This is a genomic window from Salinimicrobium sp. WS361 (assembly GCF_050750585.1).
Classification (GTDB): Bacteria; Bacteroidota; Bacteroidia; order Flavobacteriales; family Flavobacteriaceae; genus Salinimicrobium.
On the sequence record NZ_JBOJLM010000001.1, the window covers coordinates 1 to 56,541 of the forward strand.

Annotated in this window: 57 protein-coding genes and 1 pseudogene (1 of these 58 only partly in view); 32 read left to right on the forward strand and 26 right to left on the reverse strand. The window is 42.9% G+C overall.

Features of this window, described 5'->3' with window-relative positions; all coding sequences use genetic code 11:
• The coding region (locus tag ACQ93I_RS00005; RefSeq protein ID WP_431696581.1) for a methylmalonyl-CoA mutase family protein at positions 1-306 on the reverse strand (306 nt) is incomplete at its 3' end.
• Between the two features lie 4 nt (positions 307-310).
• Entirely contained in the window at positions 311-1,708 is a 1,398-nt protein-coding gene (locus ACQ93I_RS00010) for a methylmalonyl-CoA mutase subunit beta (RefSeq protein WP_431696582.1), read from the reverse strand.
• An 871-nt stretch (positions 1,709-2,579) separates the two neighbouring features.
• On the opposite strand from ACQ93I_RS00010, the gene mce reads away from it, so the two are divergent.
• Genes mce through ACQ93I_RS00035 form a run of 5 tightly spaced genes read left to right on the forward strand, consistent with a single transcriptional unit; the run spans position 2,580 to position 6,681 of the window.
• Complete coding sequence (gene mce, locus ACQ93I_RS00015; RefSeq protein WP_266068157.1) at positions 2,580-2,990, forward strand: methylmalonyl-CoA epimerase; 411 nt, start codon at positions 2,580-2,582, stop codon at positions 2,988-2,990.
• 16 nt (positions 2,991-3,006) lie between these two features.
• Complete coding sequence (locus tag ACQ93I_RS00020) at positions 3,007-4,566, forward strand: acyl-CoA carboxylase subunit beta (RefSeq protein WP_345599781.1); 1,560 nt, start codon at positions 3,007-3,009, stop codon at positions 4,564-4,566.
• A 10-nt stretch (positions 4,567-4,576) separates the two neighbouring features.
• Positions 4,577-4,948, forward strand: coding sequence for an OadG family protein (locus ACQ93I_RS00025; protein ID WP_345599782.1), 372 nt, complete (start codon positions 4,577-4,579; stop codon positions 4,946-4,948).
• 11 nt (positions 4,949-4,959) lie between these two features.
• Positions 4,960-5,385 carry a biotin/lipoyl-containing protein gene (locus ACQ93I_RS00030; protein ID WP_345599783.1) on the forward strand — a complete coding sequence of 142 codons (426 nt, stop codon included), beginning with the start codon at positions 4,960-4,962 and terminating at the stop codon, positions 5,383-5,385.
• 42 nt (positions 5,386-5,427) lie between these two features.
• Positions 5,428-6,681: a sodium ion-translocating decarboxylase subunit beta gene (locus ACQ93I_RS00035; RefSeq protein WP_345599784.1), complete on the forward strand. Its 1,254-nt coding sequence runs from the start codon at positions 5,428-5,430 to the stop codon at positions 6,679-6,681.
• Positions 6,682-6,758: 77 nt separating this feature from the next.
• Here the strand turns inward: ACQ93I_RS00035 and ACQ93I_RS00040 are convergent.
• The 5 genes and pseudogenes from ACQ93I_RS00040 to ACQ93I_RS00060 all read right to left on the reverse strand — a co-directional run bounded on the left by ACQ93I_RS00040 (position 6,759) and on the right by ACQ93I_RS00060 (position 11,745).
• Positions 6,759-7,427: pseudogene (locus ACQ93I_RS00040) on the reverse strand (DUF2490 domain-containing protein).
• Positions 7,428-7,725: 298 nt separating this feature from the next.
• The gene (locus tag ACQ93I_RS00045; RefSeq protein ID WP_431696585.1) at positions 7,726-9,624 is read right to left on the reverse strand and encodes an amidophosphoribosyltransferase; all 1,899 of its coding nucleotides are present in this window, start codon (positions 9,622-9,624) and stop codon (positions 7,726-7,728) included.
• A 63-nt stretch (positions 9,625-9,687) separates the two neighbouring features.
• Positions 9,688-10,611 carry a PfkB family carbohydrate kinase gene (locus ACQ93I_RS00050; RefSeq protein WP_431696587.1) on the reverse strand — a complete coding sequence of 308 codons (924 nt, stop codon included), beginning with the start codon at positions 10,609-10,611 and terminating at the stop codon, positions 9,688-9,690.
• Positions 10,612-10,667: 56 nt separating this feature from the next.
• A complete protein-coding gene (gene rnhA / locus ACQ93I_RS00055; protein ID WP_266068149.1) occupies positions 10,668-11,150 on the reverse strand; it encodes a ribonuclease HI in 483 nt (160 codons plus the stop codon).
• Positions 11,143-11,745, reverse strand: coding sequence for a phosphoribosylglycinamide formyltransferase (locus tag ACQ93I_RS00060; RefSeq protein WP_431696588.1), 603 nt, complete (start codon positions 11,743-11,745; stop codon positions 11,143-11,145). The genes rnhA and ACQ93I_RS00060 overlap by 8 nt, the downstream gene beginning before the upstream one ends.
• A 149-nt stretch (positions 11,746-11,894) precedes the next feature.
• Here ACQ93I_RS00060 and ACQ93I_RS00065 point away from each other — a divergent pair, with 149 nt between their 5' ends.
• From ACQ93I_RS00065 to pyk, 5 genes are all read left to right on the forward strand, one after another.
• A complete protein-coding gene (locus ACQ93I_RS00065) occupies positions 11,895-12,131 on the forward strand; it encodes an acyl carrier protein (protein ID WP_013069791.1) in 237 nt (78 codons plus the stop codon).
• Between the two features lie 17 nt (positions 12,132-12,148).
• On the forward strand, positions 12,149-13,402 hold the full coding sequence (fabF, locus tag ACQ93I_RS00070; protein ID WP_345599789.1) for a beta-ketoacyl-ACP synthase II: 1,254 nt from the start codon (positions 12,149-12,151) through the stop codon (positions 13,400-13,402).
• 8 nt (positions 13,403-13,410) lie between these two features.
• Positions 13,411-14,148, forward strand: a complete 738-nt coding sequence (rnc, locus tag ACQ93I_RS00075; RefSeq protein ID WP_431696591.1) for a ribonuclease III — start codon at positions 13,411-13,413, stop codon at positions 14,146-14,148.
• A 108-nt stretch (positions 14,149-14,256) separates the two neighbouring features.
• Positions 14,257-14,745: an IPExxxVDY family protein gene (locus tag ACQ93I_RS00080; RefSeq protein ID WP_266068143.1), complete on the forward strand. Its 489-nt coding sequence runs from the start codon at positions 14,257-14,259 to the stop codon at positions 14,743-14,745.
• A complete protein-coding gene (gene pyk / locus ACQ93I_RS00085) occupies positions 14,745-16,175 on the forward strand; it encodes a pyruvate kinase (RefSeq protein ID WP_266068142.1) in 1,431 nt (476 codons plus the stop codon). The genes ACQ93I_RS00080 and pyk overlap by 1 nt, the downstream gene beginning before the upstream one ends.
• Positions 16,176-16,285: 110 nt before the next feature.
• On the opposite strand, the gene dinB is transcribed toward pyk, so the two are convergent.
• Positions 16,286-17,383, reverse strand: a complete 1,098-nt coding sequence (gene dinB / locus ACQ93I_RS00090) for a DNA polymerase IV (RefSeq protein WP_431696593.1) — start codon at positions 17,381-17,383, stop codon at positions 16,286-16,288.
• A 141-nt stretch (positions 17,384-17,524) separates the two neighbouring features.
• Between dinB and ACQ93I_RS00095 the strand changes: the two genes are divergently transcribed.
• From ACQ93I_RS00095 to ACQ93I_RS00105, 3 genes are read left to right on the forward strand one after another with little or no spacing between them, the layout of a single operon-like run.
• Positions 17,525-18,187: an NAD(P)H-binding protein gene (locus ACQ93I_RS00095; protein ID WP_431696594.1), complete on the forward strand. Its 663-nt coding sequence runs from the start codon at positions 17,525-17,527 to the stop codon at positions 18,185-18,187.
• Between the two features lie 9 nt (positions 18,188-18,196).
• Complete coding sequence (locus tag ACQ93I_RS00100; RefSeq protein ID WP_431696595.1) at positions 18,197-18,682, forward strand: CYTH domain-containing protein; 486 nt, start codon at positions 18,197-18,199, stop codon at positions 18,680-18,682.
• Complete coding sequence (locus ACQ93I_RS00105) at positions 18,661-19,182, forward strand: YciI family protein (RefSeq protein WP_431696596.1); 522 nt, start codon at positions 18,661-18,663, stop codon at positions 19,180-19,182. Before ACQ93I_RS00100 ends, ACQ93I_RS00105 begins: the two co-directional genes overlap by 22 nt.
• Positions 19,183-19,254: 72 nt before the next feature.
• On the opposite strand, the gene ACQ93I_RS00110 is transcribed toward ACQ93I_RS00105, so the two are convergent.
• The 5 genes from ACQ93I_RS00110 to ACQ93I_RS00130 form a co-directional block, all read right to left on the reverse strand.
• Positions 19,255-20,658: an efflux transporter outer membrane subunit gene (locus tag ACQ93I_RS00110; RefSeq protein WP_431696597.1), complete on the reverse strand. Its 1,404-nt coding sequence runs from the start codon at positions 20,656-20,658 to the stop codon at positions 19,255-19,257.
• A 3-nt stretch (positions 20,659-20,661) separates the two neighbouring features.
• A complete protein-coding gene (locus ACQ93I_RS00115) occupies positions 20,662-23,799 on the reverse strand; it encodes an efflux RND transporter permease subunit (RefSeq protein WP_431696598.1) in 3,138 nt (1,045 codons plus the stop codon).
• 9 nt (positions 23,800-23,808) lie between these two features.
• A complete protein-coding gene (locus ACQ93I_RS00120) occupies positions 23,809-24,927 on the reverse strand; it encodes an efflux RND transporter periplasmic adaptor subunit (protein WP_431696599.1) in 1,119 nt (372 codons plus the stop codon).
• 19 nt (positions 24,928-24,946) lie between these two features.
• Positions 24,947-25,435 carry a GbsR/MarR family transcriptional regulator gene (locus ACQ93I_RS00125; RefSeq protein ID WP_266068133.1) on the reverse strand — a complete coding sequence of 163 codons (489 nt, stop codon included), beginning with the start codon at positions 25,433-25,435 and terminating at the stop codon, positions 24,947-24,949.
• 206 nt (positions 25,436-25,641) lie between these two features.
• Positions 25,642-26,718: an isoaspartyl peptidase/L-asparaginase family protein gene (locus ACQ93I_RS00130; protein WP_431696600.1), complete on the reverse strand. Its 1,077-nt coding sequence runs from the start codon at positions 26,716-26,718 to the stop codon at positions 25,642-25,644.
• Between the two features lie 115 nt (positions 26,719-26,833).
• On the opposite strand from ACQ93I_RS00130, the gene ACQ93I_RS00135 reads away from it, so the two are divergent.
• Positions 26,834-27,355, forward strand: coding sequence for a 3-hydroxyanthranilate 3,4-dioxygenase (locus tag ACQ93I_RS00135; RefSeq protein WP_431696601.1), 522 nt, complete (start codon positions 26,834-26,836; stop codon positions 27,353-27,355).
• An 80-nt stretch (positions 27,356-27,435) separates the two neighbouring features.
• Positions 27,436-28,995: an L-piperidine-6-carboxylate dehydrogenase gene (gene amaB / locus ACQ93I_RS00140; protein ID WP_431696602.1), complete on the forward strand. Its 1,560-nt coding sequence runs from the start codon at positions 27,436-27,438 to the stop codon at positions 28,993-28,995.
• Between the two features lie 72 nt (positions 28,996-29,067).
• On the opposite strand, the gene ACQ93I_RS00145 is transcribed toward amaB, so the two are convergent.
• Entirely contained in the window at positions 29,068-30,186 is a 1,119-nt protein-coding gene (locus ACQ93I_RS00145; protein WP_431696603.1) for an alkene reductase, read from the reverse strand.
• Positions 30,187-30,389: 203 nt separating this feature from the next.
• Between ACQ93I_RS00145 and ACQ93I_RS00150 the strand changes: the two genes are divergently transcribed.
• Complete coding sequence (locus ACQ93I_RS00150) at positions 30,390-30,767, forward strand: hypothetical protein (protein ID WP_431696604.1); 378 nt, start codon at positions 30,390-30,392, stop codon at positions 30,765-30,767.
• A 78-nt stretch (positions 30,768-30,845) separates the two neighbouring features.
• On the opposite strand, the gene ACQ93I_RS00155 is transcribed toward ACQ93I_RS00150, so the two are convergent.
• The 6 genes from ACQ93I_RS00155 to ACQ93I_RS00180 form a co-directional block, all read right to left on the reverse strand.
• Positions 30,846-31,790 carry an EamA family transporter gene (locus ACQ93I_RS00155; RefSeq protein WP_431696605.1) on the reverse strand — a complete coding sequence of 315 codons (945 nt, stop codon included), beginning with the start codon at positions 31,788-31,790 and terminating at the stop codon, positions 30,846-30,848.
• A gap of 241 nt (positions 31,791-32,031) precedes the next feature.
• Positions 32,032-33,036, reverse strand: coding sequence for an acyl-ACP desaturase (locus ACQ93I_RS00160; RefSeq protein WP_266068125.1), 1,005 nt, complete (start codon positions 33,034-33,036; stop codon positions 32,032-32,034).
• Between the two features lie 101 nt (positions 33,037-33,137).
• Entirely contained in the window at positions 33,138-33,866 is a 729-nt protein-coding gene (locus ACQ93I_RS00165; RefSeq protein WP_431696606.1) for a metallophosphoesterase family protein, read from the reverse strand.
• A complete protein-coding gene (locus tag ACQ93I_RS00170; RefSeq protein ID WP_431696607.1) occupies positions 33,867-35,003 on the reverse strand; it encodes an ATP-binding protein in 1,137 nt (378 codons plus the stop codon).
• A gap of 6 nt (positions 35,004-35,009) precedes the next feature.
• Complete coding sequence (locus tag ACQ93I_RS00175; RefSeq protein WP_423817853.1) at positions 35,010-35,762, reverse strand: SDR family NAD(P)-dependent oxidoreductase; 753 nt, start codon at positions 35,760-35,762, stop codon at positions 35,010-35,012.
• A 22-nt stretch (positions 35,763-35,784) separates the two neighbouring features.
• Positions 35,785-36,552: an aldo/keto reductase gene (locus ACQ93I_RS00180; RefSeq protein ID WP_431696608.1), complete on the reverse strand. Its 768-nt coding sequence runs from the start codon at positions 36,550-36,552 to the stop codon at positions 35,785-35,787.
• Positions 36,553-36,700: 148 nt separating this feature from the next.
• On the opposite strand from ACQ93I_RS00180, the gene ACQ93I_RS00185 reads away from it, so the two are divergent.
• The 12 genes from ACQ93I_RS00185 to can all read left to right on the forward strand — a co-directional run bounded on the left by ACQ93I_RS00185 (position 36,701) and on the right by can (position 49,592).
• A complete protein-coding gene (locus ACQ93I_RS00185) occupies positions 36,701-37,519 on the forward strand; it encodes a DUF4382 domain-containing protein (protein ID WP_431696609.1) in 819 nt (272 codons plus the stop codon).
• A gap of 150 nt (positions 37,520-37,669) precedes the next feature.
• Positions 37,670-38,674 (forward strand): AAA family ATPase, encoded by a 1,005-nt coding sequence (locus tag ACQ93I_RS00190; RefSeq protein WP_266068118.1) that lies wholly within the window; start codon positions 37,670-37,672, stop codon positions 38,672-38,674.
• Positions 38,675-38,774: 100 nt separating this feature from the next.
• Positions 38,775-39,638, forward strand: coding sequence for a DUF58 domain-containing protein (locus ACQ93I_RS00195; protein ID WP_431696610.1), 864 nt, complete (start codon positions 38,775-38,777; stop codon positions 39,636-39,638).
• Between the two features lie 10 nt (positions 39,639-39,648).
• On the forward strand, positions 39,649-41,283 hold the full coding sequence (locus ACQ93I_RS00200) for a BatD family protein (protein ID WP_431696611.1): 1,635 nt from the start codon (positions 39,649-39,651) through the stop codon (positions 41,281-41,283).
• Complete coding sequence (locus ACQ93I_RS00205) at positions 41,283-42,287, forward strand: vWA domain-containing protein (protein ID WP_266068114.1); 1,005 nt, start codon at positions 41,283-41,285, stop codon at positions 42,285-42,287. Before ACQ93I_RS00200 ends, ACQ93I_RS00205 begins: the two co-directional genes overlap by 1 nt.
• Before the next feature lie 12 nt (positions 42,288-42,299).
• Positions 42,300-43,340: a vWA domain-containing protein gene (locus ACQ93I_RS00210; protein ID WP_431696612.1), complete on the forward strand. Its 1,041-nt coding sequence runs from the start codon at positions 42,300-42,302 to the stop codon at positions 43,338-43,340.
• On the forward strand, positions 43,340-44,221 hold the full coding sequence (locus tag ACQ93I_RS00215) for a tetratricopeptide repeat protein (RefSeq protein WP_431696613.1): 882 nt from the start codon (positions 43,340-43,342) through the stop codon (positions 44,219-44,221). Before ACQ93I_RS00210 ends, ACQ93I_RS00215 begins: the two co-directional genes overlap by 1 nt.
• Positions 44,222-44,227: 6 nt before the next feature.
• A complete protein-coding gene (locus ACQ93I_RS00220; protein ID WP_431696891.1) occupies positions 44,228-45,991 on the forward strand; it encodes a BatD family protein in 1,764 nt (587 codons plus the stop codon).
• Positions 45,988-46,737, forward strand: coding sequence for a tetratricopeptide repeat protein (locus tag ACQ93I_RS00225; protein ID WP_431696614.1), 750 nt, complete (start codon positions 45,988-45,990; stop codon positions 46,735-46,737). Before ACQ93I_RS00220 ends, ACQ93I_RS00225 begins: the two co-directional genes overlap by 4 nt.
• Positions 46,738-46,882: 145 nt before the next feature.
• Positions 46,883-47,173: a hypothetical protein gene (locus tag ACQ93I_RS00230; protein ID WP_431696615.1), complete on the forward strand. Its 291-nt coding sequence runs from the start codon at positions 46,883-46,885 to the stop codon at positions 47,171-47,173.
• A 163-nt stretch (positions 47,174-47,336) separates the two neighbouring features.
• Complete coding sequence (locus ACQ93I_RS00235; RefSeq protein WP_431696892.1) at positions 47,337-48,887, forward strand: SulP family inorganic anion transporter; 1,551 nt, start codon at positions 47,337-47,339, stop codon at positions 48,885-48,887.
• Positions 48,888-48,956: 69 nt separating this feature from the next.
• Positions 48,957-49,592 (forward strand): carbonate dehydratase, encoded by a 636-nt coding sequence (gene can / locus ACQ93I_RS00240; protein WP_431696616.1) that lies wholly within the window; start codon positions 48,957-48,959, stop codon positions 49,590-49,592.
• Positions 49,593-49,623: 31 nt separating this feature from the next.
• Here the strand turns inward: can and ACQ93I_RS00245 are convergent, their stop codons facing one another.
• Complete coding sequence (locus ACQ93I_RS00245; RefSeq protein ID WP_431696617.1) at positions 49,624-50,154, reverse strand: CvpA family protein; 531 nt, start codon at positions 50,152-50,154, stop codon at positions 49,624-49,626.
• A 47-nt stretch (positions 50,155-50,201) separates the two neighbouring features.
• Here ACQ93I_RS00245 and ACQ93I_RS00250 point away from each other — a divergent pair, with 47 nt between their 5' ends.
• From ACQ93I_RS00250 to ACQ93I_RS00265, 4 genes are all read left to right on the forward strand, one after another.
• On the forward strand, positions 50,202-50,558 hold the full coding sequence (locus tag ACQ93I_RS00250) for a hypothetical protein (RefSeq protein ID WP_431696618.1): 357 nt from the start codon (positions 50,202-50,204) through the stop codon (positions 50,556-50,558).
• 99 nt (positions 50,559-50,657) lie between these two features.
• Complete coding sequence (gene pheS / locus ACQ93I_RS00255) at positions 50,658-51,677, forward strand: phenylalanine--tRNA ligase subunit alpha (RefSeq protein WP_431696619.1); 1,020 nt, start codon at positions 50,658-50,660, stop codon at positions 51,675-51,677.
• Entirely contained in the window at positions 51,674-51,841 is a 168-nt protein-coding gene (locus tag ACQ93I_RS00260; protein WP_431696620.1) for a hypothetical protein, read from the forward strand. The genes pheS and ACQ93I_RS00260 overlap by 4 nt, the downstream gene beginning before the upstream one ends.
• Positions 51,841-52,236, forward strand: a complete 396-nt coding sequence (locus ACQ93I_RS00265) for a hypothetical protein (RefSeq protein ID WP_345596597.1) — start codon at positions 51,841-51,843, stop codon at positions 52,234-52,236. Before ACQ93I_RS00260 ends, ACQ93I_RS00265 begins: the two co-directional genes overlap by 1 nt.
• A 140-nt stretch (positions 52,237-52,376) precedes the next feature.
• On the opposite strand, the gene ACQ93I_RS00270 is transcribed toward ACQ93I_RS00265, so the two are convergent.
• From ACQ93I_RS00270 to ACQ93I_RS00290, 5 genes are all read right to left on the reverse strand, one after another.
• Positions 52,377-53,372 carry an NAD(P)H-dependent glycerol-3-phosphate dehydrogenase gene (locus ACQ93I_RS00270; RefSeq protein ID WP_345596599.1) on the reverse strand — a complete coding sequence of 332 codons (996 nt, stop codon included), beginning with the start codon at positions 53,370-53,372 and terminating at the stop codon, positions 52,377-52,379.
• Positions 53,373-53,625: 253 nt separating this feature from the next.
• Positions 53,626-54,210 carry a nicotinate (nicotinamide) nucleotide adenylyltransferase gene (nadD, locus tag ACQ93I_RS00275; protein ID WP_431696621.1) on the reverse strand — a complete coding sequence of 195 codons (585 nt, stop codon included), beginning with the start codon at positions 54,208-54,210 and terminating at the stop codon, positions 53,626-53,628.
• Positions 54,207-54,797 (reverse strand): guanylate kinase, encoded by a 591-nt coding sequence (gene gmk, locus ACQ93I_RS00280; protein ID WP_431696622.1) that lies wholly within the window; start codon positions 54,795-54,797, stop codon positions 54,207-54,209. Before gmk ends, nadD begins: the two co-directional genes overlap by 4 nt.
• Positions 54,797-55,654: a YicC/YloC family endoribonuclease gene (locus tag ACQ93I_RS00285; RefSeq protein WP_431696623.1), complete on the reverse strand. Its 858-nt coding sequence runs from the start codon at positions 55,652-55,654 to the stop codon at positions 54,797-54,799. The genes gmk and ACQ93I_RS00285 overlap by 1 nt, the downstream gene beginning before the upstream one ends.
• A gap of 59 nt (positions 55,655-55,713) precedes the next feature.
• Positions 55,714-56,541 carry the 3' portion of a YheT family hydrolase gene (locus tag ACQ93I_RS00290; protein WP_431696624.1) on the reverse strand. Its footprint extends 132 nt past the window's final position, so only the last 828 of its 960 coding nucleotides appear in the window; the start codon falls outside the window, past its right edge; it ends in the stop codon at positions 55,714-55,716.

Here is a 56,541-nt window from a genome sequence, read left to right on the forward strand (position 1 = left end):
TCCTTTTTGACCCGCAGCGAGGTTGCGGCGGTAAAAGGCGTTACTTTCTTCGGCGGTTGAGAACCCGGCGTACTGCCGAATGGTCCAGGGGCGCATCACGTACATGGTGCTGTAAGGCCCCCGCAGGTATGGCGGAATTCCCGCAGCAAAATTGAGATGCTTCAGGTTCTTGACATCTTTTGCAGCATAAATTTTTCTACCTTCGGCCGCAACTTTCAGATTACCTGATTCATTTGGAGCCGTAGCGACTTGAGTTCCTGTCTCAGGTTCCAAAAGTGTCATATTTTGAAGTGATTTTCTTTTCATGGTTTTAGCTTTCGGTTAATATTCCCTGCTCCTTTTTAAGCCTTTCCTGTTCAAGCTTTTCGCTTAGGCGTACAGGGAAAAGAGGTTCAATAAGAGTATCTTCAGAAGAAGTTTTTGCAAAAGGATCAAATTCCAGTTCCTGCGTCATGAGGTCCTGTGAATTTTCAAATTTATTAGTGCCAATAAGAACCAGCTTACCTTCGTCAAAAAGCTGTTGTTCCTTTTGGGCGCTCTCTTTTATTCTTTTTTGAAGTTCGCCTTTCAGTAAAAGTTCCAGGTAGCCGCCTTCTTCTTCAATTTGCTTGAAGATCTCAAAGGCTTTACCGGCAAACTCGTGGGTTAGATGTTCAATGTAATACGCCCCATCGGCCGGGTTGGCTACTTTATCGAAATAAGCCTCGTGTTTCATCACAAGAAGCTGATTGCGGGCTATACGCCTGCCAAATGAGCTGTCTTTATGGAAAAGCAGGTCATAAGGCTGATTACTCACAGCATCGGCACCTCCCAATACAGCACTCATACACTGAGTGGTGGAACGAAGCAGGTTCACGTTGTAATCATATAAAGTTTTATCCCTTTGCGATGGTTGCGCGAGGATAAAGCAGGTTTCGGGAAGCCCGTATTCTTTTGCCAAAGAAGCATAAAGCAGGCGAAGCGCCCTTATTTTTGCAATCTCAAAGAAGTAGTTGCTGCCTGTAGCCAGGATGAACTGTGGCTGAAATTTATCTTGTTTTTCCCCTTTTTGACACACTAAGTTGAGGTACTCATTCACGTGAGCAAGAGAAAAAGCAAGTTGCTGCGGAATGCTGGCTCCTGCATTTTGGTACAGGTCGCTGTTCACGCTTACTTTAGAAGCAAAAGGAGACGCAGTTTTAGTTACAGATATTAAGGTGCTAAAATCTCTTTTTTGGTCAAAAAACCATTTTCCTGTGGCGGCAAGATTGCCCAAAATATCCAGTTGCAGGTATACTTCTGCATTTTTGTTTTTGAAGTAAGACTTCAGCCTTTCAACATAATCAGGAGAGAAGAATGAAAAACTTAAATGAACCTGCAGGTTCTCTAAATTAAATCCTTCAAAAAGTACATGGGGTTCTACATCTTCCGAAGAAATATGGAGCCAAAGGCTTTCTGCACCTTTTTGAAGCGCTTTTGCGGCCTGTGTATTGCCCTCGCCGGCCGAAGTTACATTGATCTTTTCACAGATGCGCCAGGGAAGTGGCGGTGGTAGCTGCATGTGGTCTTTTACATCTGTTAAAGTATAAAAGGGCTGTACCTCGATCCCGTCAAGAGATCTAAAAACTAATTTCTCATCGTAACTGGCACCTTTTAGGTCCTGTTTGATTTGATCTTTCCATTGTTCAGCTGGAACATCTGGAAATTCCTGAAATAATGATTCCTTCATTTTTATCGTTTTAATGAAAGTAATTGCATCGCTGCATGAGAGATTACGGGACTGTCTCGTAATCTGTTCTATAGATATCCCTAAGGGATCTTTTTGAAAAATTTACTTTAAATGAAATATTGTTGATTCTTAAGGTATCCAGCATTTGCTTTCGAAAATTGAGTAACTTCAAAAGTTGGTCCCGGCTAAAATTCGTAGTAGCCCGATATTGATCTCTGCTGAAATGGAACAAGATGTTCACGACCTAAATCTTAAGTGAAAGTTTTAACCGGTCTGTTTTTAGATTCAGTTGGAATTATAGAAGCAGAGAAGATTTTTAAAAATACTCACAGCTTCTATTTTTTCCCTTTATAAAAACATTACTTCTGTCTTGGTGGAAACATTTTATTATCTCCAGACACCAGCCAAATCTTCCCAGTAAATTTACTTATAACTTTTGTGAAAAAGGATCAAAATGAGGATGATTTTAATCATTCTTTAAGAAAAATTATTGGTCGATCTTTACGCAGTTATTTTTAATTCGGACCCTTTGGTAAGCCTTGCTATCACTACAACGATTGCGTTAATTTATAAAAAATTGCCGGGGTTTTCGAGGCTGTGAAAGTTAAAGTTTCGTTACCTTTATAGGACATTTATACAGTATCAAATGATACGCATTTTAAGTCATATTTTCCACTGGTTTAAGTTGTGCTTTTCTTACCAACAATTAAGAATTGCGTTACCTCCAATTTTGCCATGGAATCAAGATGAAGATTGTAAATTATCTCTTCCTGAAGAAGGGTTAAATATTTTTTATCGGTAAAAAACAGAAATCGCAGGGGTGCGATTTTTTTTTGCTCTAAACTGAAGTGAAACTAAAACTATATAAACCATGAAACCAACGCATATAGAACATATAGGTATTGCTGTTGAAAGCCTTGAAGAGGCAATCCCCTTTTACGAAAAAACCTTTGGGTTAAAATGTTACTCTGTAGAAGAAGTGAAGGACCAGAAGGTCAAAACGGCTTTTTTTAAAGTAGGCCAAACAAAAATTGAATTGCTTGAGTCTACAGCTCCCGATGGGCCTATTGGAAAGTTTATCGAGAAAAAAGGTCAGGGGGTACACCATATCGCTTTTGCAGTAAATGATCTTCAGCATCAATTGGATGAACTGGAAACAAAAGAAGTAAAGCTTATAGATAAAACTCCCCGAAAAGGCGCAGAGGGGCTCAATATTGCCTTTTTACATCCAAAATCAACTTTTGGTGTATTGACAGAACTCTGTGAACAACCTCAACAGTAATTTAAAAATTATATAAATGTCAAGTCAGGATAAAGTAAACGAATTGATCCAGAAACGGGAAATAGCCCGTTTGGGTGGTGGACAAAAACGTATAGATGCCCAACACGAAAAAGGAAAACTTACGGCACGAGAACGTCTGGAAATCCTTTTAGATGAAGGTAGTTTTGAAGAATTCGACATGTTTGTCACCCACAGGTGTACCAATTTTGGAATGGAAGAAAATAAGATTCTGGGAGATGGAGTCGTTACAGGCCACGGCACAATTGATGGCAGGGTAGTCTACGTCTTTTCACAGGACTTTACCGTTTTTGGGGGCTCACTGTCTGAAACTTTTGCCCAGAAGATATGTAAGGTGATGGATATGGCTATGAAGGCCGGCGCACCGGTAATTGGAATTAACGACAGTGGTGGAGCCCGTATACAGGAAGGGGTGACTTCACTTGCAGGATATGCCGAGATCTTTGAACGCAATATCCTTGCCTCCGGATTAATCCCTCAAATTTCTGCCATTTTTGGACCCTGTGCAGGAGGAGCTGTTTATTCACCGGCCCTCACAGATTTTGTAATGATGACCGAAGAGAACAGCTACATGTTCGTTACCGGGCCAAAGGTGGTTAAAACCGTAACCGGCGAAGATATTTCTGTTCAAAATCTTGGTGGTGCCAATATTCACGCCTCAAAATCGGGCGTATCACACTTTAAGGTTTCCACAGAGGAAAATGGATTGCTGTTAATAAGAAAGCTGCTTTCCTACCTTCCGCAGAATAACCTCGAAGAAGCTCCTATTCAAAATAGTACTGACCCTATAGATAGAAGGGACGATTTTTTAAATACCATTATTCCCGACAATCCAAACCAGCCTTACGATATGCAGGAGGTGATCTACAGTGTTGTGGATGAAGGTGAGTTTTTAGAGGTGCACAGAAATTACGCGAAGAATATAATCGTGGGATTTGGAAGAATGGACGGCCAATCTGTAGGTATAGTGGCCAATCAACCTAATTTCTTAGCCGGTGTGCTGGACAGTGATGCTTCAAGAAAGGCAGCACGGTTTGTACGCTTCTGCGATTCCTTTAATATTCCTATCCTCACCCTGGTAGATGTGCCGGGATTTTTACCCGGAAGCGGCCAGGAGTATGCAGGTATCATTATTCACGGTGCAAAACTCATGTTCGCCTATGGTGAGGCTACCGTGCCTAAGATCACTATCACCTTGAGGAAATCTTATGGTGGGGCGCATGATGTGATGAGCTGTAAACAACTTAGAGGAGACCTTAACTATGCCTGGCCATCGGCAGAGATTGCCGTAATGGGAGCTTCAGGAGCTATTGAGGTACTTGAAGGAAGAGCTATGGGTGCGATCAAAGATCCTGAAGAAAGAGCCGAATTCAAGGCTAAAAGAGAACAGGAATATCAGCAGAAATTTGCGAATCCATACCAGGCAGCTGCATATGGATATATAGATGACGTCATAGAACCCCGTAATACCCGTTTTAGGATCATTAGAGGCCTCCAGACGCTACAGACAAAGAAAGTCACCAATCCGCCGAAGAAACACAGTAATATCCCCCTTTAAATAAATAACTATGGAATATGCTTCAACATCGGCCACAGACTGGTCACAAATATGGATCATTACAGGGGTGGGTTATACCGTTGTCTTTCTTGCTCTCCTGCTGCTCATGTTCGTATTTAAGAAAATGCCGCAAATACTTAATCTCGGGATCGGAAAAAAGATCAAAGAGGTTAGAGAGAAATCACGTTATAAAGAAAATGGAAACGCCGAAGAAGAACGCTATCTCTCGGGAGAGATTAGTGCTGCTATAGCAATGGCGCTACATTTATACTTTAAGGAGCAGCACGATGAAGAAAGCGGTGTGATCACTATTAAAAGAGTTGCCCGCACTTATTCTCCATGGAGTTCTAAGATCTATGGAGTAAACAATAACCCACGGTAAAGAATATAAAAATGAAGAAATTCGATTTTACAATAAACGGAAATAAATATTCGGTTGATATCAAAGAGTTTGAAGATGAACAAGCTACCATTCATGTAAATGGAACCGAATACGTGGTGGAAGTCCACCAGGAAAAGAAGCGTGTTAAAACACCCAAGCTGGTAAGGGAAAACGTAGTGCGGCAACCCGGAGAGGGGCACATTGCGAAGAAAGCTTCCTCTGGAGGTTTCCCCGTAGAAGCACCTCTGCCAGGCAGTATCTTTAAGATGAAGGTGAAGGAAGGTGACACGGTAGCCAAGGGAGATTCCCTGCTTATACTTGAAGCCATGAAAATGGAGAATGATGTGTTGGCAGACCAGGCAGGAGTCATTAAGGAAATAAAAGTTAAGGAAGGAGATGCTGTTCTACAGAATGATCTACTCCTGGTAATAGGATAGACCTATTTCAACAAATCTTTCCCTAATTCTAAAAACAAGATTGTGAAAAAATTATTAACTGTTATAGTTGTACTGGGCATTCTTTACCTCATCCCAACCCTTTTGGGAGGAGAATTAATGGCTCAGGATTTAGTTCCTAACATACCAAAAGAAGGAGGAGGTCTTACAGAAGGGCTGCTTCACTTTTGGGAATACACCGGTTTCGCGAATGCGACCTTTGGTAATTTCATCATGATAGCTGTAGGTCTGTTATTTATTTTCCTGGCTATTCGCTTTCATTATGAACCTCTATTGCTCATTCCCATAGGTACAGGTATCCTTTTAGGTAATATTCCTTTTCCTGCAGGGGCAGGTGTTGGGATCTACGAATCTGGTTCTGTGCTTAATTATCTTTATTTCGGGGTCACCCAGGGTATTTATCCTCCATTGATCTTTCTGGGGATTGGAGCCATGACAGATTTCTCGTCTCTCATTTCCAACCCGCGTCTCATGTTGCTGGGCGCAGCTGCCCAAATTGGGGTTTTTGGAACCTTTATTGGAGCTATCGCCCTGGGGTTTGAAGTACATGAAGCAGGAGCAATTTCTATCATTGGTGGTGCCGATGGCCCTACAGCCATTTTTGCTTCGGCTAAACTGGCGCCTCAATTAATTGGTAGTATTGCTATTGCGGCCTATTCGTATATGGCTCTTGTACCGGTAATTCAGCCTCCTATCATGAAGCTGTTGATCACCAAAAAAGAGAGGCTTATAAGAATGAAGCCACCGCGTGCTGTCTCTAAAACTGAGAAGATCTTATTCCCAATTATAGGGATGTTGCTCACCACCTTCATTTCTCCATCGGCTATTCCGCTTCTTGGTATGCTTTTCTTCGGAAACTTACTTAAAGAAAGTGGGGTTACAGACCGTCTTGCCGATACAGCCAGGACAAAAATGATAGATATTGTGACCATTCTTCTGGGGGTAACTGTGGGGGCTTCAACACAGGCAAGCGTGTTCCTTACAGGGAGTTCAATCAAAATATTCGCGCTTGGGGCAGTTTCTTTTATCATTGCCACTGCCGGCGGACTCCTTTTTGCCAAAGTCATGAACTTATTCCTCAGTGAAAAGAATAAAATAAATCCTCTCATAGGTGCGGCCGGCGTTTCGGCGGTGCCTGATAGTGCCCGTGTAGTTCAACAGGAAGGGATCAAAAGCGATCCTTCAAACCACTTGCTCATGCATGCCATGGCACCCAATGTTAGTGGTGTGATAGGATCGGCTGTTGCCGCTGGTATTATGATTAGTTTCTTAATGTAGAAACTATTGGTAGTTGATTGAAAGGGCTTCGAGATACATGGAGCCCTTTCTTTTGCTGCCGCTTTTCTTTCTCCCGCTTAGTGTTCTTTTTGTTCTAAGAACCTTGTCTTAAAAACCATTCCCACTCTTAACCGGTCGTAATGTGCGCGCCTAAAATGGTTTTTTAAATACCCTATTTCTATTTTTAGATCTTGATGTAAGCTGTACCCAAGCCCAATATGGAACCGGTTTTGATTAAAATATGGCTCTTTCAGGTTTATAAACACCTCATTAAAAGCCGTAAAGTATAAACTTTTGTACAAAGGCCGGTCAAATTTAAGTCGGTAACGAACGCGATGGCTAAGATCATATTGAGGTTCCTGCCTTTTCTAGGTAGACTCCAGCCGAAAACGATGAGCAATATAGGGGCTCAAAAATGGCGTTTTTAAGGTCGCTTCTTCCCAGACCCTGTGCTGTATTGTGAAACTATCTTCGGAAAATGCTTCAGAATAGACATAATCGTAGCCCACAGAAGCCGAAAAATTCTTTGAAAAGGTATGGGTGACCCCGCTGCGCAGCATAATAAACTGAAATTTATCAAGCATCTCGTAATGCTGAAGTAGTGCCACCGTGGGAATGCTCCATTTTTCAGAAATGTGATGCTGGCCAATAATTTCTGTCCATGATCCTAAAAGATCCTCTTTGTTTTGTGCCGAAAGTGAAATAGTATAAAGAAACGAGAGAAGAAAAAAGGCCTTTTTGGGCATGGTAATAACTCTTAAATATGGAGTATAAAAATAAGCTATTTTTCGGCCTTAACAGTGGCCTACCTTGCTAAATTGGACTAATGGAAAGAGTATTTAGGAAGGGATGAAAAGTGCTGAAAATAAAAAAGGTGGAAAGATCCACCTTTTTTGCCCCAAATCTACCATGAACTTAACCTACTTATGTTATGGCTTTGTAAAAGTAGATATTAATCTTTGTTTCCAATAGCTTTTTAGATGAAGTACATAAATTTTAGTTAAACTGCACAATGGACTTCACGAGTGGCAGAAAAAGCTTATTTTAATATGCTCTGTCTGTACTTCCTTCATAAAAATTGATGAACGCCCGGTTTACTACCCTGTTACCTCCAAAGGTGGGGTAATCCCCGGTAAAGTACCAGTCTCCCAGGTTTTGAGGGCATGCTTTGTGAAGGTTTTCTACAGTTTGAAAGATGATCTTCACTTCAGCTTTAATAGTATCATTGCTTAGCAATTCGGCAATTTTATCAGAGATTTGTTGATTTGTAAAAGGTGCGTAGATCTCTTTTACAAAATTCTTTACATCCTTGTCATCAAGTTCTACCTGCTGCCTGCACTTCTCATAGACCTCATCTACAATTTGATATTGATCTGTTTCCTTAAGGAGCTCTAAAGCAGCCTGGAATGCCACAAGGTTCTCCAGCCTTGCCATGTCTATGCCATAGCAGTCTGGGTACCGTATTTGCGGAGCCGAAGATACTACAACAATCTTTTTAGGTTTGGTACGATCAAGCATTTTAAGGATACTCTTCTTCAAAGTAGTACCACGCACAATGCTGTCATCAATGATCACCAGGTTATCTTCAGGTTTTACCACCCCGTAGGTAACGTCGTAAACGTGTGCCACGAGGTCATCGCGACTACTGTCTTCAGTAATAAAAGTGCGCAGTTTGGCATCTTTTATGGCAATCTTTTCAGTTCTCAAACGGTGATTAAGGATCTCCTGCAGGCGTGCATCGGTCAAAGACTCTTTTTCAGCAAGAATGGTATCATTCTTTTGTTTATTGAGTTCATCCTGTGCAGCTTCTACCATGCCGTAAAAGGAAGTTTCCGCAGTGTTTGGGATGAATGAGAAAACGGTGTTTACGGTATCGTGGTCTATGGCCTTAAGAACTTCGGGCATCAGGAGCTTTCCAAGCATTTTCCGCTCGCGGTAAATTTCGGAGTCACTTCCGCGGGAAAAATAGATGCGTTCAAAAGAACAGGCTTTTCTTTCCAGCGGTTCAAGGATTTGCTTGATCCGCACATTTCCGTTCTTTTTGGTAATAATTGCATGGCCCGGTGGCAGTTCTTTGACTTTGTCAAAATCTACGTTAAATACTGTTTGTATCACCGGTCTTTCCGAAGCAACTACAACCACCTCGTCATCACAGTAATAGTAACAGGGCCTTATCCCGGCAGGATCCCTTAATACAAAGGAATCTCCATGCCCTAAGAGGCCGGCCATTGCATAGCCGCCATCCCAGTTCTTTGCCGATTTTTTAAGGATCTTACCAATTTTTAACTGCTCGGCAATGAGGGGAGAAGCTTCTACTTTTGAATAGCCTTCGGTTTTAAGTTTTTTGTAAAGTTTTCTAACTTCATCATCCAGAAAATGGCCTATTTTCTCCATTACAGTAACGGTATCGGCCTTTTCTTTTGGATGCTGACCTAACTCTACCAGGTTGTTGAAGAGCTGGTGCACATTGGTCATATTGAAGTTTCCGGCAACAATAAGGTTACGGTGCATCCAGTTGTTTTGGCGCAAAAACGGATGAACGCTTTCCACGCTGTTCTTTCCAAAAGTGCCATATCTCACATGTCCCAAAAATAGCTCTCCCAGGTAGGGAATATGCTTTTTTTGAAGGGCAACATCCTCGGCATATTCGGGGTGCTCCTTTATTTCGTCATTAATGCGTGCGTTGATTTGAGCAAAAATATCCTGTATGGGTTGTGCTGCATTAGATCTTACACGGCTTATATAGCGATCGCCGGGTTGGGTATTGAGTTTAATACTGGCAAAACCGGCACCATCCTGCCCCCGGTTGTGCTGCTTCTCCATCATGAGGTACATCTTATTTACCCCATAAAATGCCGTTCCATACTTTTCTTTGTAGTACTCTAATGGCTTGAGTAGGCGCAATTGGGCAATTCCGCATTCGTGTTTTAAAGCATCACTCATATCTTGTTGTTGTTTGGCCCGGGTTTAGTCATAAAAAAAGCCCTGAAATTACAGGGCACAATATTAAGTAAGTTTGATTTGGAATTGTGTTAAGGATTTAAACTCTTCCAGGCGTTGATGCACTTCTTCTTTTTTGAGGTCCTGCATCCTTTCGGTCCCAAATTTCTCTACGCAGAAAGAGGCGAGATTAGAGCCGTAGATCACTGCATTTTTCATATTTTTGAACGAAATGTCTCCTGTATGCGCCAGGTATCCTGTAAACCCGCCGGCAAAAGTATCTCCAGCTCCTGTAGGATCAAAAACCTCCTCTAGCGGAAGTGCGGGAGCAAAAAAGATCTGTTCGTTATGGAACAGTAAAGCCCCGTGCTCTCCTTTTTTAATCACTACATATTTAGGGCCCATTTTAGCGATCTTACGGGCAGCTTTCACTAAAGAGTATTCATCTGTAAGTTGCCTTGCTTCTTCGTCATTTATGGTAAGAACATCTACCTTTTCAATCACCTTCATAAGGTCATCCCAGGTATTGTCCATCCAGAAGTTCATAGTGTCAAGCACCACAAGCTTTGGCCTTTCAATTTGTTCAAGTACGCTAAGCTGTACAAGTGGGTGAAGGTTTCCCAGCATCACCACATCGGGAGATTTGAAATCTTCGGGCACCACCGGCTGAAAGTCGGCAAGTACATTCAATTGCGTGTCAAGCGTGTCGCGGGAATTAAGGTCGTTGTGGTATTTACCGCTCCAAAAAAAGGTTTTTCCGCCTTTAATTATTTCAGTGCCGCTAAGGTCGATATTCCTGTTTTTTAGCAGATCCAGATATTCCTGCGGAAAATCTTCTCCTACCACAGATACTATAGCGCTTTTAATATCGAATTGTGCTGCAGAGAGGCCAATATAAGTGGCTGCACCACCAAGAATTTTATCTGTTTTACCAAAAGGGGTTTCGATGGCATCAAAGGCGACCGTGCCCACTATTAATAATTTATTCATAACGTTCTTTAAAAATGAGGTGCAAATATACGTTTTTGTTTTTCAAGCCCTGATACTCAAAAAAGGCTTTTCGAGTCTCCTTCAAATCCTGTGTCTATTAAAAGGCGTTTTCCTTTTGAGGCCTCTACAGCCAGACTGTCGCAGCGTTCATTTTGAGGATGTGCATTGTGGCCTTTTATCCACTGGAATTTCACCTTGTGTTTGCGATATTCTTTCAGGAATTCTATCCACAGGTCCACATTCTTTCGCTCCTTAAAACCTTTCTTTTCCCAGTTAAAAACCCAGCCTTTTTCTACAGCGTCGGCAACATATTTGGAATCGGTAAAAACAACCACCCGGGTATCAGGATTTTTCAGTTTTTTAAGGGCATCTATCACGGCCAGCAGCTCCATCCTGTTATTGGTGGTGTGTTTATAGCCTTTTGCAAATTCCTTGCGGTACGGTTTTCCTACCCATTCCATTACTATTCCGTAACCGCCGGGCCCCGGATTTCCCCTGGCTGCCCCATCGGTATATATGTGAACATTGGCATCAATCATTCTCGGCAGGGAGTAAGAGGTTTTCTATTACCTTCGGAAAGTGTTCCTGTTCCAGTTCATGGATCTTGTGAGCAATATCTTCTACAGAATCTTCAGGATTAATAGCAGTGGTAGCCTGAAAGATCATTTTTCCTTCGTCATAATTTTCATTGACGTAATGTATACTTATGCCTGTTTCCACTTCCTTTTTTTCATGTATAGCTTTGTGAACATTCATGCCATACATGCCTTTTCCGCCGTATTTTGGCAGGAGAGCAGGATGAATATTGATCACCTGATTAGGGAAGTGTTGCAGAATATTGGTGGGGAAGATCCAAAGAAAGCCGGCCAGTACAATAAGGTCTGGGTTCATATCTATCAATAAACGTTGTACCTCATTGGACTGGTAAAGTGCCTGGCGGTCAAAATGCAGAGCCTTTACGCCCAGATTATGTGCTCTTTCCAGTACTTTTGCCCTGCGGTTGTTGGAGAAAACCGCGACAACTTCTGCAGTGTCTTTTTGCTGAAAGTACTTAATAATGTTCTCGGCATTTGATCCATTACCCGAAGCAAAGATCACAATTTTGTTCTTTCTGGAATTTTTTACTTGTTGCAAGCGTAGGGTGTTAACAATTATTGGCAGGTAAAAATACTGGCTTTAGGCGGAAATTATGTAATTTACATTCACATTTTTAAAGTAAAAACAGGTTTTAAAATAAAGTTTTTTATTTTTGCCACTTAAATTAAAAATTAAAAACACAAGTTATGTCAGACATTGCATCAAGAGTAAAAGCGATTATCGTTGACAAGTTAGGAGTTGACGAGAATGAAGTAGTAAACGAAGCTAGCTTCACCAACGACTTGGGCGCTGATTCATTAGACACTGTAGAGTTGATCATGGAGTTCGAGAAGGAATTTGATATTCAGATTCCAGACGACCAGGCAGAGAACATTGCTACTGTGGGTCAGGCAATCTCTTATATTGAAGACGCAAAAAAATAAAAAACTAACATATCCTTATGGAGTTGAAGCGAGTTGTAGTAACTGGATTAGGTGCCCTTACCCCCATTGGAAATAACATTGAGGAATACTGGGAAGCCCTGGTGAATGGTAAAAGCGGGTCTGCACCCATTACCTATTTTGATACCGAGAAATTCAAAACTAAATTCGCTTGCGAGATCAAAAACTTCAAGGTTGAAGATTATTTTGATCGAAAGGAAGCCAGGAAGCTTGACAAGTTCGCCCAGTACGCCCTGGTAGCTTCCGATGAGGCTATCAAAGATTCGGGGCTGGACCTCGATGTTATTGATAAGCTTCGTGTAGGAGTTATCTGGGGTGCCGGGATTGGAGGTCTCGAAACCTTTCAGGATGAAGTTTTGGCTTTTGGTAAGGGAGACGGAACACCGAGATTCAACCCTTTCTTTATCCCTAAAATGATTGCCGATATTGCTCCGGGAAATATTTCCATCAAGCACGGCTTCATGGGTCCCAACTATACTACAGTTTCAGCATGTGCATCTGCAGCCAATGCGCTTATAGATGCGTTGAATTATATTAGGTTGGGCCACAGTGATATAATAGTAACAGGGGGAAGCGAGGCGGCAGTTGCTCCTGCCGGAATGGGCGGTTTCAATGCCATGCATGCGCTTTCAACAAGAAATGAAAGTCCCGAGACTGCTTCAAGACCTTTTGATGCAACACGAGATGGTTTTGTCTTAGGTGAAGGTGCAGGCGCACTTGTTCTTGAAGAATATGAACATGCAAAAGCGAGAGGAGCGAAGATCTACGCAGAAGTACTTGGAGGCGGGTTATCTTCGGATGCCCACCACATGACTGCCCCACATCCGGAAGGAATAGGAGTAGTGGCTGTAATGGAGAATTGCCTTAGAAATGCAGAACTTAAACCGGAAGATGTAGATCACATCAACACACACGGAACATCAACACCGTTGGGTGATGTGGCTGAACTTAAGGCTATTAAGAAGGTGTTTGGAGAACATGCCAAAGATATTAATATCAACTCTACAAAATCCATGACAGGTCACCTGTTGGGTGCTGCGGGAGCTGTAGAAGCAATTGCCTCTATTCTCGCAATGAAACATGGAATTGTACCACCTACAATCAATCACAAAGTTCAGGATGAAAATATTGATCCCGAATTAAATCTTACCCTTAATAAGGCGCAGAAGAGAGATGTGAAAGTGGCTATGAGCAATACTTTTGGTTTTGGAGGTCACAATGCCTGCGTTTTGTTCAAAAAACTGGACGAGTAAATCCTTCCATGAGTGTAATAAGAAACATATTAAATTCCCGCTCTTCCAGAGGCGGGAATTTTTTTGTGGAATTAACAAAGATAATGGGGTTCAAACCCCGCAATATTGCACACTACAAAAAAGCATTCACCCACCGCTCTTTAAACCAGAAAGATGCAGAGGGCAACGCCATCAACTTTGAAAGGATGGAATTTCTTGGAGATGCTATGCTAAGTGCCGTTATAGCTTCGCACCTGTTCAATGAAGTGCCAAGTGGTAACGAAGGCTACCTCACAAAAATGCGCTCCAAGATTGTAAGCCGTAAGCACCTGAATGAACTTGGGAAAGATCTCGAGTTGATCAAATATATTCAGACTAATATTCCCATAGAGCAGTTTGGCACAAACATCCATGGAAACCTTTTTGAAGCCCTTGTAGGTGCCATTTACCTTGATAGGGGCTACAGGTATACCAAAAAATTTATCTATGAAAGGGTGATTGAGCCTTATGTAGATATCGAGCAACTGGAAGGCACGGTTATAAGTTATAAGGGTCTTTTAATAGAATGGTGCCAAAAGGAGAAGAAAGAGTTTAGCTTTGAAGTCTATGAAGATACAGGAAAAGACGAGCTAAAACATTTTGCTGTAAAATTAAGGATTGAGAACAGGGTTGTGGCTAAAGCCAGGGCGACCTCAAAGAAGAAAGCCGAAGAAAAAGCATCCAAAAGGGCATATTACGCCCTGCAGAGCAAAATTGACCACTCTTAAAAATATAGCAGAAACTATAACGTTTTCGTAAGATATTCTGAAAATATACCCCAAAAAATTACTTTTCTGCGATGCAATAATTATCTTTAGCCTTTGATGTAAAATCATATGCCGGCGCATAAACTGGTTTTAAATGACGTTTTTGAACAGCCCTACAAGCTACTTGCAGTACATTCTTCGGTAGAAGAGTACAAGCTGGCTTACCTGTTGAACAAACATTTAGGCCTTAAATTAGCCAGAACGCCAAAGGATATTGATCTTCATAAAGGAAATGAGAGCAACTATTTTGCGCATTTTATCTATGAAGATCTACGGCAATATTGTACTTATCACCTGGTAAGTAATGTTGCCAGGCGGGAAGGAAGAACGGGTTCTAATAAGGACTCTCTTTTTTTTGGGGATGAACTGGCTGTCCAAAAATCAATCCTTTTACCAGAATTTAAGCAGGTAGATTTTTTGCTGAAGATCGAGGATGAACTGGATGCGGTATCTTTAAAGATGCTCAACGCATTGATCCTCGAGATCCCACAGGTTTCTACGGCGTATGCCGTTGATTTTCATCACATAAAAACTAAAGAAAATTTAATTTTTGACTAATGCCGAATACGAAAAAGACTAAAATTGTGGCCACCCTAGGGCCAGCAACGAGTTCGAAAGACGTTTTGAGAGATATGATGCATGCAGGTGTAAACGTGTTTAGGATCAATTTTTCTCACGCCGATTATGAAGATGTAAAACAACGCATAAAGCTTATAAGGGAACTAAATGAAGAAAATGGCTTTACCGCGGCCATACTTGGTGACCTGCAGGGACCCAAATTAAGGGTAGGGAAGATGAAGGAAGAAGTGGTGGTAACCAAAGGAGATGAAATCACCTTTGCCACCGGTGAAGAATTTGAAGGCACAGCTTCAAGGGTTTACATGAACTACGATGAATTCCCTCAGGATGTAAAAGCCGGAGAGCGAATTCTTCTTGATGATGGTAAACTTATCTTTGAAGTGGTGTCTACCAACCAAAAAGATGAGGTTCTTGCAAAAGTGATACAGGGAGGCCCATTGAGATCTAAAAAAGGAGTTAACCTTCCTAATACAAAGATTTCCCTTCCGGCCCTTACCGAAAAAGATATTCAGGATGCCATTTTTGCAGTTGAGCAGGGTGTAGACTGGATTGCACTTTCTTTTGTAAGAAACAGCGATGACCTTATTCAACTTCAGAATTTAATAAAAGAACATACAGATCACAAGATCCCAATCATCGCCAAGATCGAAAAGCCTGAAGGTGTTGATAATATCGACAAGATCGTGGCTTATTGCGACGGACTAATGGTAGCAAGGGGTGACCTGGGAGTGGAAATTCCTGCACAGGAAGTTCCGCTTATTCAGAAGCAACTGGTGCTAAAGGCTAAAAAAGCCCGTATTCCGGTTATAATTGCTACCCAAATGATGGAAACCATGATCACCAGCCTTACCCCTACAAGGGCCGAGGTGAACGACGTGGCGAACTCTGTAATGGACGGGGCCGATGCCGTGATGTTAAGTGGAGAAACTTCAGTAGGTAATTACCCGGTGCAGGTGATTGAAAAAATGAGCCAAATTATTATGAGCGTTGAGAATTCACCGCTTATTAAAGTACCTCATGAGCCACCTCACGTGCGTACTAAGAGATACATCACCAAATCTATCTGTTACCACGCTGCCCATATGGCCAATGAGATCAAAGCTAAAGCTATTTGTACTTTGACCAATAGTGGTTATACAGCTTTCCAGATCTCGGCCTGGAGACCAGAATCTAATATTCTTGTGTTCACTTCTAATAAAAGGATCCTTAATCAATTAAGCCTTTTATGGGGGGTACGTGCGTTTTACTACGATAAAATGGTAAGTACAGACGAGACTATTGATGATATCAACAGGATTGCTTCAGAAAATAAATTTGTTGAAAAGGGTGATTTCACCATCAACCTCGCAGCCATGCCTATTACCAGTAAAGGAATGGTGAATACATTGAGAATTTCAGAAATTGAATAATATTTAGTATTGAATACTTAGTATTGAGTACTGAGAATTAATTTTAAAAAGCCATAGATCGCAAGATCTGTGGCTTTTTTCTTTATGGAATATTATATCTCTCAATGCCTTCAAAAATCAAACTTTAGCTGCACTGCAATTTCCTTCTTCTCCTCTTTTTCTTCCGCTTTATCGGTATTGAGGTTAGACAGGGAAATTCCGAGCAGGCGGACGCTTTCCCTCATTTTTTCCTGGTACAACAGCTCTTTTGCGGCTTCCAGGATCAATTCTTTTGAAGAGATGTAGTAAGACAGCGTTGTACTGCGGGTTTGCAGCGTAAAATCGCTGTATTTTATCTTTAGGGTGATCGTTTTTCCCGCAACCTTACTCCGGGCAAGGCGCCGCTCAATTTCTTCGGAAATATTCTCCAGCCGCTCCAGCATAAAAACTTCTGAAGATATATTCTCTTCAAAAGTGCGCTCTGCACCCAAAGATTTCCTTATTCGTGAAGGTTTTACTTCACTATTGTGAATTCCCCGCACCACCTGATAATAATATTCCCCGCTCTTTCCGAAGTGGTCATTGAGAAAATCAAGAGGTTTGGTTTTAAGGTCTTTTCCGGTAAAGATACCCAGCCTGTACATCTTTTCGGCAGTTACCTTGCCTACCCCGTAGAACTTCCTTATTTCGAGATCTTCCAGGAAAGCCTCCACCTCTTCGGGGTTTACGGTCTTTTGTCCGTTAGGTTTGTTGACGTCACTGGCTACCTTGGCAATGAATTTATTGATCGATATCCCTGCGGAAGCATTTAAACCAGTCTTCTCCTTTATCTTCTGCCGAATTTCTTTGGCGATCATCGTGGCACTGGGATTGCCTTTTTTATTCTGGGATACGTCAAGGTAGGCTTCATCAAGTGACAGGGGTTCTACAAGATCTGTATACTCAAAGAAAATATTCCTTATGCGCTGTGAAAGTTCCTTGTAGCGTTCAAATCTTGGCTTTACAAAGATGAGCTCGGGGCAATTGCGCTTTGCCAGCACACTGCTCATGGCACTTTTCACACCAAACTTGCGGGCTTCATAACTTGCCGCCGCTACAACGCCGCGCTGCGAACTACCGCCCACTGCAATAGGTTTACCGCGCAGTTCTGGGTTGTCTAACTGTTCTACCGAGGCATAGAACGCATCCATGTCTACGTGAATAATCTTCCGCTGTATGATCTCCTCCATCGCTGTAAAATTAGTGAATCTTCAGCTTCAAGTTTTGAAATGGCGCTACTTCCGAAGAAAAAATAAGTCTCAAAAATACCATTTTTGACTCCCTTTGATTTGAGACAGAAATCTGCTACCTTCATAAAAAAAGAAAAAACTATGAAAACAGCTATTATATTGGGAGCCACAGGCCTTACAGGTGGAGAGTTGCTCGAAAGGCTGCTGAAGGATAAGCGCTATGACAAGATCAAACTTTTCTCCCGCTCTACCGCAGGTGTCAAAAACGACAAAATTGAAGAACATTTAATTGACCTGTTCGAGCTGGAAAAACACGCAGATGATTTTGTGGCCGATGAAGTGTACTGCTGTATTGGCACTACCCAGGCAAAAACGCCCGATGAGGATACTTATCACAAAATTGACTACGGAATTCCCGTAAATGCTGCAAAACTGGCCAAAAAGAACGGAATTTCGAGGTTTTTGGTGATCTCGGCCCTGGGAGCCGATGAAGAAAACCGCTTTTTCTACAACCGTACAAAAGGAGAAATGGAACGCGACGTAAAGGCGCAGGGCATTGCCGAAACTTACATTTTTGAACCTTCCCTTATCGCCGGGAAGCGCGATGAAAAACGCCCTTTTGAAGCCGCCTGGCAAAAGACGATGAGTGTGGGCAACCACCTGCTTATTGGGCCGCTTAAAAAGTACAGGAGTATTCTTGCCGGAAAGATCGCCGATGCCATGATCTACGTGGCCAACAATAAATATTCGGCTACCTGTATAAAATCTTCGGAAATTAGGGAAATTGCCGATAGTTACCGTTAATCATTGTACATGCAGGAAATAGAACGCAAATTTCTCATTTTAGAGATCTCCGATTTTAAAGAGGAAGCCCGAAACAAGACCAGAATCGTGCAGGGCTATCTCAACTCGGCACCCGAAAGAACCGTGAGGGTGCGCATAAAGGCTGAAAAAGGCTTTTTGACCATTAAGGGAAAAAGCTGTAGCGACGGCCTCTCACGTTTTGAATGGGAAAAGGAAATTCCCCTTTTTGAAGCCGAAGAACTGCTGAAGCTTTGTGAGCCGGGTGTCATTGAAAAATTCAGGTATGAGGTTGAAGTAGGGGAGCACATTTTTGAAGTCGACGAGTTTATAGGTCTTAATGAAGGCCTGCTAATGGCTGAAGTGGAGCTTCAACATGAAAATGAAGAATTTTTAAAGCCGGCATGGCTGGGTAAAGAAGTAACAGGAGAAAAGCGTTACTACAATTCTTACCTCAGTAAATTTCCTTTTAAGGAATGGCAAATATCAAGACCATGAAAAGACTTATCTTTTTAGGAAGTGCACTTTTGTTGATCACATCATGCAACCAGAGCCGTGACACCAGGGGAATTCCAGGGCCGGAAGAGGTGGAGGCAAGAATGCCCGATACCATTAAGGATGCTGAACAGGAAGCGGCAGAGCTTCAGAAGCAGGGTTACCAGATTTTTTTGAATGGGCAGGGGGAAGAACAGCAGCTCATGCAGCAGTACTTTATAGTGTTTCTGAAAAAAGGAGAAGATAGAACCCAGGATTCTCTTACAGCTGCGAAGCTTCAGCAAGAGCACCTGGCGCATCTTGAGCGAATGGCTTCAGAAGGATATCTCAGCATGGCAGGTCCTTTTGGTGACGACGGTGATATTAGAGGAATTGCAGTTTATAATACCCCAAACCTCGAAATGGCCGACAGTCTGGCGAGGCTTGATCCCATGGTTGTGGCTGGAAGGTTAGCCATTGAAGTCTATCCATGGTGGGCAGCAAAAGGCAGCGCGCTTAAATAGGAACTGAAGCAAAAAAAAGCAGCCCCGAAAAAACGGGGCCACTCCAACAACTAAAAATCCAATCATGAAAAGTTACTCCCAGCCGCCTCCCAGCGCCTGGTATAGATCTACTATGGCACTAAGCTCATCATACCTTATATTCACCAGTTCCAGTTGAGAATTAAGAGCATTTTCTCTTGCTGTCAATACTTCAAGATAGTTTGCAAAGCCACTGTTAAGCAAGTCTTCTGAGTAAGAAGTGGCCAAATCGTAGGCCTCAAACTCATCCTGTTTGAAATCAAATTTTCTATCGGCTGCAGCATAATTATAAAGGGCATCCGAAACTTCTCTGGAGGCATCCAAAATAGCTCTTCTAAATTCCAGAAATGCAATTTCCTGTTGAGCCTGGGCTACTTCATACTGCGTCCTTATCTCTCGTCGATTAAAGATGGGCTGAGTAAGGTTGCCTATAATGGTGGCAAATAAGGAATTGCTGTCGATAAGTTCTTCTATGTCGAGACTTTGGAAACCTCCGGTTGCAGTGAGTCGCAGTGCCGGATAAAAGCTGCTTCGTGCAGCATTGGTTAGCTGGAAAGCATTGACAAGATTATATTCTGCCGCAATAACATCGGGCCTGTTTCTCAACAGCTGTACCGGCACTCCTGTTCTTAGTTCGGTATTGAGCTCCTGCCGTCCAAGGTCGCTCCTTACAATGGCATGAGGGGCTTCTCCTAAGAGGATTGAGAAAGTATTTTCCAGAAGCCTTATTTGGTTAGCAAGTTCTATTTCAACAGCTTGTGCCTGATATAGCTGGGCTTCAGTTTGTTTTACGCCCACCTCGGTCACATTCCCTGCTTCTTTAAGAGCTCTAATAGTTTCCACGCTATTGATCCTGTTCGCCACCGTTTCCCGGGTAATTTCCAGTTGTTCATCTAAAGCCAAAAGTTGATAATACAGGTTGGCAACATTGGCAACCAACCTGGTCTTCACAGCCTGGTGTGCAGCTACTGTTTGTAGGTAGGCCGCTCTTTGTGCCCTTTCATTGCTTCTTATCCTTCCCCATATATCGGCTTCCCAGGACAGGTTGGCGGTAGCATCATATTGAGTAATACCACCATCAAAGAAGCTTCCAAACTGGCTGTTTTGTGCTAATCCCTGATGGTTTACCTGCGCTGATAGTCCCAGCGTTGGATAATAACTTGCCTTGGCCTGCTTCAGGTAAGCACCTGCAGCTTCAATTTGCTGCAGTGCTATTCTAATGTCGATATTATTCTCCAGTGCCCGGTCAATATGGTTTGTCAGTACAGGGTCTGTAAAGAGTTCTCTCCACGAGATCCTGGCCATAGACAAAGTATCTGTAGGCAGATTATCGGTTCTGTAAGCTTCGTTTTCAACTACTTCTTCGGGCCTGGAATATTCCTTAGCTACAAAACATGACTGAAGAGATAGCAGGACCGCGGGAATTAAAATGAACTTGTATATATTTAGTCTTCTCATTTTCTATAGGTTTTCATTTGCGGCTTTAGGTTGTCCCGAGATTTTTTCCTGGAGCCATTGGAACAGGATGTATAGAATTGGGATGATAAAGATTCCCAGTAGGGTACCTATTAACAATCCACCAACGGCACCTGTACCAATAGACCTGTTTCCTGCAGCTCCTGTTCCTGTAGCGAACACCAGAGGAAGAAGCCCCACAATAAAGGCAAACGAGGTCATAAGAATAGGACGTAAACGTGCTTTTGCAGCTCCAAGAGCCGAGTCAACAATTGAGTTTCCGGCATTTCGCCTTTGCACGGCAAATTCCACAATCAAAATGGCATTTTTGGCAAGTAAGCCCAGTAGCATGATAAGCGCGATCTGGAAATAGATGTTGTTCTCCAGTCCTGTAAGGGCTGTGGTAACATAAGCTCCCATTACCCCAACCGGTAGCGATAGCAGTACGGCAAGCGGAAGTAAATAACTTTCATATTGTGCTGCAAGAATAAAGAATACAAATAGCACACTTAGAAAGAAGATGAAAGTCGTTTGGTTTCCGGCCGATACCTCTTCCCTGGTAAGCCCAGAAAATCCGATATCAAATCCTTCCGGAAGAGATCCTGTTCCCACTTCCTGTACGGCAGCAATAGCATCTCCCGAAGAAAATCCTGGTGCCGGTGCACCGTTCACACTGGCCGAGTTAAAGAGGTTAAACCTGGTAACCGACTGTGGCCCGTAAACCCTGCTTAGGGTTACAAACTGCGTGATAGGAGCCATTTCTCCCTGGGAGTTACGCACAAAGATCGAGTTGAGATCATCTACAGTGGCCCGGTCTTCGGGCAGCGCCTGTACATAAACCCTGTATTGTTTTCCAAAGCGGGCAAAATCGGCTGCGTATACAGATCCTATATAAGACTGCAACGTAGAGAAAATAGTACCTATATCTACTCCTGCTTCTTTTGCCTTCGGAATATTTAAGTCGATCTCGTACTGCGGATAATTGGTGTTGAAAGAACTGTTGGCGTACAGGATTTCGGGTCTGGCTGAAAGATCGGCCAGGTAATTTCGTGTTGCGGCATCAAGGTCTTCAAAACTACCCCCTGTACGGTCTAGTACCTTTAATTCAAATCCTGAAGAGGTCCCGAATCCTGGTACACTTGGAGGCTGGAAAAAGAGAATATTGGCATCAGATATTCCTGCAGCGGCACCAAAGAGTTTTGCTATGATATCTTCGGCCGACATGCCATCTTCGGTCCTTTCATCCCAGTTGTCTAGTTTGATAAAGCCAATTCCGTAGTTACTACCGGCACCTCCAAGGAAGCTGAAACCGTTTACTACAGAAGCCATATTAATTCCGGGAATTTGTTGTGCTCTTCGGCTCAATTCCGCAGTAACCTCGGCAGTTCTATCAAGAGAAGCACCTGCAGGCAATTCGATATTGGCGAAGATCATCCCACGGTCTTCATCGGGTACAAACCCGGTAGGAGTCGTAGATGAAGCCCAGAAGATCCCTCCTATGGCAGCTATAATGATCGCGCCGGTTATCCATTTGTTTTTGTATAGGAAAGAAACCGAATTCACATACTTCTTCGTAGTGACATCAAAAGCCACGTTAAAGGTTGAAAAGAAGCGCTTCAAAAAGCCTTTTCTTTTTCCTTCTTTTTCGTCGTGAGGCTTCAGAAAGAGCGCACAAAGGGCCGGACTCAGAGTTAAGGCGTTTACTGCTGAAATAGCGATTGCCACCATTAAAGTTACCCCAAACTGTTCGTAGAAAACTCCTGTAGGGCCTGAAATAAATGTAACCGGAATAAACACCGCACCCATCACCAAAGTAATAGAGATAATTGCACCTGCAATTTCTTCCATGGCCGAATGGGTTGCTTTTTTGGCATTTTCGGCACCCTCTTCCAGCTTGGCGTGTACCGCCTCTACAACCACAATGGCATCATCTACTACAATACCAATTGCCAGTACAAGTGCAAATAACGTAAGCAGGTTGATGGAGTAACCAAAGAGGTTGAGGAAAAAGAAGGTTCCAATAATAGACACCGGCACTGCAATGGCCGGAATAAGAGTAGATTTAAAATCCTGAAGGAAGATAAACACTACCAGGAATACCAGTAAAAAGGCTTCAAAAATTGTGATTACCACCTTGCTTATAGAAGCGTTCAGAAACTCGTTCGAGTCAAAGTTGATCACTGTTTTAAGTCCGGTAGGATAGTTTTTTTCGAGCTCATCAAGTTTATCGTGAACAGTCTCGATAATTTCCTGGGCGTTTGATCCCGGAGTTTGATAAACTGCCATACTCACCCCCGGTTTTCCGTTGGTGAAAGAGATCACATTATAACCCTGGGCATCAAGTTCTACTTCGGCAACATCTTCAAGTTTCAAGAACCTTCCGTCGTCAAGAGCTTTAATAACAATATTGTTGTAGTCTTCGGGGGTATTATATCTACCACTGTACCTAATCACATATTCAAAAGCTTCAGCATTATTTTGACCTAAAGATCCGGCTGCAGCTTCCTGGCTTTGCTCGTTAATGGCACCAATAACATCTGAAGGGATCAGGTTGTAGGCGGCCATTTTTTCAGGTTGTAACCAAACCCTCATCGCATAGGTTTTGGCTCCAAACACACTCACGTCACCAACCCCGTTGATCCTTTTAAGTTCAGGGATCACGTTGATGTTAAGGTAATTCTGAATAAATGTAGCGTCGTAAGCTTCATTTTCAGAAAGTACCGTGAGGAACATGAGGGCACTGGTTTGCTGCTTTTGGGTAGTAACCCCACTCTGAGTAACCTCGCGTGGCAGTAAAGGAGTAGCACGGGCCACCCTGTTCTGTACGTTTACCGAAGCAATATCGGGGTCTACGCCCTGTTTAAAGAATACATTGATGCTTGCACTACCGTTGTTACTGGCAGTTGAGGTAATGTAATCCATTCCCTCAACCCCGTTAATTTGCTCTTCAATGGGAATGATCACACTTTCGAGTACGGTAGCTGCGTTGGCCCCGGCATAATTGGCATTTACCTGCACCGTGGGGGGAGCAATATCGGGATATTGGGTCACCGGTAAAGTGGTGATGGCCAAAATTCCCAGCATAACTATAACTATCGAGACTACTGTAGATAGTACAGGTCTCTCTATAAAAGTCTTTAGCATTAGTCGTTCTTATTTAAAGATTGGTTTAATGGAAGTGGCAATACTGTCAAAGGATACAGGCTGAGGAATAATTGGAGTGTTATTTCTCAATTTTCCAACTCCCTGCGCTACGACCTTATCTCCAGGTTTAAGTCCTTCTCCCACTACAATAAGGTTTTGAACGCGGTCAAGCACCTCAATTGGTGCACTGGTAGCAAGGCTGTCTCCCTGTACTGTGTACACATACACAATTCCCTGTTGTTCAAAGGAAGCAGATTCGGGTACTACCGGAACGTCTTCATAGGTACGCGGAATTCTAATTCTCCCGCTGTTACCGCTGGCAAGAATACCGTTAGGGTTAGGGAACATCGCTCTAAAGCTCACTGTTCCTGTTGATGGATCAATTTGCCCTGTTACGGTTTGAATCTCTCCTGTTTCAGAATAGATCCTGTCGTTCACCAGTTGAAGTTGTACCGGCGGGAAATTTTCTATTTTTTCTGAAAGGTTTTCCCCTTCAGCATTTTGAATGAAGTCTAAATAATCTCTTTCATTCATAGAGAAAAAGGCATAAACCTCATCAATGTCTGAAACAGTGGTGAGTGGTGTTGGATCACCCGGACTAACCAGCGCTCCTTCTCTAAAATTAATGGCACCTACATAACCATCTACAGGGCTCTTTATAGTGGCGTAACCAATATTTGCGGCAATACTGCTATAACCGGCTTTTGCCTGCTCAAGTCTTGCTTTTGCAGTTTCAAGTTGTACCGGGCTTATAATCCCTTTTTCTACAAGGGGCTGTAATTTATCTACCTCTACCTGTGCCGCATTTACGTTAGCTTTAGCTGCACCGGCTTCCTGTGATAAAGACTCGGTTTCAAGCCTGAAAAGCGTTTGGCCTTTTCTCACTTTTTCTCCTTCATCTACTAATACTTGCGTAACATATCCGGGGACTTTTGCTCTCACGGCACTGCTTACCGTACCTTCAATACTAACGGGATATGAAGTAAAACCTGTGATGGTTCTTTGTGGAACTTCAATAACCGGAAAAGGAGTGGCAGCACCACGTTGGGCTGCGCCTGCCTGCTGGTCCTGGCATGAAAAAGCCATAAAGGCAATTAACATCATTCCTATAGCGTGTAGTTTTCTCATATTCTGCTTTCTGTCTGTTTTAATTGTTTCTAGATAAAAGTTTGTCCCTGAATTTTTTTACTGCGTTTGAAGTTTCCTCTAAATAAGTGAGAAAATCTTCCTGAAATTCCAGATCAAATTGAAAGCCGCCGGTTTCCCTGGCTTCGCAATTGCACTGCTCTTTATATGCCCGAATTTTGAGGTGGAGCCTTTTCTCTTTGTCCCATTTTGTGATCATTTCCTCCATTAGATTGAGGATAAGATTAGGGTCAATGACAAAGTACCGCTTGCGGTCCCCAGGTTTGGTAAAATATGTTACCCTGTTTGTTGCTTGAAGATGATCCAGATGAGTAGAAACCGTACTTTTTCCTGCACTTAATTCACACACCATCTCATCGAAAGTCACCCCTCTTCTTCCCGCAAGAATAAGAGTAGCAAGAATACGCGCTGCAAGGGGAGCAAGATTGTCCTCCTCCAGGTGTACTCCCAGTTCTTCTATTAGCGTCTTTCGCTGAATTTCTAAGTCCACGTTTTTAACTTCTCAAATTTGAAGCTGCAAAACTACCACTTAGTTCGGGAATTTCCGAACTAAAGGAACTATAAAATTTTGTTAATGCCTGCTGCCTGAATATGAAAAAAGCCGCCTAAAAGCTATTGTTGTCATCCTGAAGTTTCAGAAACGACATTTTAAGAGCTTTTAAGACAGCTTTTTAGGAGGTGTATTCTGAAGGAATATTACTCGCTGTAGATGCCTATTTCCAGGTCTCCATCCCGGTTCATTTTAGCGCGATACATGCCTGCGGTATTAAATTCCATGGCGACATTTCCATCGTGATCAATTGCAATAATGCCACCGTCTCCGCCCAATGCCGGCACCTTTTCCTGGATTACTTCCCTTGCGGCATCCTCCAGGCTTAATCCGCCGTATTCCATAAGTGCCGAAATATCATAGGCCACCATACCCCGGATGAAGAATTCGCCCCAGCCGGTGCTCGATACCGCCACGGTTTTATTGTTTGCGTAGGTACCCGCGCCAATTATTGGGGCGTCGCCAATGCGGTTGTATCTCTTGTTGGTCATCCCGCCGGTAGAGGTGCCTGCAGCAAGATTCCCATGTTTATCTAGCGCGGCACAACCCACGGTTCCAAATTTGGAATCTTTAATATAGGGATCCAAAAATGCCGTTTTTTGATCGTCGTGATCTAGCTGTGTTTTCTCCTGTTCCCTGATGCGCTGCAGACTCTTGTACCGGTTTTCGGTATAAAAATATTGCGGGTCTACGATCTCAATGCCCTGTTCTTTGGCAAATCTTTCGGCGCCTTTACCGGCCAGCATCACGTGTTCAGAATTCACCATGACTTCATAAGCCAGGTTGATGGGGTTCTTGATAGTAGTGACCCCGGCCACTGCACCTGCATTTAGGTTAGAACCGTCCATAATTGATGCATCGAGCTCATTAGTGCCTTCATTGGTAAAAACAGCACCTTTCCCGGCGTTAAACAATGGTGAATCTTCCATCACATTAATGGTTCTTTGCACGGCTTCTACCGCAGTACCGCCATTGGCCAGGATCTCATGCCCTGTTCTTATTGCTTCTTCAAGCTTTGCCCGGTATTGCTGCTCCAGGCTGTCGCTCATATTTTCTTTTAAGATGGTGCCCGCGCCACCGTGAATCACAATCCCAAAGTTGGGTGCTGTATCTTTCTCTTCGGAAGCTGCTTCAGGGGTTGCCCCCTCTACCTTACTTTGTTTTTCAGCATTATTACAGGCCAGGGTGCCAAAAATGGCAAAAACGAGAAGTATTTTTTTCATAACCGGAAGTTTTTCAGCAGGAAAGTTATAAAAAAAGAGTGGTATCACAGCAAGTAATGCTTTGGGTGGTGCTTCAGGAAAAGATTGCGTAAATTTAGGGTCCAAAAATAGAGACATGGCAATTTCAAAACCTTTTAATTTAAATAAGTGGATAGCGCAGAACCGGGACCTTCTAAAACCGCCTGTGGCCAATAAAAGCATCTATCCCGAAGCCGAAGATTATATTGTAATGGTGGTGGGCGGCCCTAATTCGCGGAAAGATTATCATTACAACGAAACCGAAGAGTTGTTTTACCAGCTTGAGGGGCAAATAAAAGTGCATGTTCAGGAAGAGGGTCAAAAAAGGACTTTTGAGCTGGGGCCCGGTGATATGTATCTCAACCCCGCAAAAGTGCCACATTCACCCGAGCGTACAGAGGGTTCTGTAGGGCTTGTGGTGGAGCGAAGAAGGATAGAGCTTGATGCTAAAGACGGTTTATTGTGGTTTTGTGAGAACTGTAATAATAAATTATATGAAGTCTATTTCCCGCTGAATGATATCGAGAATGATTTTCAGAAACATTTTGAACATTTCTACAATAGCGAAGAACTGCGCACCTGTAACAACTGCGGAATAGTGATGGAAAAGCCGAAGTAGGGGTTTAAACAGGGCTTTCCTCTTTAATTTTTTTATATTCGCAACTATCCAAACAAAAACATACTAAAACAACAACAAGAATGAGCGCAATTGCTGAAAAATTCGGAATAAATCAGGCTTTAAAAGATCTTGGTCTTAATGTAGACAAGGTGAACAACGGTACTTCTACCGGGAAGGAATGGTTTTCTTCGGGAGAGGTCATCGAGTCTTACTCCCCGGTTGACGGAGCTTTAATTGGAAAAGTAAAGTCTACTACCCGCGAAGATTATGAACGCACCATCAAAACTGCACAGGAAGCTTTTAAAACCTGGAGAACAATGCCTTCGCCTCAAAGAGGGGAAATAGTAAGGAAATTTAATGACGAATTGCGCCGCTTAAAAGAGCCTCTTGGGAAACTGGTTTCTTATGAAATGGGAAAATCTTACCAGGAAGGGCTGGGAGAAGTGCAGGAGATGATCGATATCTGTGACTTTGCAGTGGGATTAAGCCGGCAGTTGCACGGTCTTACCATGCACTCAGAACGGCCCGGGCACCGCATGTACGAACAGTACCATCCGCTGGGGATAGTAGGAGTGATCTCGGCTTTTAATTTTCCTGTAGCTGTATGGTCGTGGAACACCGCTCTTGCCTGGGTATGTGGCGATGTATGCGTGTGGAAAGGATCTGAAAAGACACCTTTAACCTCTGTGGCCTGCCAGAATATCGCAGCCAAAGTTTTCTCAGAAAACGGACTTCCTGAAGGTATTTCCTGTTTGATTACTGGAGACTATAAAGTTGGGGAAATGATGACCAATGATAAAAGGGTTCCTTTGGTATCTGCAACCGGGTCTATAAGAATGGGTAAAATAGTTGCCCAGGCAGTTGCTGCAAGACTTGGAAAATCTCTTCTGGAGCTTGGTGGAAACAATGCCATCATTGTAACTCCCGATGCTAATATTAAGAATACAGTAATTGGAGCAGTCTTTGGAGCCGTAGGTACCTGCGGACAACGTTGTACTTCTACCAGAAGAATCATTATCCACGATTCTATTTACGATAAGGTCAAAAACGCCATTGTTGATGCCTATAAACAAATACGAATTGGTAACCCTTTAGATGAAAATAACCATGTAGGGCCACTTATTGATAAGGATGCCGTCAAAAATTACCAGGCTGCTTTAGACAAAGTTGTTGAAGAAGGCGGAAACATCCTTGTGGAAGGCGGGGTGCTTGAAGGTGAAGGTTATGAAAGTGGATGCTATGTAAAACCGGCAATTGCTGAAGCCAAAAATGAATATGAGATTGTACAACACGAAACCTTTGCTCCGGTCTTATACATTATGAAGTATTCGGGAGATCTCGAAAATGCTTTGGAACTTCAGAATGGAGTGGTACAGGGATTATCATCTGCAATTATGACCAACAACTTAAGAGAGGCTGAAAGATTCCTTTCTGTAGAAGGATCTGACTGCGGAATCGCCAATGTGAACATAGGAACATCGGGTGCCGAGATTGGTGGAGCCTTTGGAGGTGAAAAAGAAACCGGTGGTGGTAGAGAATCAGGTTCTGATGCCTGGAAGGTCTATATGCGCCGACAAACAAATACGATCAACTACACGACTGAACTGCCACTGGCGCAGGGAATCAAGTTTGATTTGTAAGAGCTAAATACGCTACAAACAAAAAGAGGCTGTCCCGAAAGACAGCCTCTTTTTTTTGACATTTTTGGAACCTTATTTTAGAGCTGGTTCTCTTTCAGTTTTTACAGGGTAGTCCAGATATCCTTCTTTTCCTGGGGTGTAGAAGGTTTTATCGTCCCAATCGGTTAGCTCAATACCCTGCTCAAACCGCTCTACCAGGTCGGGGTTTGAAACGTAAGGTTTTCCGAAGGCTACAAGATCGGCATTTCCTTCTTCCAGAATGGCATTTCCGCTTTCCTGGTCAAAGTTGGTGTTAATAATGATCGTGCCGTTATACATTGGTCTGTAACGTTTTGCAATTTCAGTCTCGGCATAAGGAATATCTGAAACATCATTGAAAGGTTCAGAAAGGTGAAGGTAAGCCAGGTTGTAATCATTCAGCTTCTTAATGATGTAATCAAAAGTAGGAATGGTTTCTTCATCCATGGTCATTCCAAAGATCCCGTGCAGGGAAGGGTTGAGGCGCAGGCCAATTTTCTCTTCGGGCATTACTTCTTTAATGGCGTCAATCACTTCAAAAAGGATCTTTGCGCGGTTTTCAATGCTGCCACCATACTCATCGGTGCGCTGGTTTGAGGTACCGTTAAAGAACTGGTGCAGCAAATAACCGTTTGAGGAATGAATTTCTACCCCGTCAAAACCACCTTTCATGGCGTTTGCAGCGGCCTGTTTAAAATCCTGCACGGTAGATTTGATTTCCTCCACGCTCATTTCTTTTGGCGTGACCGTGTCTTTTAAACCTTCGGAAGTAAAGGATTTTGAATTTGGATTTATGGCTGAAGGTGCCACGGGTAAATTTCCGTTGTGAAAATCGGGGTGAGACATTCTACCCACATGCCAAAGCTGTATAAAGATCTTTCCGTCGGCTTCATGAACTTTATCGGTGACTTCTTTCCAGCCTTGAATTTGTTCTTCGGAATGGATCCCCGGCGTATTAATATAACCCACGGCCTGTTTAGAGATTTGGGCCCCTTCGGTAATGATGAGTCCGGCGCTGGCCCGTTGTTTATAATACTCCCCCTGAAGTTCTCCGGTAGGTTTATTTTCAGCATTTGCGGCCCGGCTTCGTGTCATGGGAGCCATAACCACGCGGTTTTTCAGGTTCAAACTTCCTTTATTATACGGCTGTAATAGTGCTTGTTCTTTGTTCATATCTATAGTTTTATTTGTCTTATTATGAGGTTAATCCTCAACTGTGTAAAGGTAATAAAGACCTGGCGGGTTAGAATTGATGTATGTCAAAGGAAAGGGTTAAAGTATGTTAAGTTAAGCCTGTTAAAACCCTTCCGTAGAAAAACCACTTCTTTTAAAGTGACAGATTCTTTATCTTAGAACAAACTAAACCAACTACTCAAATGAAAAGAATCTTTACACTCTTGTTGTTTATCGGCCTTATTTTCTCCTGCGTCCCCGAAGATCATGTCCTGGAACTGGAACTTGTCAATAATACTTCTGAAACAGTTAAAAACCTGCGGGTCTTCACTGCAGGAGAAAAAGTAAGTTTTGAGGTAGATGCTCTGCCTGCAGGGCAGGAAATAGCTCATACCCTTCAGGTGCCCGGAGATGCTGTTGATGGTAAGTACACCTTCAGGTTTACCCGCAATAACGGAAAAGAAGAATCGGTTACCGGAAGTTATCTCCAGGAGGGAGACGATTATTTCAAGAAGACCCTGGTTTTTGACATTCAGCAGAATGCGGTCAACGTGAGCCACAAGAATCTGGAGGTAAAGTAGAGATTCAGGAATAACAGGAACGGTTATTTCCGAAGAAAGGAAATGCTGCTAAGGGGTGAAAAATGGCATTTTTCGCCCCTAATTTTTCTTCAGAAAAGTAGATGCTTTGCTTGTGAATCGCGAAAGCACCATCAGTTTTTTCGTGGTGTTTATAAAGTATACTCCCGTGAGAAGAACGGCTGCGGCAATGGCCGACTGGCTTGTGATTTGTTCATCTAAAAAGTACCAGCCCAGAATCATGGCAATAACCGGATTTACATAGGTTGAAGTGGCTACTTTTTCGGGAGAGATCACCTTCAGCAGGTAGTTAAAGGCTGTAAATGCTACAATACTTCCGAAGATAATGAGTAGTAGCATCGAGTATTGTACCGGGGTGCTCCAGTTGAAAGGAGAGCTCCAGGGCTCGTTGAAGGCAAGGCTTGCTATGGCCAAAATGATGCCTGCTGCAAACATTTGATAGCCCGTATTGACAAAATGATTGGTTGGTAAATTTGCTTTTCCCACAAAAAGACTTCCGTAAGACCAGCTAAGAAGACAGCAGAAGATCATGATAATTCCCAGAACTGAATTTTCTTCTGAAGTAACCTGCTTCTGGCTCACGAGTAAGTAAATACCTGTTAAGCCCAATGCGACCCCTACCATAGACATGGGCAGGATCTTTTTACCTTCAAAAATGCGCATAAACACCAGCACTACCAGGGGTTGTGCCGAAATTACCAGGGCTGCAAAGCCGCTGTCTACATACCTAAGGGCCCAAACCACCACGCCGTTTCCAAATGCCAGGAAAAGGAATCCCGCAATCGCGGTATTGAAGAATTGTGCGCGGGTAATTCGCAGTCTTTTGCCCATGGCACGGCTTATCCCGAATATAAGGAGCCCCGCTGTGGCAAACCTGATAGAAGCCAGCATGAATGGCGGCAACTCGGTCACCGCGATCTTGTTGAGCAGGTAAGTAGAACCCCAGATCACGTAGATAGAGAAAAAGGCCAGAACTATAAAAAGCGGATTTTTGGTTGTACCCATGCTAAAAATTTGCTGTGCAAACTTAGCAATAAAACGGCTGCCTCAGCCATGGGAGATTTCGGCTTAAAAAATTGGAAAAATTCTTCAGCAGGAATGGTAATTTCCTCTTTAGTCTTCAGAATTTTTATTGGAAAAGGTTTATGGAAAAATGATGCTCAAAAATGCCATTTTTGGAAGGAAACTTCCGCAGAAAGAAAGCAAAAAAAAAGAGGCTGTCTTTTTAAGAACAGCCTCCCAATGCTTATAACTTTCCGTTTGGTGTTACCCAGGCAAACTGGTGCGGATCTTGTGGAACTTTGATCCTCTCAGCAATTCTCGTCATCCTGTCTGGAAGTTTCATGAGGTAATCGCGGGCTTTTTCGGCTTTATCTGTAAGGGAAGTCATTTTGTCAATTTCCCAGTAGTCATTCAGTTTTTGAAGGATCTCGATGTAATCTTGTGTAGTGTAGACGCCAAGCCTTTGAGCAGCATTCGAAAAATTCTCAAAAGCCTCGCCAATGCCCTGGCCACTTTCCCTAATGAACTGGGCAGGCATAACGATCTTCTTTTTCATCATATCTTCAAAAGCAAGCATCATCTCACTTGGATCGTATTCAAAAATGGTCTTTACAAACTCCCTGTAGGCAAGGTGGTGACGCATTTCGTCTCCCGCGATGATGTTACACATCTTGGCCAGCATTTTATTGCCTTTCTTTCTCGCAAGTTGCCCTACTCGTTTGTGAGAAATATTGGTTGCCAGTTCCTGGAAGCTGGTATATACAAAATTGCGGTAAGGATCACGCCCGGTACCAATGTCAAAACCATCATTAATGAGGTGTTGCGTAGTTTTTTCAACTTCCCTCATGTTTACTCTTCCCGATAAATAAAGGTATTTATTGAGGGTATCTCCATGACGGTTCTCTTCGCCGGTCCAGTGGCGAATCCATTTAGCCCAACCATTTTGATTTCCTTTTGAGGCACCGTGTTGTTCTACACCTTCCATGTCCATAAGCCAGGATTCGTAAGTAGGCAGGGCTTCTTCGGTCACCATATCGGCTACCAGTACCACCCAGAAATCGTATCCGAGTTCCTGAGCTTCTTCGCGGATTTGTGTCACTTCTTCAAAGAAATTCTCTTTCTGCGAATTTGGCAAAAGATCTGTAGGCTGCCAGATATCTTCCACCGGAATGAGATACTTTTCTACAAATTCATCGATAGACTTCTCAACAGTCTTCATTACTTCTAATCTAATATTCTCTAGGGCCATATAGGGTATTTTATGCAGTTATAATTTCAAAAACCACACCATTAATTTTTTGGTAATCTACAAAGATAGGAAGTTACCAGGGCAGAATGATTAAAAAAATCTTAATTTCTGCCAGATTCTTCAGGATAAAGGCTATGTACCGGGTCACTTTGAACCACCTTTTTTGAATTTACATCGAGTAAAGAAAGCTTTCCCATAAAGGCAGCACCTGTGTCTACATTGAAAACATTTGCGAAATTTGCAGGTTTGTCTTCGCCAATCCTGGTAACCGGCGTGTGGCCAATATAGATCTCCCTGAAGAGCTCAAGGCGCTTTGGATAGTGAATCTCCCCCGGATTCAAAGATGGATCTAAAGCCATGGCCATTTCCCAAAGCGTACGGTCCCAGTAGAAAGGGGTGGGCGTATATTCCTCTTCGGGCCCTTTTTGATTGGTAAAACCGGCATGTACAAAAAGACGGTTCTCCATATCTACATAATAATTGACCATTTCTTCAAAAAACCTGATGTGCTCCTGCTTTTCTTCTTCGGTAAATCTACGGTAGGCATCTATGCTTGACTGCCCGCCATGTTGCAGCCATTTATCATTCAGTTCTCCTGTCTTTAGCCATCTGTGGGTAAGATCGTCGTGATTTCCGCGTAAGAATATGCAGGTGTTTTGCTTTGAGAATTCTATAAGATAGGAAACCACATTGGCCGAGTCGCTCCAACCATCTACATAATCTCCCAGAAAGATGATCTTATCATCTGGCGTTATTTTCGCCCTTTCCAGTAATTGAACGAGCGCTTTCAAACCTCCATGTATATCTCCTATTACAAGAGTCCTTTTCATTTAATTATATTTTACTTTCCTCAATATCCGCAGGCTTTCTTTGTACTGCTGATATATTCTTTCATCAAAATTCTTCAGTTCTTCTTTAGCATCTTCCAGCCTGTCCAGGGCTTCGTTAAAGCCGTTGAAATGGCATAATAAGTAAGTGGCAGGCACATTATAAAGGTCTTTTTCTTCGGAAGAGGTCAGCTGCAAGTTTTGTTTTAGCTTTTGTACCAGCGCAATATTCGAATTGTAGATGTGGTAAAGCGTTCTTTTCTCGAATTGCGGAGGCTCAAAAAGCATGTTGGTTTTAATCTCGTAAGTTGCATTATCCTTAAAGAGGATCTTTACTTCTTCCAGCGGATAGTATTTGAACCTGTCATTAAGCCCCAGTTTTACATACTCCAAAATGGTAAAAAGGTCTTCAGAAATATTGATGCTCACCTCATCAAGTTCAGAATAAAAAAGTTTTACCTGCTCATTAATAAGTTCAATATCTACTCTCGAGTAGTAAACTTCCTGGTTAATTTCTTTCTTCTTGCCGCTCCAGCACACCACAAAGTACTCTTTGAAAACCTTATACTCGGGGCTCAGGTTCTCATGTTTTCCCATGAAGTCGAATACCCCGTCAAGGGTAAGTTGTACGTTATTCTGAGAATGCGCCTCAATGGCACCCACTACTTCTGAATTATCGCTTTGAATGCCCCGGGAAAATTCTGAAGCTATGCTTATGCTGCCTTCCCTGAAGAATATACTGTCCGCAGGATACTTCCAGATGCCTTTTCGCAACGAACAGGTTGTGCCTTTGTTGGGTTTAATGGTCACCAATCCCACCACCATGTCGTGGGGCAAATGCGGGAACGGAATATTCTCATAAGCCACCAGCGGAGGGTTCATAAGATAGGCATTCACGAGGTTCTGGATCTTGCTGTCATCAAAAAAATCTACTCCCTGTATTTCGTTGTCGGCGTCTTCTACGCCAATCACCATATAAGAATTATTGTTAGGGTTGGAATTGGCAAGGGCGCAAATATGTTTTAAAAATTTGGCCTTTCCTTCTTTTTCCCCCAGGTTGATCTGGCGCTTTTTATCGTAAAAACTATTTTCGCTGTTATGCGCAAGCAGGTTTTTGATAAGAAGGCGCTTATTAATCATTTCTTCCTATTCCTTGTGCACAATGGTAGAAGTTGCCTGTGCGGTAGGCAGCACGAGCAGGTCGGCAATGTTCACATGTGGCGGGCGGGTCACCACAAAAGCTACGATCTCGGCAATGTCTTCAGGTTTAAGGGCATTAAAGCCAGTATATACAGATTTTGCTCTTTCTGAATCTCCTTTAAACCTCACTTCACTAAAGTTGGTCTCTACCAGCCCCGGGTTAATGGCGCCCACTCTTATTCCCTTCCCGTTTAGGTCTATACGCATTCCCTGGTTTATAGCATCAACCGCGTGTTTGCTTGCGCTGTACACGTTCCCGTTGGGGTAAACTTCTTTTCCCGCCAGTGATCCAATATTGATGATGTCTCCGGCGCCCCTTTCCACCATCTGCGGAATGATCTCCCGGCTTACATACAACAGGCCTTTTACATTAATATCTATCATTGCGTCCCAGTCTTCAATGTTCCCGGTTTGAATTGGGTCAAGACCGTGGGCATTTCCGGCATTATTAATCAGTACATCAATGGTCTCAAAGTCCTGCGGAAGGCTTTGAATGGCCTCTTTCACCTTTTCTTTATCTCTCACGTCAAACTGAAGGATGTGAACTTCAGTTTTACCGCTTAGTTCATTTTTTAAGGTCTCCAGGGCTTCTTTTCTTCTGCCGCAAATAACGAGACGATAACCTGCACCGGCCAGTGCTTTCGCGGTTGCTTTGCCAATTCCACTACTGGCGCCGGTGACTAAAGCTGTTTTGTTCATAGGTGTCAAAAATGTGTTTTTTTCAAAGTCTTTCCGGCAGCTTTTTAAAATCCTCTTCAATTATAGAGGTATGGAAAGCTTTGTATGCCGAATCTATTATCGCTTCAGAATTTCCTTTAATCACAGCGTGAAACTGGGCTTTGTGGTGCAGTAACCATGCAAAAAGCAGCTCTTTTGGGCGCAGGTTGTACTTTCCGGCGGCTTTTTGGAGCTCTTCATGCTCATTTTCCCAGTCCCCACTTTCAGGAATGATCATTTGAGTGATCCCTTCGGAAGCAGCTTCAGCTAAGGTAAGGCTTTTCACGGCTGCGGGTGTAAAACTGAAGGCAGAAAGTGTGGCACTGGCAGGAAAATCTTCCAAAAATGCGTTTTTCTCTCCCAGGCGTTTTTCCACTATTCCTACTTCGACAATCTTACCCACTGCCCTTAGCTTTTTTATAGCCGAAAGAAGGACTTCTGATGGTACGTCAAAATCGAGAAGCAATAGATCGAGGTAGTCGGTATCCAGAAGTTCGAGAATTTCATCTACCCGGTCAAAAATAGCTTGTTCTTCTGTAAGATTTGTACCGGGACAGGCTACAATTTGTACCTGATCACGGCTTAATCCGCTTTCGCTAAACGCAGCTCCCAGGTCATGAGTGTAGCTTTGGGTCCTGGAAAGGTCGATTAAGAAACTGGTGATTCCTTTTTCCACGCAGTGTTGAAAAAGCTGAATTTTCTTTCCTTTTGAAAGTTGTTGCCAGGTTTCAGGATCCTGAATAATACGGGAATAAGAATTTCTTTGCCTCATGTTTTAAAAGTAATGAACTCTATTCTTCTACGAAGAAGGCGGATTGTTAAAGAATTCGAAGGAGAGTTAAAAAGAGTTAAACTTCGTTTATCGATAGATTAAACCCTTTCATCGAGCGTTATCATGCCTAAACCAAAACAAATCATTTATGAAAAAGTATCATTTATTTTTATTCTTTTCTGCCCTGCTTAGCGGGCTTGTTAGTTGTAGTTCAGACGACGATGCCAGTGGTTCCGACAGGGGTACTGCAAGAGTGGCAGTAGAACTAACCGATGCTCCCGGTGATTACAAGCACGTATACGTGGAAGTTGAAGATGTAATGATAAAAACAACCAACGAAGGTAATGACGAAGAAGGCTGGACGAGCCTTGAGGGAGTGAACACGGGAGTTATTGACCTTTTAAGCCTTACAGGTGGTGTGACCGAATTATTAGTAGACACCGAAATTGAAGCCGGTTACCTTCACCAGATAAGACTTATATTAGGTGGTGACAACAGTGTTGTTGTTATGAATGGAGATGTAGAGCAGGAATTTACTTTGAAAACCCCGAGCGGTCAACAATCTGGCTTGAAAGTAATGGTGGGGCAGGAACTGGAAGCAAATGCCGAGTACACTTTTATTCTTGATTTTGATGTTGACCAGTCTGTGAAAAGTACTTCAGCCGATGGTTACAACCTTCACCCTGTAATAAGAATGGCAGTTGAAGAGAATTCCGGTTCTATTGTGGGGAGCGTACATCCAACTACAGAGCAGGCTTTGATCAAAGTTCAAAACGCTACTGTAAATGCTTCTGCATATACCGATGCCAATGGAAAGTTTGAAGTACACGGGCTGCCTGCAGGTACTTATAAAGTTACCGCTGTCCCTGCCGAAGGTTCCGGGCTTAATTCTGCAGTAGTGAATAATGTTGAGGTTGAACAGGGGGAAACAGTGCCTCTTGATCCTATGTTTCTTGACGGAGAGTAAATAAGTTTTTAAAAAAGCATTTTTGAAAGCAGCGGTAATCCCGCTGCTTTTTTGTTTTAACAAAAATTTAAGATACTTTGGTTGAATATTTGCTGAGGTTGCGCCGTTGACAATAGATAAGTATCTTCACCTAAATAAAATTTTTTATCCATGCAGGAAAATAACAGCTCGGTAGACATAGCCAGTATCAATGAAAAAATTGAGCGCGAAAGTGCCTTTGTTGATATTTTAAGTTCAGAAATGAAGAAGGTCATTGTGGGCCAGAAGCATATGGTTGAACGTCTGTTAATTGGTTTGCTGGGCCAGGGGCATATTCTTCTTGAAGGTGTGCCGGGACTGGCAAAAACCCTTGCTATTAATACACTGTCACAAGCCGTACATGGTTCCTTCAGTCGTATACAATTTACACCCGATCTTCTTCCGGCAGATGTTGTAGGTACCCTTATATACAATATGAAGCTGAATGATTTCAGCATAAAGAAAGGGCCCATCTTTGCAAATTTCGTGCTTGCCGATGAGATCAACCGGGCGCCGGCCAAAGTGCAGTCGGCTTTGCTTGAAGCCATGCAGGAAAAGCAGGTGACCATTGGGGAAGAAACTTTTGTACTGGACAGGCCGTTTTTGGTAATGGCAACCCAGAACCCGGTAGAGCAGGAAGGAACTTATCCGCTGCCCGAGGCGCAGGTTGACCGTTTTATGCTGAAAACCGTCATTAAATATCCTGAAATGGCCGATGAGCAAATGATCATTCGTGCCAATTTAAAAGGTAGTTTTGAGAAGGTGAATCCGGTGGTGAGCCTGGATCAAATTGCCAGAGCCCAGCAAGCGGTGCGCGAGGTTTATATGGATGAAAAGATCGAAAAATATATCCTGGATATCGTTTTTGCAACTCGTTTTCCTGAAAAATACGGACTTGAAAGCCTAAAGCCCCTAATCAACTTTGGTGCTTCGCCAAGGGGAAGTATCAACCTGGCAACGGCGGCAAAATGCTACGCCTTTATTAAGCGCCGGGGTTATGTGGTGCCCGAAGATGTTCGCGCCATAGTACATGATGTACTGCGCCACAGGATTGGAATTACCTATGAAGCCGAAGCCGAAAATGTAACTTCTGAAGATATCATCAACAAGATCGTCAACGAGATCGAAGTACCTTAAACAATGAACAATTAGCAATTAACAATGAACAGAATTTGAAGGTCTGTCAGCTGTTAATTAGTCACTGATAATTGTTTATTGATCATTGTCAATTGAAGAAATGGATACTAAGGAGTTACTCAAGAAAGTACGAAAAATAGAGATTAAGACCCGCCGGTTAAGTGACCACATTTTTGGCGGGGAATATCACTCTACCTTCAAAGGGCGGGGAATGACCTTTAGCGAGGTACGCCAGTATCAGTTTGGGGATGATGTAAGGAATATTGACTGGAATGTTACTGCCCGCTATTCTGAACCTTTTGTGAAGGTGTTCGAAGAAGAGCGCGAGCTTACCATGATGTTGGTGGTTGACGTTTCCGGCTCCGGGTTGTTTGGTACCCGCAATGGGTTCAAGCAGGACATTATTACTGAAATTGCCGCTACTTTGGCATTTTCGGCTACCCAGAACAATGATAAGATAGGGCTTATCCTGTTTTCAGATATTATTGAACTTTATATTCCGCCTAAAAAAGGGCGTTCTCATGTACTTCGTATTATCCGCGAATTGCTGGAATTTGAGCCTAAAAGCCAAAAGACTAACCTGGAAAATGCGCTGAGTTATCTTTCGCGCGTAATGAAGAAGAAGGCCATTGTTTTTGTGCTTTCCGATTTTATTGCTGAAGATTATCAGCGTACCCTAAAGATCACCAGCGGTAGGCATGATGTGACCGGGATTAGAGTTTTTGACGAGCGCGAGGAAGAAATCCCTAACCTCGGAATGGTAGCCATGCAGGATGAAGAAACCGGAAAAAGGATACTTGTAGATACCTCTTCCAGGTCGGTGCGCCGCAATTATTCGAAGTATTACCACGAAAGGGTGGAGTATTTTACTGAAAGCTTCCGAAGAAGTGGAGCAGGAAGCCTTAGCACCCGTGTAGATGAAAGTTATGTAAAAAAATTACTGGGCTATTTCAAGGCCAGATAAAAGAATACCAATGCAAAAAATAGTAAGGCAGAATGGCATTTTTGACACCCCCGCGAAGAGCGTTCTCTTTTTCTGCCTGTGTACATTTTTTCTACTGCTCAACAGTTTTACGGGGCAGGCACAGGAAGTTTCTGCTTCCGTAGACACCACCACGATAAAGATAGGGGAGCAGATCACCTATAAACTTGCTGTGGAAACCAATCGTGAAGACCTGGTTGTTTTCCCCGAAGGGCAGAGCTTCTCTCCGCTCGAAATGATCGAGGCTTTTGCAATAGACACCAGCGAGATAAGCGATCGTTACCACCTTACCCGCGAATATGCGCTCACTCAGTTTGATTCAGGCAGCTATACCATTCCGCGGCAACGTGTTTTAATAAACGACAGGGAATTTCGCACAGATTCGTTTTCGGTTGAGGTGAATGATGTGGTAGTTGATACTACCAAACAAAAAATGTTTCCCATAAAACCAGCTGTTGAAGTACCGCCGGCCTTTGGTGTTCCCACCTGGCTCTGGTGGCTGCTGGGGCTTATTCTTTTGGGAGTAGTAGTATATCTGCTGTACAGGAGCAGGAAAAGAAGGAAAGAAGCTGCCAAACAACTTCCGCCTTATGAGCGTGCACTTTTTGAGCTAAAGCAGCTGGACGATTCTCATCTTTTGGAGCAACGGGAAATAAAAGAATATTACTCCCAGCTCTCTGCCGCAGTAAGACGATATTTGGATGGGGAGATCTATGACCATGCGCTGGAAAGTACCACCAATGAGCTTATCACCTACCTTGAAGCTGAAAGAGATAAGGGAAAACTGAAACTGGAAAACACTACCATTAGCAGGTTAAAAGAGATACTGGAAAGAGCTGATCTTGCAAAATTTGCCAATACAAAACCCGATGTGCTTACGGCAAAAGAAGACCGCAGCAGTGTTGAAAATGTTATAAACGATACCAAAGCTTCTATTCCGCAGCCAACAGAAGAAGAACTGTTGAGAGATCGTGAATACAGGGAGCGACTTGAAAGAAAAAAGAAAGTCAAAAAGATCATTTTTGGGATCGTTGCAGTTGTGCTTCTTATAAGTGCGGGTGCTGCATACCTTATTTCTACCCGCGGGATAGAATATTTCACAGATACCTACATTGGTAACAGCAGTAAAGAAATGCTTGAGAGCGATTGGATCTCCAGTGAATATGGTACTCCCTCTGTTACTATTGCCACGCCCGATGTGTTGGTAAGAAATATCCGCGATAGCGTAGGAATGTCCCAGGGCAAAGAGACTTTTAACTATGGCAGCCTTGATACCAACCTCTTTGTTAGTGTAAGTACGAGACCTGCCAGTGAAGATTTTGATGTGGAGATGGCTGTGGAAGATGTTTATGCTTTCCTTGAGGCTAACGGTGCAAAGAACATAATCACCAAACAGGAAGATTATGAAACTTTGAACGGAGCTCCCGGTTTCAAAATATTTGGAACCATGAGCCTTCAAAAAGATGAAAAATCACAACCTGTTTCTAAAGAGTACACTATCCTAAACTTCGGAATGGGAGAAGGATTTCAGCAGGTGGTAGTGATCTACAATGAAAATGACAAATATGCCGATGAGATCGCCCAGCGCATCACCACTTCGGTTGAACTTATAAACAACAGCAATTAATGTTCGAAAGATTAGTTTTTGAAGATCCGCAGTTCTTTTGGCTACTGTTGCTTTTGCCACTTGCCCTGGGTTGGTACATTTGGAAACGGCACCGGCAAACTGCCGAACTCAGGATCTCGAGCATCAAAGGTTTTGAGGCTAAACCCGGTATGTTAGGGAAGTTGCGACCCATTCTCATGGTGCTCAGGTTGTTGGTACTTGCACTCGTTATTACTGCCCTTGCCAGGCCTCGCAGCGTTGATGTCTCGTCTCGTACCAGTAGTAACTTTGGTATCGACATTGTCATGGCTATAGATGTTTCGGCCAGTATGCTCGCACGCGATTTAGATCCCAACCGACTGGAAGCTACAAAAGAAGTGGCAGCCGATTTTGTAAAAAACCGTCCTGCAGATAGAATTGGGCTTGTAGTCTATGCCGGGGAAAGTTTTACCCAAACCCCAATTACAAGTGATAAGAGCATAGTGTTAAGTGCGCTTGAAGATATTGAGTACAACAACGTGCTAGAAAATGGTACAGCGATTGGGATGGGCCTCGCTACAGCAGTAAATAGATTAAAAGACAGCAAAGCCGAAAGTAAAGTAGTGATCCTGCTTACCGACGGGATGAACAATGCCGGTTTTATAGACCCAAAGATTGCCAGCGAACTGGCAGTAGAATTTGGAATTAAAGTTTACACCATTGGGGTGGGGAGTAATGGAACTGCGCTTTCTCCCATAGCAATTTTGCCTAACGGAAGTTTCCAGTACGGCAGGGTACCGGTAGAGATCGATGAAGCTCTATTGAAAGATATTTCTGAAACCACCGGTGGGAAATACTTCCGGGCGACCGATAATAAGTCCCTCGAGGCGATCTATGATGAGATAGATGAATTGGAAAAAACTGAAATAGAAGAATTCAGGTTCTATAATTATGAAGAGAAATTCCGGCCTTTGATTTTACTGGCAGGATTCCTGTTGTTGGTGGAAGTGCTATTGAGATTTACTATTTTCAGAAGCTTTGTTTAAAAAGAGGATAAGATGTTTTTGTTAGAAGATAAGACTTACTTGTGGTTATTGATAGGCATCCCGGTCATTGTACTGCTGTATGCCATGGTCATCTTTTGGCAAAAAAGGACTCAGCGCAAGTTTGCCGATAAGGAGTTGCTGGATAGGTTGAGCCCTAATCGCTCTACCGGAAAGCAGGTGCTTAAAATTGTGCTGCTTTGCCTGGCTATTGCCAGTTTTGTTATTGCCTTGGTGAACCCGCAGTTTGGCACAAAATTGGAAACTGTAAAGCGGGAAGGGGTTGATGTTGTTTTTGCAATAGATGTCTCGAAAAGTATGCTGGCCGAAGATATTGCTCCCAACCGGCTTGAGAAATCAAAACAACTGGTAACCCAGATCATCAATAACCTGGCGAGTGACCGCGTGGGGATCATAGCTTATGCCGGAAGTGCTTTTCCGCAGTTGCCAATCACGACAGATTATGCTGCGGCAAAAATGTTCCTGCAGGGCATGAATACTGATATGCTTTCATCGCAGGGAACAGCTATAAGGGAAGCCATTGAGCTGTCTAAGACCTACTTTAATGATGACGAGCAAACCAATAGGGTTTTGTTCCTGATTAGCGATGGGGAAGATCATGAGGGTAATATTGAAGATATAGCTGCTGAAGCTGCCCGCGAAGGCATCAGGATAGTAACTATTGGAGTGGGAACTGCCAAAGGAGGGCCAATTCCCATCAAAAGGAACGGAGTAGTTCAGAATTATAAGAAAAATAATCAGGGGGAAACGGTGATCACCCGACTTGACCAGGAAACCCTGAAGGAGATAGCTTCCGAAGCAAACGGCAGATATATTGATGGCAGTAATACAGCGCAGGTAGTGGAAGAAGTGACCGACATTCTTCAGAATATGGATAAGAAGGAATTTGAATCCCAGCAAATTGCCGAGTACAAAAGTCAGTTCCAATGGTTTTTAGCTCTGGGTCTGCTCTTTCTGTTGCTTGATATTCTTTTGCTTGAACGGCAAACCTCCTGGTTAAAAAGGTTAAATTTGTTTAACGAAAAAAGAAGCTGATGATGAAAAGGATGATGAAAACATACCTGCCAAAAATGCTGTTTTTTGGTCTGCTTTTTTCTTTTCCGTTTTTTGCAGGTGCACAGGAAAAACCTGAAGCAGCAACCAAAGCTGCAAAGAAATACATGCAGGAGGCCGAAGCTGCTTTGGCAGATAACGATCCTGCTACGGCCGAGGCTTATTATCGTAAAGCCATAGCAAAAGACCCGGCAAATGCCGAAGCAAAATACAATCTCGGAAACCTTTATTACAACAAAGATGTAACTAGTCAGGCACTTGAGCGGCATCGGTCAGCGGCCAATACAGCCGAAGAAAAACCTTTGAAGCATGATGCATTTCACAACCAGGGGAATGCTTACATGAAGCAAAAGAAATACAACGAAGCTGTAGAAGCTTATAAGCAGTCCCTGCGCAATAACCCAAAAGACGACGAAACCCGCTACAATTTAGCTTTGGCTAAAAAGATGCTCGAGGAAGAGCAAAAGCAGGGAGGCGGCGGCGACAGCAAGGAAAAAGATCAACAGGACCAACAAAAGCAAGACAATAAGCAGGAGCAGCAGGACGGCGAAGGCGAAAAGGAGCAGAACGAAGATGGCCAGCCCGATGACAAGGAAGGCGGGGATAAGAAAGAAGACGAGAACAAGGAAGGCGAGCAAAAGAAGGATGACGCAGGCCAACCCGATGATAAAGAAAAGAAAAAACAGGAGCAGCCAAAAGAGGGACAGGAGCCTAAACAGCCACAACAGCGCCCGGGGCAGCTTTCTCCACAACAGGTGAAAAACCTGCTGGAAGCCATGGGGAATGAAGAAAAGAAGGTTCAGGAAAGGATAAATGCTAAAAAAGCAAAAGGCGTTCCTGTACAAACAGAAAAAGACTGGTAGTCAATGATGAAGCATAAACTGGTACTTTTAATGATGTTACTTGTCTCAGGCTTTGCCATGGGGCAGGTGCAGTTTCAGGCTAAGGTTAGCAAGGATAAGCTGGGTGTAAATGAACGTCTTAGGGTCGATTTTGAGATGAACCAGGACGGAGATAACTTTAATCCACCCGAGTTTACTGATTTTACCGTAGTAGGTGGGCCAAACCAATCCGTCAGTCAAACTTGGCTGAACGGGAAAAGAAGCTATTCCAAAACCTACAGTTATTTTCTTGCCCCAAAAGGTCGCGGTAAATTCAACATTGGGCAGGCCGAGATCACTATTGATGGTAACGTTTATAAAACCACTCCTGTACAGGTGGAGGTTACTGCTGCCGTGGATCAACCCACAGACGGTGAGAATTCAGAATACGTTGCCTCAGAGAATATTCATCTGGTGGCAGAGATATCCAACACCAATCCCTATCTCAATGAAGCCATTACAGTAGTTTACAAGCTGTATGTGAGTCCGCGGATTAACGTGAGTGACTGGAGACAGCTGGATAGTCCTAAGTTTAGTGACTTTTGGAGTCAGAATATCGACATTAGAAGACTGGAAGTGGAAAACGGCACTTATGAAGGAGAGCCTTATCGCTTTGTAGTACTTCGGAAAACAGTCCTTTATCCACAGAAGACCGGGAAGCTGAATATAGAACCCCTTACACTGAATATTTCAGTAGAAGTTCCGGGGAACCGAAGGGATATCTTTGGAAACAGGTTCTACGAAACAGTAGATAAAGTAGTCGCTGCGGGTAACCGGGTGATTGATGTAAAACCGCTACCACAGGAAGGTCGCCCTGCCGATTTTACCGGGGCTGTGGGTAAAAAGCTTAACCTTAAGGTCACCACAGACAAAACTGAGCTGAGAGCAACAGAATCTTTACAGGCTACAGTTGAGGTGCGGGGCCAGGGGAACCTTAAATTATTTGATCTTCCGCCGTTAACAGTACCGGCCTCTATGGAAAAATATGAGCCGGAGTATACTGAAGATGTAAACACCACGATCAACGGGATGCAGGGAAGCATTGCCAATCAATATACCCTTGTGCCACAGGCCAAAGGCAAGATTCCCATTCCGCCGGTGAGTTTTAGTTACTTTGATCTTGATTCCCGCTCATACAAAACCCTTACTTCACAGGAGATCCTGCTAGAAGTTGAGGCAGCGCCGGCAGGAAGCCGTGCCACGCCGGGTGGTAATCAGTCTGCGGTAGCGCAACAGGTGCCTGCAGCGACAAATCAATTTAGGTATATCAAGCTCAATACTTCTCTAAAAACGATTGGAGAGGCAGCATTTATGGGATCGGCTTTATTCTGGACCTTGTTTTTGAGTCCGTTACTTTTCATTCCGCTGTTAATTCTCTTCGGAAAAAGAAGACAGGCAAAAGCAGGTGATGTGCGGGGTAACCGAATAAGAAAAGCTGACCGACTGGCGCGTAAATATTTGTCTGAAGCTAAAAAGAACCTGGGAGACCAAACCAAGTTCTATGAATCTCTCGAAAGGGCACTGCACAATTATTTAAAGGCGAAACTGCACATACAAACCAGCGAGATGAGCAAGGAACGCATAAAGGAACTGCTGGAAAGTAGAGGTGCCAATGCAGGCACAGTAGCAGAATTTAATGAACTGCTTAAGAGCTGTGAATTTGCTCGCTACACCCCGGCTTCAAATGTTGCCATGCAGCAGGATTATGATAAGGCAGTACGTGTAATTTCAGAATTGGATAAACAAGTATGAAAAAGCTGATCTTTTTACTGGCACTGTGTTTCAGCTTAAGTGCAATAGCACAGAACTCTCAGGTTTTTGAGGCTGCAAATAAAGCTTACGCCGCAGGAAATTACGAGGAAGCCATAACTCAATATGAACAGATCCTTGAAAATGGACAGACTTCGGCAGCACTGCATTACAACCTGGCAAATAGCTATTATAAGCTTAACCGGGTTGCGCCAAGTATTTTCCATTACGAAAAAGCACTGCAACTCGCACCCGGGGATGAAGACGTGCGCAATAACCTGAATTTCGCCAGGAATATGGCAATTGATGCCATAGGAGAGGAAGAACAGGCCGGCTTTAGAGGCATTTTTGAGACCTCTACTGCAGCGTTCTCAGCTTCAGGATGGGGATGGGTAGCTATTTTTTGTATGCTCGCGTTTGTGGTCTTTTTCCTTGTCTACTACTTCAGTAACAAAACCCTGGTAAAAAGGCTGCTGTTTATAGGTGCGATGTTCTTTTTGGTGATGGCCATATCTTCAGCAGTAGTGGCTGCGACAAAACAGAGCTTTGATAAGGAGAGTAATTATGCTATTGTTTTTTCTGAAGAAGTACAGATAAAGAACGAACCCTCTCCCAGGGCCGAAGATGCCTTTTTGCTTCATGAAGGTGCGAAGGTGAAGATCACTGAAAATTTCCAGGACTGGGTGGAAATAGAGCTGCCCAACGGAAGCCGGGGATGGTTAGAAGAAGACAATCTCAAAAGGTTGTAAATCAGCCTTTCTGCAAATAAGTATAAATTTTGCTTATTTCCCATAGCTAAAAAGAATTTAAAATTTCCCCATTTCCTGTGTGTTAGGAGATTTGGAGAGGTTATAAAATTTGTGACACTCGTCAAAAATGTTATTTTTGTAACCTTTGAAAAAGATTGCTTACATATTGTTCTTTGTTTTCCTCACATTTATTGTGGGGCCTACAACTATTGCTTTAATAGACGACTCTGTAGATATATCTTTTGCCTTTACCGCAAACGAGGAGGAAAACTCTTCAAAAAACCTGTCTTCTTTTGAAACGGTAATTGAAGATAATTATTCAAACCACGTTAGTATTGAATATCTAAAAGGTCATCAAAAAGAAAATTTTTCCTACACAAAAAATTATTATCCGGTTTACCTAGAGGTAATTTCTCCCCCGCCCAAGAGCATATAATTATATCCGTTTTTTAGGTCTGCTTTTATGTGGCTGCACTTTTGCGGCCCAGATATTCCATGTGCTGTGTTTGCACTTTTGGCCAGGCCTTTCATTTTTCATCAAGTTTTAATAACCAATTGCAGGAGCAAAAGAAGTTCCTGTGAGTAAACGTATATATTTTATGTTCAAGCAACTCAAAAGTGATTTGCCGGCCAGTGTTGTAGTATTTTTTGTCGCCTTACCACTTTGTTTAGGAATCGCCTTAGCCAGTGGCGCGCCTTTGTTTTCAGGATTAATTGCCGGGATTGTAGGAGGTATTGTGGTTGGGGCCTTAAGTGGTTCCAGTTTGGGGGTGAGTGGCCCCGCTGCCGGGCTGGCGGCCATAGTTCTTGCCGCAATTGCCAGCCTGGGAAGTTATGAAGACTTCCTCTTAGCCGTTGTTTTATCGGGAGTTATCCAAATTTTATTTGGTGTGCTCAAAGCCGGGATCATCGGGTACTATTTTCCATCATCTGTGATTAAAGGAATGTTGACAGGAATTGGGATAATTATTATTCTAAAACAGATCCCGCACTTCTTTGGATATGATGGAAACATTGGAGATATTTATTCTCTTGAAGGAATAGGTAATGCTTTTAATAATATAAGTGTGGGAGCCACTGTAATTGCCCTCATAGGAATGGGTATACTCATTCTGTGGGATTCGGTGCTTACCAAGAAAAGCAAGGTCTTTAGGTTAATACAAGGGCCGCTCGTGGCAGTGGTTGTAGGAATCATCTTCTTTATTGTAACACGTGATTCCTCCATGTTTGCTATTGATGAAAAGTTCCTGGTGAACGTGCCTGTACCTGATAGTTTTGACTCTTTTATAGGACAATTCACTTTTCCTTCTTTCAGAATGATTGGAAGTTCAGAGATTTGGATCACAGCTTTTACAATTGCGCTTGTTGCCAGTCTGGAAACCCTGCTTTGTGTAGAAGCTACAGATAAGCTGGATCCTCATAGAAGAACTACGCCTACCAACAGAGAGTTATTTGCACAGGGAACCGGAAACCTTGTCTCCGGATTTATTGGAGGTTTACCTATCACCCAGGTAATTGTAAGAAGTTCGGCTAACATCCAGTCTGGGGGGCAAACCAAACTCTCTGCCATCATCCACGGATTTTTGTTGCTTATCTCTGTAATTATTATTCCTACAATCCTTAATTTCATTCCGTTGTCGGTACTCGCAGCAGTGTTGTTTCTTGTGGGTTATAAACTTGCAAAACCGCAGCTTTTTGTGCAGATGTACAACGCCGGATGGAAGCAATTTGTACCCTTTATAGTTACGGTAGTAGGTATTATCTTTGGAGATTTGCTGGTAGGGATTACCATGGGATTACTGGTTGGTATTTGTGTGATCCTTATCAAGAGTTACCAAAACTCTTACTTCCTGCATAAAGAGGATGTGCAAAACGGGCAAAAGACGGTGAAAATGAGGTTGGCCGAAGAAGTTACCTTTATCAATAAAGGGGCAATTATAAAAGAGCTTAATCGGCTTGAAGAAAATTCATATCTCATCATGGATGTGAGCAAAACTCATTATCTTGATAGTGATATTATAGAGATATTTGATGATTTCAGAATCAAGGCAGAAGAGAAAAAAATTAACATTAAAATTATTTCTCAAAGAGGCACGGTAGAAAACCCGGCCAGCTATCAGCAGTTCTTTATGAGACCTAAGACAGCTTAAGACAAACTAAATTCAAACAGAATATGCCTGCTATAGCAGGTGAATCTAAAAAACTAAATAATAAATAAAATGGCACAATTATTTGATCAAATATTAAAGAATAACAAGGAGTGGGTAGAATATGAGTTAAATAAAGACCCTGAATTTTTTAAAAGGCTTGAAAAGGGACAACAGCCACCGCTTCTTTGGATAGGTTGTGCAGATAGCCGTGTACCGGCCAACCAGATTATTGGGGCGGCACCCGGGGAAGTTTTTGTCCACAGAAACATAGCCAATATGGTTATACACAGCGATATGAACATGTTAAGTGTGCTCGATTATGCTGTAAATCATTTAAAAGTAAGACACGTGATGGTTGTGGGCCACTATGGCTGCGGGGGTGTGCAGGCTGCAATGAAGAACCAGTCTATCGGGCTTATAGACAACTGGATTCGTCATATAAAAGATGTGTACCGTGTGCATAAGAATACACTGGATAGTATCGCTGATGAAAAAGAGCGATTTGACAGGTTTGTTGAGTTGAACGTGGTAGAGCAGGTTTATGACCTGGCTAAGACCACTATTGTTCAAAATGCATGGAACAACAATCAGGATCTATTCCTGCACGGCGCTGTGTACGGGGTTGGCTCAGGAATTATCAAGGACCTGGGTGTAAACATCAGCAACAATTCTGAACTAGACGAGGTTTACCAGTTAAACTTCTAATATACCTTTCAAAAAGGGGATTTTTCGGGTATTATTTTGGAGTTGTTTCAGCTTCAGAAGAAGTCTCAAAAAGATCCCCTTCTTTTATTTCCTTAATAATAGTAGGAAGAATTGCCGGTGCAAGTACACTCACCGGGGCGTATAATACAGATTCTTCTTTCGTAGCTTCTTCGGCATCAAAGACTTCAAAGCCCTCTACGAACATTATAAAAATACTGGCCAAAAATGCCATTTTTAACACCCCTAAAGCTGCACCTGCCAACCTGTTGATAATACCCAGTGCCACCATATGCACCATTTTGGTGAGAAAGCTCCCCGCCAGGGAAATGATGAGGGCCACCACGAAATAGGTAAGGGAAAAAGACAGGATACTCAGGTATTTTTCTTCCCAATTGATAAAGGAATCGAGAAAAACATAGGTGCTGCCCGAAAAGTGAATGGCAGCATATATTCCCAAAATGAGAGACAACAGGGCTGCAAGTTCTGCAAAGAAACCTTTAAACAGCCCTCTTACGAGCCCTAAAAGTAGAAAAATGCTAAGCAGCAGATCCAGGATATTCATATTCCCAAAGATAGCAATTTCCGGTTCTTAGTAATTATCTTTGCGCCATGTCTAGAGATGAACAATTAAAACAACGTTGGGCCGAGGTCGAAACTAAACTTTCAAAGCAGTTTGCCGACGGGGAGAAGCTCGAGGTCGATGCTATCATATATATTATTGGCCTGCAGGAACTGGGGCAAATTCACAGAAAATTCAAAAAAGATCACAAGCTCGATTTGATGCACATCGCCATTTGCCGACTCCTGGAGCCTTATGGTTACTACGAATTTGAATATTTTGATGATGAAGGCTGGCCTCATTATAAGGTGATTGAAAACCTGCCTACTTTAAAACCCGGAGAACAGGCGGTACTTATGAAAGAAGCTATAGTGCAGTATTTTTTGGAAAAGGAGTATATAAAATAACATTTTTGGCAGGTTAGCTACCCAAATATTGCACCGGCACCCACAGTTGGAGTGCCGTATTATTTTCCTAAATTTGCAGCTTCCTAAAGACAAGGGACCATGACAGAAACTATTAAGGAGCATATCTCTGAAATTGAAGCCTTCACGGCAAATACTAAAGATGAAGTTGAAAAATTTCGTATAAAATACCTTGGCAAAAAGGGCATTTTGAACGGGTATTTTGCTGAATTTAAGGCGGTGCCCAATGAAGAGAAAAAAGCCTTTGGGCAGGCGGTGAATGAGCTGAAGGATGCTGCTACCAATAAAGTTCAGAAATTAAAGGAAGAACTGGAGAGCCGCGAGGAGGAGAAAGGGGTATATGGAGACCTTTCACGACCCGGGGAGCCGGTTGAGATAGGTGCGCGCCATCCAATTTCTATCGTAAAGAACCAGATCATCGAGATCTTTTCTAATATTGGGTTCAATGTTTCTGAAGGGCCCGAGATGGAAGATGACTGGCATAACTTTACAGCATTAAACCTTCCTGAATACCACCCGGCAAGGGATATGCAGGATACTTTCTTTATCCAAACCAACCCCGATGTGCTGTTGCGCACGCATACTTCTTCGGTACAGGTGCGGTATATGGAGGATAACAAGCCGCCAATTAGAACGATCTCTCCCGGAAGGGTTTTCAGAAATGAGGCCATTTCAGCAAGATCACATTGTATCTTTCACCAGGTAGAAGGCCTGTATGTTGATAAAAATGTGTCGTTTGCAGATTTGAAGCAAACTTTGTTGTATTTTACAAAGCAGTTGTTCGGGAAATCTAAGATCAGGTTACGCCCTTCTTACTTTCCTTTTACAGAGCCAAGTGCAGAGGTTGATATCTACTGGGGCCTTGAAACCGAAACCGATTACCGCATCACAAAAGGTACGGGTTGGCTGGAGATCATGGGCTGCGGTATGGTAGATCCAAACGTACTTCGCAATTGTAACATAGATCCTTCAGAATATTCAGGTTTTGCTTTTGGAATGGGAATAGAAAGAATTGCCATGCTACTTTACCAAATTGGGGATATTAGGATGTTCTATGAGAACGACATGAGATTTCTGGAACAGTTTAAATCGTCTATATGAAAACAGCAGGCCTGGTATTTATTGGAATCATTGCAGTTGCGATCATCATCCTATTAGTAGCTATTGAGATCATTGAATTCACCATAGGAGCAATTTTAGTGGTTGTTGCCGCATTAATTTTTTGGGGTGTTTACAAATGGGCTAAAAGCAAATTAGATCGTTAGTGAAAAAGGATATTGATATCCCGCAGGTGAAGAATGTTTTCATTGCAGCCGTACGTGAAAAACATGAAGAATATGGCAGCCTTGACTGGAACATCTATCTCATAAATGATCGTCCCGAAGCCATTGAAGGAGTCCTGATCGTTTCTAAAGGTTACGACGGAAAGAAGGAAACTTCAACCATGAGGCACAGTATAACCAACCTGCCGCCGCAATCTTTTGCTAAAGTGGAATTTTTACAGGACGACGTGTTGCAACTGAACAACGAATTCTCGGTTTCTTTTTTTGCTGAAGGAAAGATGTTTCACAAGAAATTTGTCTTCCAGAAGAACAGCATCAATGAAAAAGCCCTGCAAGACCTTCCGGTAATGCCGAAGAAAGGCGTGCTGCTGAAGTAAAACCTCTTCCCCGCCTCTCTAAAGGAGAGGAGTAGATTTGCGATAAATATTTGGAAGACCTGCAAGGTCTTTTTTTGACCTTGTAGGTCTGATCAAGTTGAAAAGACCTACGAGGTTTTTAAACCTCGCAGGTCTCCGTATTAGTCCAGTTTCTCGGCCAGTTTATTGAAAACCTTCTTTGGTTCTTTTCCCTGGTATAAAATTCCGTAAACGGCGTTTATAATAGGTGTCTTAGCTCCCGTTTCCTGCACTATTTTGTAAGCACTGTCTGTAGCGTAATAACCTTCGGCTACCATGCTCATCTCCATTTGTGCACTCTTTACTGTGTAGCCCTTTCCAATCATATTCCCAAACATCCGGTTACGGCTAAAGGTAGAATATCCCGTCACTAAAAGGTCGCCCAGGTAAGCCGAATCGTTGATATTCCGTTTCATCTTATGCACCTTTTTGATGAACTTCTTCATCTCCCTTATGGCGTTGCTCATCAAGACACTTTGAAAATTATCTCCATACCCAAGGCCGTGAGCAATACCTGCAGCAATAGCGTAAATATTCTTGAGCATTGCAGCATATTCGGTACCCACAATGTCATCACTTGTTTTGCAGGTGATATAGTCGCTGCTAAGGTGTTTGGCTACCAGTTTTGCCTTCTCTTCATCAGAACAGGCAATGGTGAGGTAAGAAAGACGCTCCAGTGCCACTTCTTCTGCGTGGCACGGCCCTGTGATCACCCCAATGTTTTCGTAAGGTATGTTGTAAGTCTTGTGAAAGTGTTCACCCACAATAAGACTGGTTTCGGGTACAATTCCTTTAATTGCCGAAAAGATGATCTTCTCCTGGAGAGATTCGGTGAGATGGTCAAGTTCCCGCTTTAGAAAAGCTGAAGGAATTGCAAAGATCAATACATCTGCCCGTCTAACGGCTTCGTTTATGTCGCTGGTGAGATAGAGTTGAGAATTGTCAAATTCTACCGAGCTTAAGTAATTGGGGTTGTGGTCCTGTTTTTTAATGTGTTCAATAGCATAAACGCTGCGCATGTACCAGGTAACCTCGTCGAGGTTCTCACAAAGCATTTTTACATTAGCTGTAGCCCAGCTCCCTCCGCCTATAACGGCAAATTTCGGCGATTTCTCCATAGAATGGTAATTGTGTCACCAAAAATAAGCAAAATAAAGGGGTTGATAAGAATAGCCGTAGCAAAGAATAGTTTAAAAAGCTATTTATAAACTTTAAAACTTTAACATTTTGCAGGTGTTAATGATGTACGATTAGCACTTCAATTTCGTTATGATATAAGAAAGATTATAATTAAAAGAAGAGTTTTCTTTTTTGGTTGGTTAGTTAGTGAGGATTGCCTCCGGAAGCTTAAGCTTCGGAGGCAATTTTTTTTTAGCGGTAGAAGTTCATTTGATCAATATACTTCCAAACTGTGGGAGGTAATAAAGGCCGCACATCTTTTCCCTCTTTAATCGCATTCCTTATAAAAGTGGATGAAATTTCTACTCTTGGGGCATCGGTAAGCGTAATTCTTGGATGCTCCAGCAATTCGGGGTGATTTTCTCCTTCAGAATATCTAGGGTACACCAGGATATCATGCCTTTCGAGAATAACTTCATAATTTTTCCACTTCGGGAAGCTCTTGAGATTATCTTCTCCCATGATCAATACAAAATCGTAACCCGGATATTTTTCTTCCAGGTGTGCCAGGGTATACACCGTGTAATTGGGCTGTGGCAGATTGAATTCAATATCACTCGGTTTTATTCCGGGGTATTCTTCGCACAGCTGCCAAACCATTTCAAATCGGTGATGGTTATTTAAGAGGCTGCTTTTCTTCTTGAATGGGTTGTGTGGCGTTACCACCATCCATACTTCATCGAGGTTTGAATACTGTAGCAGGTGATTGGCCAAAATAAGATGCCCTACATGTACAGGGTTAAAAGTGCCAAAAAATAAACCTATTCTTTTTTTCACTTTTTTGAGACTTTAGTAGCGCCCACAAAATCGGTCACCAAAGTGTAAGCCTCTTCGAGGGCAGTATTGAGGTCGTTGTTGATGATAATGTGATCAAATTGTGGGGCAGTAGCCAGCTCAATAGAGGCTTTTGCCACCCTCATGCTAATCTTGTCGGCCGATTCTGTCTTGCGTTTCTTCAGGCGTATCTTTAACTCCTCAATACTGGGTGGTTTTACGAATACGGCCAGGGTTTTTTCAGGATAGATGTTCTTAATGTCGAGCCCGCCCACCACATCGATGTCAAAAATGACATTTTTGCCATGTGACCAAATGCGTTCAACTTCACTCTTAAGCGTACCGTAAAAATTATCGCGGTAAACTTCTTCCCATTCCAAAAATTCGCTGTTCTTGATCTTATTTTTGAACTCCTTAAGGTCCAGAAAGTAGTAATCTTTGCCGTGCACTTCTGTACCTCTTGGTTCGCGCGAGGTTGCAGAGATGGAGAATTCAAGATTTAGTTCTTCCTGGGCAAGCAGGTATTTTACTATAGTTGTTTTTCCCGATCCTGATGGTGCCGAAAAAACGATTAATTTGCCATCAGCCATTAGAGTACGTTTAGAAGTTGTTCTTTGATCTTTTCCAGTTCGTCTTTCATTTGCACCACCAGTTGCTGCATAGGTGCATAATTTGATTTGCTGCCAATGGTATTGATCTCACGACCCATCTCCTGAGAGATGAACCCGAGTTTTTTACCGTTGGAATCTAATGATCCAAGCGTCTTCTGAAAATAGTCCATGTGATTTTCCAGTCTCACCTTTTCTTCGGTAATATCGAATTTCTCGATGTAGAAGACCAACTCCTGTTCAAAGCGGTTCTGGTCAACGTTTTCTTTTAGTTCGGCTACTCCTTTTTGCAGGCGTTCTCTCACACCGGCAATTCTTTCGGGGTCCATGGCGATTACTTTTTGCAACAGCTCCTGAATGTTTCCGGCTCTTTGCTCCAGTTCATCTTCGAGTACCTTCCCTTCAGCCGAGCGAAAATCGTTGATCTCTCTAAGAGCTTCATCAACGGCTTCTTCTATAGCCTGGAATTCATCTTCATCAATTTCTTCTCTTTCCGTCTTAAAGGCATCGGGCATACGCACTGCCATTTGAAGAAGGTCACTATCGGATGCCGGGTAGATCTCCCGCAACTGGTTCATGTATTTTTTCACTGCAGCCGCATTGACTGCCGAGCTGGTTTCTTCTCCTGTAACTTCAACATAAACCGAAAAATCAACTTTTCCGCGGGTGAGTTCGCGTGAAATTTTATTGCGTAGCTGCAACTCCTTTTCCCTGTACTGGGATGGGATGCGCGCATTTAAATCTAAATTTTTGCTGTTGAGGGATTTGATCTCTACGGTGATCTTTTTGGAAGGCAGCTGTAAAACGCTTTTTCCAAAACCGGTCATGGACTGAATCATACGGTAATTTTATTGATGCACAAAGATAAACAAATTCAAGGCGGTACAAAGAAAAGTGGCTATAGGTGGGAATGTATGAACTGGTATGCGCGCTCTTCGGTGTAGGTCTCCGGTTTGTTTTGCATGAATCCTACATGTCCGCCATACTCAGGGGTTTCCAGGTAAAGATATTTGCTTTCTTCAGCAATTTTAAAAGGATAGCAATCGGGAGATAAAAAGCCATCATTCTTAGCATTTATAAGCAGGGTGGGCACCCCAATATTTTCAAGAAAACGACGGGAGCTGTTTTTGTGGTAGTAATCTAGCGCATTTTCAAAATCATGAGCCCTGCTGGTATACAGGTCATCAATGTCTAACAGGCTGTCACAGGCATTGATTTCTTCAGTGGTTAACTGGTTGGGAAAATGCTGTGCGCGCTGGCGTAAATGATTTTGTAATTTGATCTGGAAGCGTTTCGCGTAGAGAAAATTCTCCCTCTTCTCGAGTTGTTTCAAACTGCCATGTAAGTCGCAGGGTACCGAAACCATCACTGCTGCTTTGAGTTGCTTCGGAATTTCTCTTTCTTCACCAAGGTACTTCAGCATAAGATTGCCGCCAAGACTAAAGCCGTTAAAGGCCATTGTAGCATACTTATTTTTATTCAGAATATGCTCCACCACTTCCTGAAGGTCATTGGTGGCCCCGGCATGGTAAGACCTGAAATGGCGGTTGATCTCGCCGCTGCAACCTCTAAGGTTCACGGCAGCAACATCCCAGCCTTTTTGGGTGAAATATTTGGCCAGGCCGGTAATGTAAGGGCGTTTTGCGCTGCCCTCCAACCCGTGAATTACAATAAGTACTTTTTCTGATCTTTCTTCAGAAAAGCTCCAGTCAAGATCCAGAAAATC

Excerpts from the sequence above, each read along its gene's own strand:
- ACQ93I_RS00165 (WP_431696606.1), bottom strand. The coding sequence starts at position 33,866 with ATGAAAAGGACTCTTGTAATAGGAGATATACATGGAGGTTTGAAAGCG.
- can (WP_431696616.1), top strand. The coding sequence starts at position 48,957 with ATGGCACAATTATTTGATCAAATATTAAAGAATAACAAGGAGTGGGTA.
- amaB (WP_431696602.1), top strand. The coding sequence starts at position 27,436 with ATGAGCGCAATTGCTGAAAAATTCGGAATAAATCAGGCTTTAAAAGAT.
- rnhA (WP_266068149.1), bottom strand. The coding sequence starts at position 11,150 with ATGATTGATGCCAATGTTCACATATATACCGATGGGGCAGCCAGGGGA.
- ACQ93I_RS00190 (WP_266068118.1), top strand. The coding sequence starts at position 37,670 with ATGCAGGAAAATAACAGCTCGGTAGACATAGCCAGTATCAATGAAAAA.
- pheS (WP_431696619.1), top strand. The coding sequence starts at position 50,658 with ATGACAGAAACTATTAAGGAGCATATCTCTGAAATTGAAGCCTTCACG.
- ACQ93I_RS00045 (WP_431696585.1), bottom strand. The coding sequence starts at position 9,624 with ATGAGTGATGCTTTAAAACACGAATGCGGAATTGCCCAATTGCGCCTA.
- ACQ93I_RS00110 (WP_431696597.1), bottom strand. The coding sequence starts at position 20,658 with ATGAGAAGACTAAATATATACAAGTTCATTTTAATTCCCGCGGTCCTG.
- ACQ93I_RS00155 (WP_431696605.1), bottom strand. The coding sequence starts at position 31,790 with ATGGGTACAACCAAAAATCCGCTTTTTATAGTTCTGGCCTTTTTCTCT.
- ACQ93I_RS00215 (WP_431696613.1), top strand. The coding sequence starts at position 43,340 with ATGATGAAAAGGATGATGAAAACATACCTGCCAAAAATGCTGTTTTTT.
- ACQ93I_RS00100 (WP_431696595.1), top strand. The coding sequence starts at position 18,197 with ATGCAGGAAATAGAACGCAAATTTCTCATTTTAGAGATCTCCGATTTT.
- ACQ93I_RS00095 (WP_431696594.1), top strand. The coding sequence starts at position 17,525 with ATGAAAACAGCTATTATATTGGGAGCCACAGGCCTTACAGGTGGAGAG.
- ACQ93I_RS00235 (WP_431696892.1), top strand. The coding sequence starts at position 47,337 with ATGTTCAAGCAACTCAAAAGTGATTTGCCGGCCAGTGTTGTAGTATTT.
- ACQ93I_RS00050 (WP_431696587.1), bottom strand. The coding sequence starts at position 10,611 with ATGAATAAATTATTAATAGTGGGCACGGTCGCCTTTGATGCCATCGAA.
- ACQ93I_RS00025 (WP_345599782.1), top strand. The coding sequence starts at position 4,577 with ATGGAATATGCTTCAACATCGGCCACAGACTGGTCACAAATATGGATC.
- ACQ93I_RS00180 (WP_431696608.1), bottom strand. The coding sequence starts at position 36,552 with ATGAGGCAAAGAAATTCTTATTCCCGTATTATTCAGGATCCTGAAACC.
- ACQ93I_RS00210 (WP_431696612.1), top strand. The coding sequence starts at position 42,300 with ATGTTTTTGTTAGAAGATAAGACTTACTTGTGGTTATTGATAGGCATC.
- ACQ93I_RS00200 (WP_431696611.1), top strand. The coding sequence starts at position 39,649 with ATGCAAAAAATAGTAAGGCAGAATGGCATTTTTGACACCCCCGCGAAG.
- ACQ93I_RS00225 (WP_431696614.1), top strand. The coding sequence starts at position 45,988 with ATGAAAAAGCTGATCTTTTTACTGGCACTGTGTTTCAGCTTAAGTGCA.
- dinB (WP_431696593.1), bottom strand. The coding sequence starts at position 17,383 with ATGGAGGAGATCATACAGCGGAAGATTATTCACGTAGACATGGATGCG.
- ACQ93I_RS00115 (WP_431696598.1), bottom strand. The coding sequence starts at position 23,799 with ATGCTAAAGACTTTTATAGAGAGACCTGTACTATCTACAGTAGTCTCG.
- ACQ93I_RS00145 (WP_431696603.1), bottom strand. The coding sequence starts at position 30,186 with ATGAACAAAGAACAAGCACTATTACAGCCGTATAATAAAGGAAGTTTG.
- gmk (WP_431696622.1), bottom strand. The coding sequence starts at position 54,797 with ATGGCTGATGGCAAATTAATCGTTTTTTCGGCACCATCAGGATCGGGA.
- rnc (WP_431696591.1), top strand. The coding sequence starts at position 13,411 with ATGAGTGTAATAAGAAACATATTAAATTCCCGCTCTTCCAGAGGCGGG.
- ACQ93I_RS00135 (WP_431696601.1), top strand. The coding sequence starts at position 26,834 with ATGGCAATTTCAAAACCTTTTAATTTAAATAAGTGGATAGCGCAGAAC.
- ACQ93I_RS00080 (WP_266068143.1), top strand. The coding sequence starts at position 14,257 with ATGCCGGCGCATAAACTGGTTTTAAATGACGTTTTTGAACAGCCCTAC.
- pyk (WP_266068142.1), top strand. The coding sequence starts at position 14,745 with ATGCCGAATACGAAAAAGACTAAAATTGTGGCCACCCTAGGGCCAGCA.
- ACQ93I_RS00130 (WP_431696600.1), bottom strand. The coding sequence starts at position 26,718 with ATGAAAAAAATACTTCTCGTTTTTGCCATTTTTGGCACCCTGGCCTGT.
- ACQ93I_RS00195 (WP_431696610.1), top strand. The coding sequence starts at position 38,775 with ATGGATACTAAGGAGTTACTCAAGAAAGTACGAAAAATAGAGATTAAG.
- ACQ93I_RS00020 (WP_345599781.1), top strand. The coding sequence starts at position 3,007 with ATGTCAAGTCAGGATAAAGTAAACGAATTGATCCAGAAACGGGAAATA.
- fabF (WP_345599789.1), top strand. The coding sequence starts at position 12,149 with ATGGAGTTGAAGCGAGTTGTAGTAACTGGATTAGGTGCCCTTACCCCC.
- ACQ93I_RS00285 (WP_431696623.1), bottom strand. The coding sequence starts at position 55,654 with ATGATTCAGTCCATGACCGGTTTTGGAAAAAGCGTTTTACAGCTGCCT.
- mce (WP_266068157.1), top strand. The coding sequence starts at position 2,580 with ATGAAACCAACGCATATAGAACATATAGGTATTGCTGTTGAAAGCCTT.
- ACQ93I_RS00160 (WP_266068125.1), bottom strand. The coding sequence starts at position 33,036 with ATGGCCCTAGAGAATATTAGATTAGAAGTAATGAAGACTGTTGAGAAG.
- ACQ93I_RS00250 (WP_431696618.1), top strand. The coding sequence starts at position 50,202 with ATGTCTAGAGATGAACAATTAAAACAACGTTGGGCCGAGGTCGAAACT.
- ACQ93I_RS00030 (WP_345599783.1), top strand. The coding sequence starts at position 4,960 with ATGAAGAAATTCGATTTTACAATAAACGGAAATAAATATTCGGTTGAT.
- ACQ93I_RS00260 (WP_431696620.1), top strand. The coding sequence starts at position 51,674 with ATGAAAACAGCAGGCCTGGTATTTATTGGAATCATTGCAGTTGCGATC.
- ACQ93I_RS00105 (WP_431696596.1), top strand. The coding sequence starts at position 18,661 with ATGGCAAATATCAAGACCATGAAAAGACTTATCTTTTTAGGAAGTGCA.
- ACQ93I_RS00120 (WP_431696599.1), bottom strand. The coding sequence starts at position 24,927 with ATGAGAAAACTACACGCTATAGGAATGATGTTAATTGCCTTTATGGCT.
- ACQ93I_RS00170 (WP_431696607.1), bottom strand. The coding sequence starts at position 35,003 with ATGATTAATAAGCGCCTTCTTATCAAAAACCTGCTTGCGCATAACAGC.
- ACQ93I_RS00065 (WP_013069791.1), top strand. The coding sequence starts at position 11,895 with ATGTCAGACATTGCATCAAGAGTAAAAGCGATTATCGTTGACAAGTTA.
- ACQ93I_RS00245 (WP_431696617.1), bottom strand. The coding sequence starts at position 50,154 with ATGAATATCCTGGATCTGCTGCTTAGCATTTTTCTACTTTTAGGGCTC.
- ACQ93I_RS00010 (WP_431696582.1), bottom strand. The coding sequence starts at position 1,708 with ATGAAGGAATCATTATTTCAGGAATTTCCAGATGTTCCAGCTGAACAA.
- ACQ93I_RS00220 (WP_431696891.1), top strand. The coding sequence starts at position 44,228 with ATGAAGCATAAACTGGTACTTTTAATGATGTTACTTGTCTCAGGCTTT.
- ACQ93I_RS00150 (WP_431696604.1), top strand. The coding sequence starts at position 30,390 with ATGAAAAGAATCTTTACACTCTTGTTGTTTATCGGCCTTATTTTCTCC.
- ACQ93I_RS00185 (WP_431696609.1), top strand. The coding sequence starts at position 36,701 with ATGAAAAAGTATCATTTATTTTTATTCTTTTCTGCCCTGCTTAGCGGG.
- ACQ93I_RS00205 (WP_266068114.1), top strand. The coding sequence starts at position 41,283 with ATGTTCGAAAGATTAGTTTTTGAAGATCCGCAGTTCTTTTGGCTACTG.
- ACQ93I_RS00175 (WP_423817853.1), bottom strand. The coding sequence starts at position 35,762 with ATGAACAAAACAGCTTTAGTCACCGGCGCCAGTAGTGGAATTGGCAAA.
- ACQ93I_RS00270 (WP_345596599.1), bottom strand. The coding sequence starts at position 53,372 with ATGGAGAAATCGCCGAAATTTGCCGTTATAGGCGGAGGGAGCTGGGCT.